51 protein-coding genes and 4 pseudogenes (1 of these 55 running past the window's edge) are annotated in these 57,671 nt (G+C 60.1%); 4 read left to right on the top strand and 51 right to left on the bottom strand.

The genetic code is table 11. From position 1 onward, the window contains the following. The 18 genes and pseudogenes from GC127_RS02420 to GC127_RS02325 form a co-directional block, all read right to left on the bottom strand. A protein-coding gene (locus GC127_RS02420) for a type IV secretory system conjugative DNA transfer family protein (protein WP_151976106.1) crosses the window boundary here: on the bottom strand, positions 1 to 980 show its 5' portion. 934 nt of this gene lie to the left of the window's left edge; the window shows 980 of its 1,914 coding nt (coding positions 1-980); it begins with the start codon at positions 978 to 980; its stop codon lies off the left edge, out of view. A gap of 16 nt (positions 981 to 996) precedes the next feature. Continuing rightward, complete coding sequence (locus tag GC127_RS02415) at positions 997 to 2,925, bottom strand: relaxase/mobilization nuclease domain-containing protein (protein ID WP_151976107.1); 1,929 nt, start codon at positions 2,923 to 2,925, stop codon at positions 997 to 999. Then, on the bottom strand, positions 2,918 to 3,538 hold the full coding sequence (locus GC127_RS02410; protein ID WP_151976108.1) for a helix-turn-helix domain-containing protein: 621 nt from the start codon (positions 3,536 to 3,538) through the stop codon (positions 2,918 to 2,920). Before GC127_RS02410 ends, GC127_RS02415 begins: the two co-directional genes overlap by 8 nt. A gap of 122 nt (positions 3,539 to 3,660) precedes the next feature. Then, positions 3,661 to 4,125 carry a hypothetical protein gene (locus GC127_RS23045; protein ID WP_151976109.1) on the bottom strand — a complete coding sequence of 155 codons (465 nt, stop codon included), beginning with the start codon at positions 4,123 to 4,125 and terminating at the stop codon, positions 3,661 to 3,663. 565 nt (positions 4,126 to 4,690) lie between these two features. Further along, positions 4,691 to 4,897: a hypothetical protein gene (locus tag GC127_RS02400; protein WP_007120662.1), complete on the bottom strand. Its 207-nt coding sequence runs from the start codon at positions 4,895 to 4,897 to the stop codon at positions 4,691 to 4,693. A gap of 646 nt (positions 4,898 to 5,543) precedes the next feature. After that, complete coding sequence (locus GC127_RS02385) at positions 5,544 to 6,560, bottom strand: GSU2403 family nucleotidyltransferase fold protein (RefSeq protein WP_254699960.1); 1,017 nt, start codon at positions 6,558 to 6,560, stop codon at positions 5,544 to 5,546. A 233-nt stretch (positions 6,561 to 6,793) separates the two neighbouring features. Beyond that, on the bottom strand, positions 6,794 to 7,723 hold the full coding sequence (locus GC127_RS02380) for a DUF2493 domain-containing protein (protein WP_151976111.1): 930 nt from the start codon (positions 7,721 to 7,723) through the stop codon (positions 6,794 to 6,796). Between the two features lie 474 nt (positions 7,724 to 8,197). Continuing rightward, on the bottom strand, positions 8,198 to 8,584 hold the full coding sequence (locus GC127_RS02370; protein WP_151976112.1) for a DUF6878 family protein: 387 nt from the start codon (positions 8,582 to 8,584) through the stop codon (positions 8,198 to 8,200). Between the two features lie 121 nt (positions 8,585 to 8,705). After that, positions 8,706 to 12,968 (bottom strand): strawberry notch family protein, encoded by a 4,263-nt coding sequence (locus tag GC127_RS02365; protein ID WP_151976113.1) that lies wholly within the window; start codon positions 12,966 to 12,968, stop codon positions 8,706 to 8,708. Between the two features lie 101 nt (positions 12,969 to 13,069). Then, the gene (locus tag GC127_RS02360; RefSeq protein ID WP_151976114.1) at positions 13,070 to 13,225 is read right to left on the bottom strand and encodes a StaA; all 156 of its coding nucleotides are present in this window, start codon (positions 13,223 to 13,225) and stop codon (positions 13,070 to 13,072) included. Further along, positions 13,215 to 13,379: a hypothetical protein gene (locus GC127_RS22675; RefSeq protein WP_199861156.1), complete on the bottom strand. Its 165-nt coding sequence runs from the start codon at positions 13,377 to 13,379 to the stop codon at positions 13,215 to 13,217. The genes GC127_RS02360 and GC127_RS22675 overlap by 11 nt, the downstream gene beginning before the upstream one ends. A gap of 94 nt (positions 13,380 to 13,473) precedes the next feature. Then, on the bottom strand, positions 13,474 to 13,992 hold the full coding sequence (locus tag GC127_RS02355; RefSeq protein WP_151976115.1) for a type II toxin-antitoxin system YhaV family toxin: 519 nt from the start codon (positions 13,990 to 13,992) through the stop codon (positions 13,474 to 13,476). Continuing rightward, positions 13,989 to 14,315 carry a type II toxin-antitoxin system PrlF family antitoxin gene (locus GC127_RS02350; RefSeq protein WP_067626523.1) on the bottom strand — a complete coding sequence of 109 codons (327 nt, stop codon included), beginning with the start codon at positions 14,313 to 14,315 and terminating at the stop codon, positions 13,989 to 13,991. The genes GC127_RS02355 and GC127_RS02350 overlap by 4 nt, the downstream gene beginning before the upstream one ends. A 124-nt stretch (positions 14,316 to 14,439) precedes the next feature. Next, positions 14,440 to 15,093 carry a hypothetical protein gene (locus tag GC127_RS02345; RefSeq protein ID WP_067626524.1) on the bottom strand — a complete coding sequence of 218 codons (654 nt, stop codon included), beginning with the start codon at positions 15,091 to 15,093 and terminating at the stop codon, positions 14,440 to 14,442. After that, positions 15,093 to 15,686 carry a regulator gene (locus GC127_RS02340; RefSeq protein ID WP_151976116.1) on the bottom strand — a complete coding sequence of 198 codons (594 nt, stop codon included), beginning with the start codon at positions 15,684 to 15,686 and terminating at the stop codon, positions 15,093 to 15,095. Before GC127_RS02340 ends, GC127_RS02345 begins: the two co-directional genes overlap by 1 nt. A 72-nt stretch (positions 15,687 to 15,758) precedes the next feature. Beyond that, positions 15,759 to 17,741 carry a ParB/RepB/Spo0J family partition protein gene (locus GC127_RS02335; protein ID WP_151976117.1) on the bottom strand — a complete coding sequence of 661 codons (1,983 nt, stop codon included), beginning with the start codon at positions 17,739 to 17,741 and terminating at the stop codon, positions 15,759 to 15,761. A 466-nt stretch (positions 17,742 to 18,207) separates the two neighbouring features. Beyond that, positions 18,208 to 19,239, bottom strand: coding sequence for an IS110 family transposase (locus GC127_RS02330; RefSeq protein WP_151976118.1), 1,032 nt, complete (start codon positions 19,237 to 19,239; stop codon positions 18,208 to 18,210). Positions 19,240 to 19,453: 214 nt separating this feature from the next. Continuing rightward, a pseudogene (locus GC127_RS02325) lies at positions 19,454 to 19,558 on the bottom strand (DUF3768 domain-containing protein); the annotation flags it as partial. A gap of 66 nt (positions 19,559 to 19,624) precedes the next feature. Between GC127_RS02325 and GC127_RS23325 the strand changes: the two are divergent. Then, positions 19,625 to 20,764: an IS110 family transposase gene (locus GC127_RS23325; protein WP_199861163.1), complete on the top strand. Its 1,140-nt coding sequence runs from the start codon at positions 19,625 to 19,627 to the stop codon at positions 20,762 to 20,764. 246 nt (positions 20,765 to 21,010) lie between these two features. Here GC127_RS23325 and GC127_RS23320 read toward each other — a convergent pair. The 4 genes and pseudogenes from GC127_RS23320 to GC127_RS02300 all read right to left on the bottom strand — a co-directional run. Continuing rightward, a pseudogene (locus tag GC127_RS23320) lies at positions 21,011 to 21,307 on the bottom strand (DUF3768 domain-containing protein); the annotation flags it as partial. Positions 21,308 to 21,394: 87 nt separating this feature from the next. Further along, a pseudogene (locus GC127_RS23035) lies at positions 21,395 to 21,605 on the bottom strand (DUF6330 family protein). 23 nt (positions 21,606 to 21,628) lie between these two features. Next, positions 21,629 to 22,570 carry an ArdC family protein gene (locus tag GC127_RS02305; protein WP_151976119.1) on the bottom strand — a complete coding sequence of 314 codons (942 nt, stop codon included), beginning with the start codon at positions 22,568 to 22,570 and terminating at the stop codon, positions 21,629 to 21,631. A 40-nt stretch (positions 22,571 to 22,610) separates the two neighbouring features. Beyond that, positions 22,611 to 23,096, bottom strand: a pseudogene (locus GC127_RS02300) (hypothetical protein). Positions 23,097 to 23,373: 277 nt separating this feature from the next. On the opposite strand from GC127_RS02300, the gene GC127_RS02295 reads away from it, so the two are divergent. Next, a complete protein-coding gene (locus GC127_RS02295; RefSeq protein ID WP_151976286.1) occupies positions 23,374 to 24,576 on the top strand; it encodes a Fic family protein in 1,203 nt (400 codons plus the stop codon). Between the two features lie 212 nt (positions 24,577 to 24,788). Here GC127_RS02295 and repC read toward each other — a convergent pair whose 3' ends face one another. The 4 genes from repC to GC127_RS02275 form a co-directional block, all read right to left on the bottom strand. Next, positions 24,789 to 25,844: a plasmid replication protein RepC gene (gene repC, locus GC127_RS02290; protein ID WP_151976120.1), complete on the bottom strand. Its 1,056-nt coding sequence runs from the start codon at positions 25,842 to 25,844 to the stop codon at positions 24,789 to 24,791. Between the two features lie 238 nt (positions 25,845 to 26,082). Further along, a complete protein-coding gene (gene repB / locus GC127_RS02285; RefSeq protein WP_254699961.1) occupies positions 26,083 to 27,051 on the bottom strand; it encodes a plasmid partitioning protein RepB in 969 nt (322 codons plus the stop codon). Then, positions 27,051 to 28,250, bottom strand: a complete 1,200-nt coding sequence (repA, locus tag GC127_RS02280; RefSeq protein ID WP_009807965.1) for a plasmid partitioning protein RepA — start codon at positions 28,248 to 28,250, stop codon at positions 27,051 to 27,053. The genes repB and repA overlap by 1 nt, the downstream gene beginning before the upstream one ends. Positions 28,251 to 28,591: 341 nt before the next feature. Next, positions 28,592 to 29,500 (bottom strand): recombinase family protein, encoded by a 909-nt coding sequence (locus GC127_RS02275; protein WP_151976122.1) that lies wholly within the window; start codon positions 29,498 to 29,500, stop codon positions 28,592 to 28,594. Positions 29,501 to 29,822: 322 nt separating this feature from the next. Between GC127_RS02275 and GC127_RS02270 the strand changes: the two genes are divergently transcribed. Further along, positions 29,823 to 31,643 carry a M3 family oligoendopeptidase gene (locus GC127_RS02270; RefSeq protein ID WP_037297469.1) on the top strand — a complete coding sequence of 607 codons (1,821 nt, stop codon included), beginning with the start codon at positions 29,823 to 29,825 and terminating at the stop codon, positions 31,641 to 31,643. 106 nt (positions 31,644 to 31,749) lie between these two features. On the opposite strand, the gene GC127_RS02265 is transcribed toward GC127_RS02270, so the two are convergent. From GC127_RS02265 to GC127_RS02250, 4 genes are all read right to left on the bottom strand, one after another. Next, positions 31,750 to 32,019, bottom strand: coding sequence for a DksA/TraR family C4-type zinc finger protein (locus GC127_RS02265; RefSeq protein WP_151976123.1), 270 nt, complete (start codon positions 32,017 to 32,019; stop codon positions 31,750 to 31,752). A gap of 64 nt (positions 32,020 to 32,083) precedes the next feature. Further along, positions 32,084 to 33,163, bottom strand: a complete 1,080-nt coding sequence (locus tag GC127_RS02260) for an alpha/beta hydrolase (RefSeq protein ID WP_151976124.1) — start codon at positions 33,161 to 33,163, stop codon at positions 32,084 to 32,086. Positions 33,164 to 33,229: 66 nt separating this feature from the next. Next, positions 33,230 to 34,126 (bottom strand): RNA polymerase sigma factor RpoH, encoded by an 897-nt coding sequence (gene rpoH / locus GC127_RS02255; RefSeq protein ID WP_008280634.1) that lies wholly within the window; start codon positions 34,124 to 34,126, stop codon positions 33,230 to 33,232. A gap of 158 nt (positions 34,127 to 34,284) precedes the next feature. Continuing rightward, entirely contained in the window at positions 34,285 to 35,313 is a 1,029-nt protein-coding gene (locus tag GC127_RS02250) for an RluA family pseudouridine synthase (RefSeq protein ID WP_151976125.1), read from the bottom strand. Here GC127_RS02250 and GC127_RS02245 point away from each other — a divergent pair. Beyond that, a complete protein-coding gene (locus tag GC127_RS02245) occupies positions 35,312 to 35,623 on the top strand; it encodes a DUF6476 family protein (protein WP_151976126.1) in 312 nt (103 codons plus the stop codon). The genes GC127_RS02250 and GC127_RS02245 overlap by 2 nt on opposite strands. Positions 35,624 to 35,758: 135 nt before the next feature. On the opposite strand, the gene GC127_RS02240 is transcribed toward GC127_RS02245, so the two are convergent. The 21 genes from GC127_RS02240 to GC127_RS02135 form a co-directional block, all read right to left on the bottom strand. Next, positions 35,759 to 36,103: a hypothetical protein gene (locus GC127_RS02240; protein ID WP_151976127.1), complete on the bottom strand. Its 345-nt coding sequence runs from the start codon at positions 36,101 to 36,103 to the stop codon at positions 35,759 to 35,761. Positions 36,104 to 36,120: 17 nt separating this feature from the next. Continuing rightward, complete coding sequence (locus tag GC127_RS02235; protein ID WP_151976128.1) at positions 36,121 to 36,828, bottom strand: tetratricopeptide repeat protein; 708 nt, start codon at positions 36,826 to 36,828, stop codon at positions 36,121 to 36,123. Next, positions 36,825 to 37,931: a Rieske (2Fe-2S) protein gene (locus GC127_RS02230; protein ID WP_151976129.1), complete on the bottom strand. Its 1,107-nt coding sequence runs from the start codon at positions 37,929 to 37,931 to the stop codon at positions 36,825 to 36,827. The genes GC127_RS02235 and GC127_RS02230 overlap by 4 nt, the downstream gene beginning before the upstream one ends. Positions 37,932 to 38,002: 71 nt before the next feature. Then, positions 38,003 to 40,408, bottom strand: a complete 2,406-nt coding sequence (locus GC127_RS02225; protein ID WP_232279179.1) for a LamG domain-containing protein — start codon at positions 40,406 to 40,408, stop codon at positions 38,003 to 38,005. A gap of 98 nt (positions 40,409 to 40,506) precedes the next feature. Continuing rightward, a complete protein-coding gene (locus GC127_RS02220; protein ID WP_008280641.1) occupies positions 40,507 to 40,947 on the bottom strand; it encodes a hypothetical protein in 441 nt (146 codons plus the stop codon). Positions 40,948 to 40,981: 34 nt separating this feature from the next. Next, positions 40,982 to 41,680: an urea ABC transporter ATP-binding subunit UrtE gene (urtE, locus tag GC127_RS02215; RefSeq protein WP_008280642.1), complete on the bottom strand. Its 699-nt coding sequence runs from the start codon at positions 41,678 to 41,680 to the stop codon at positions 40,982 to 40,984. Beyond that, positions 41,680 to 42,429, bottom strand: coding sequence for an ABC transporter ATP-binding protein (locus tag GC127_RS02210; RefSeq protein WP_081506706.1), 750 nt, complete (start codon positions 42,427 to 42,429; stop codon positions 41,680 to 41,682). The genes urtE and GC127_RS02210 overlap by 1 nt, the downstream gene beginning before the upstream one ends. Beyond that, positions 42,426 to 43,532 carry an urea ABC transporter permease subunit UrtC gene (locus tag GC127_RS02205; RefSeq protein WP_151976130.1) on the bottom strand — a complete coding sequence of 369 codons (1,107 nt, stop codon included), beginning with the start codon at positions 43,530 to 43,532 and terminating at the stop codon, positions 42,426 to 42,428. Before GC127_RS02205 ends, GC127_RS02210 begins: the two co-directional genes overlap by 4 nt. Positions 43,533 to 43,567: 35 nt before the next feature. Continuing rightward, entirely contained in the window at positions 43,568 to 44,449 is an 882-nt protein-coding gene (gene urtB / locus GC127_RS02200; protein WP_008280646.1) for an urea ABC transporter permease subunit UrtB, read from the bottom strand. Between the two features lie 77 nt (positions 44,450 to 44,526). After that, positions 44,527 to 45,831 (bottom strand): transporter substrate-binding protein, encoded by a 1,305-nt coding sequence (locus GC127_RS02195; RefSeq protein ID WP_151976131.1) that lies wholly within the window; start codon positions 45,829 to 45,831, stop codon positions 44,527 to 44,529. Between the two features lie 403 nt (positions 45,832 to 46,234). Next, positions 46,235 to 48,478, bottom strand: a complete 2,244-nt coding sequence (locus GC127_RS02185; RefSeq protein WP_151976132.1) for a nitric oxide reductase activation protein NorD — start codon at positions 48,476 to 48,478, stop codon at positions 46,235 to 46,237. Next, positions 48,465 to 49,262, bottom strand: a complete 798-nt coding sequence (locus GC127_RS02180) for a CbbQ/NirQ/NorQ/GpvN family protein (protein WP_151976133.1) — start codon at positions 49,260 to 49,262, stop codon at positions 48,465 to 48,467. Before GC127_RS02180 ends, GC127_RS02185 begins: the two co-directional genes overlap by 14 nt. Before the next feature lie 55 nt (positions 49,263 to 49,317). Then, complete coding sequence (locus GC127_RS02175) at positions 49,318 to 50,361, bottom strand: aliphatic amidase (RefSeq protein WP_151976134.1); 1,044 nt, start codon at positions 50,359 to 50,361, stop codon at positions 49,318 to 49,320. A 48-nt stretch (positions 50,362 to 50,409) separates the two neighbouring features. After that, positions 50,410 to 51,240, bottom strand: a complete 831-nt coding sequence (locus GC127_RS02170) for an urease accessory protein UreD (RefSeq protein WP_151976135.1) — start codon at positions 51,238 to 51,240, stop codon at positions 50,410 to 50,412. Continuing rightward, positions 51,237 to 51,896 carry an urease accessory protein UreG gene (gene ureG / locus GC127_RS02165; protein ID WP_151976136.1) on the bottom strand — a complete coding sequence of 220 codons (660 nt, stop codon included), beginning with the start codon at positions 51,894 to 51,896 and terminating at the stop codon, positions 51,237 to 51,239. The genes GC127_RS02170 and ureG overlap by 4 nt, the downstream gene beginning before the upstream one ends. Further along, the gene (gene ureC / locus GC127_RS02160) at positions 51,893 to 53,608 is read right to left on the bottom strand and encodes an urease subunit alpha (protein WP_199861164.1); all 1,716 of its coding nucleotides are present in this window, start codon (positions 53,606 to 53,608) and stop codon (positions 51,893 to 51,895) included. Before ureC ends, ureG begins: the two co-directional genes overlap by 4 nt. After that, a complete protein-coding gene (locus GC127_RS02155) occupies positions 53,608 to 54,303 on the bottom strand; it encodes an urease subunit gamma (protein WP_151976138.1) in 696 nt (231 codons plus the stop codon). The genes ureC and GC127_RS02155 overlap by 1 nt, the downstream gene beginning before the upstream one ends. Positions 54,304 to 54,332: 29 nt before the next feature. Further along, positions 54,333 to 55,016: an urease accessory protein UreF gene (locus GC127_RS02150; protein ID WP_151976139.1), complete on the bottom strand. Its 684-nt coding sequence runs from the start codon at positions 55,014 to 55,016 to the stop codon at positions 54,333 to 54,335. Continuing rightward, positions 55,013 to 55,477, bottom strand: a complete 465-nt coding sequence (ureE, locus tag GC127_RS02145; protein ID WP_081506716.1) for an urease accessory protein UreE — start codon at positions 55,475 to 55,477, stop codon at positions 55,013 to 55,015. The genes GC127_RS02150 and ureE overlap by 4 nt, the downstream gene beginning before the upstream one ends. Positions 55,478 to 55,851: 374 nt before the next feature. Then, positions 55,852 to 56,460: an ANTAR domain-containing response regulator gene (locus GC127_RS02140; protein WP_008280659.1), complete on the bottom strand. Its 609-nt coding sequence runs from the start codon at positions 56,458 to 56,460 to the stop codon at positions 55,852 to 55,854. Next, positions 56,457 to 57,620: a transporter substrate-binding domain-containing protein gene (locus GC127_RS02135; RefSeq protein WP_151976140.1), complete on the bottom strand. Its 1,164-nt coding sequence runs from the start codon at positions 57,618 to 57,620 to the stop codon at positions 56,457 to 56,459. The genes GC127_RS02140 and GC127_RS02135 overlap by 4 nt, the downstream gene beginning before the upstream one ends. Between the last annotated feature and the right edge of the window lie 51 nt (positions 57,621 to 57,671).

The following is a 57,671-nucleotide window of genomic DNA, read 5'->3' as shown; positions in this document are numbered from 1 at the left end:
ACCGCCGGGTTGTCCCACTGCTTGAGGCCAGCAGTCATCAGCGCCTGAATGTTCGAGGTCAGCAGGCGAGACGAGGCCGAAGCTGCATTGGTCCAGAGCTCGCGCAGGATGTCCTCTTCGGCCTCGTCGGCATAGGTCTTGTACTGGGCGTTCTTATATTCACCCCCTGTTACAATCTGGTTGACGACGCCGAGGTTCGGCGTGCCGCGCTGGATCGCCAGCAGGCAGGCCGCGACGAAGATCGACTTGCCCGCCTCCGAGAAGGTGTCGAGCGTCTTGTTGTCCTTGTCGAGGAAGAGGTCGGCCAGGATCGACACATCGGTGAAGCGCTGCGCAAAGCTCGGCGCCTTCGCGATCCGCGCGAGCGGGTTGTAGCGATGCGTAGCATTGGCCCAGTCGAAAGGGCTGAATCGATAAACCTCATCGCCGTTCAACGCCCGGAGCCGCGCTGTCTTCTCGAAGTTCTCGCCCTTCACGTCGAGCACCACGACCGAGCCAGCGAAGCTCAGCAGGTTCGGGATCACGAAACCCACGCCCTTACCGGCGCGGGTCGGCGCGACCATCATCACATGCGGAATGGTCGTCGAGGAGATGAACTCCGTTTTGGAGTGCGGCGCGCCAAGCTTGCCGCAGACGAAGCCCTCGCCCGGAGTCTGGAGCATGTCATTCTTTTTCAGCTCCGCCTTGGTCTGCCAATGGGCCGAACCGTAATCGTCTCGCTCCTTCTTCCAAGTCCAGGCTAGCGCCAAGCCGCCGAGCCCGATGGCCCCGAAGCCGACAGCGCCAAAACCCACCTTGAAGGCTTCTGGATGTGCGACGCGTGTGACGGCGCTGGCTTTCCAGAGCGTCAACATGTCGAAACTACCGAACCCGGTTTTCAATGCCAGGGTCAGGTAGAAGGCGGCGACGATGGTGCCGATGACGGCGCCACAGACCACACCGAAGAGCAGCGCGGCCCAGAGGGGAAGTGTCTTTGTCATGGTGGTCATCCTCGCTTCAAAAATCCATCTCGTCGTCGAGACCGCGGTCGCGACCGAGATCGCGACCCAGCTCCTGTGCCTCCTGCTGACCACGCAGCCGCGCCACCTCCGTCGCCTTGTTCTGCTGCAATCCCGCCGCACGGTCGGTGAAGACCTGATCGCCGGTCTCTTGGTGCGTCATCTCGAGGAACTCCTGAGTGACGGTGATCTGGTCGAGTTTGCTCGGCAGGGCCGCGTCCAGCACTTCGAAGTTGCCACGGCGAAGCTCGGCCAAACCTTCCTCGCCCAATTCCTTGAAGAGCTCGGATTGCAGGGTCCGCTCAACCGTCTCTTCCTGCTCTTCGGTGAGCTTGCCGTCCCGCAACATGTCGGCGAGGTCCTGCAAGTAGGGATTGGGTGTCCGGTCGTCCTCGTCGATGAGGGGCAGTATCGCCTGCTCCTCGTCCGCGAGCGTGCGACCTATCTCGACGTCCATTTCCTTGGCGCGTCCCATCAGCGCGTCCATCACCCCGTCGACCTTCTCCAGCGCGGCATCGAGCTGGTCGTCACTCGCGGTCTCAACGGTCAGGCCGTCCTTCGCCAGCACCGCGTTCATGTCGCGCTCGACCCAGTCTTGTGCCATCCCGTAGTTGCGCGTGCCGCCGACAGCGATGCGTGCAAACAGGTCCTCGCTGTCCATCCCGGCCTCCTCGGCGCGTTCGAGCACGTCGCGCAGCCCCTCGTCATTGCCTGACTGGAGCGCGGCGATCAGCACCTCGCTCCCCGCCCCCGGCGGATAGGGTTCCTCGAGCTGTTTTCCAAAGCGTGTGCGCAGCTCCGGGTCCGGCACCATCTGCGACAGGTCCGCGATGATCGGCGCTGCCTTGGCCTCGAAGGCGGCGCGCTCGGCGGGGTCCAGTTCCTCGGCCTTGAGCCGCAGCGCCTCTATTGTGCGTTCTGAATAGTCGATCGCATCACCGACGGTCGTGATGTCCTTCATGTCTATCTCTCCTTGCACAAAATTCCACGGCGTACCGGAGCCGAGACCTTCCGCCATGCCACGCATGGCGCGCGCCATGTGGCGTCTGTCCATTCGATCCAAGAGGTCGGCGAGGTTCTTGTAGTCCTTGGCAAAGCCCACCACCTGCGCCTGGGCGATGGTGGATTCCTCGGCGGTCATGACGATCTCACGCGGCAAACGTGCCTCTTCCTTGGCGCGGTAGATTTCTTCGAGACCTGCGGGCTTTTCAAAAATGCCGCGTTCGAGCCGGGTCGTGGCGTCGAGTATGACGCCGTAGCGTTCGGCAATCTCTGCCTGCTTCTCGCGCATCAGCTGTGGCGACATCACACCCTCGGCCCAGCAGGAAAACCAAGTACCATTTTCAATGCCGCGATTATTCAGGATGATATGGGCATGCTTGTGCGCCCGGTCGTCATGGACCGCGAGGACATAGTCCCACTGATCGCCGTATTCGCCGCTCTCGAAGAAATGCTCCGTCCAGTCCATCGCAATGTCTCGGACCTGATCGACCGTCACGTCGGTCGGAAAGGACAGCAGCATGTGCGAGGTGAACCCGAGCTTGGTCGAGCCGCGCCAGGTGCCGGCCCAATCCTGGATGATGTCTTCTTTCTGCTCGCCGGTCAGGACCGCCGCATCGGTCAGCGCGTTGGTCATCGTCGAGTAGGTGTAGACCGCCTTGTCGTTGATGTAGGAGAGCTGCGCCCCGAGCGAGGTACGCGTCTTGCAGCCCCCGGCCCGGATCCGCTTGAAGACCGCCGCCCGGCTCTGGCCCGAGGCCGCCTTCAGCGCGTTGCGCGCCGACATGGACCCGACACGCGCGAAACTCCGACCCTGCCGACGCCCCGCCAGCCGCGCGTCGATCCGCGCCGCAGCCTGGCCCCGGATGCGCTCATCCTCCCAGAGCCGCCCCATGACCGAGGTGTAGAGGGCGAGCGGATCAGCCATTTCGCACCAGCCTCAGACCGCTCCCGATCGCGCGCGGGTCATCCACCAGAACCGCGCTCTCCGCCCCCTGCCCGTCTTCCCTTTGCGGCCACTCCTGATGACGCAGCGCCTGCGCCGCATCCTTCATTCGGCCCATCTCACGGCTCATCGACTGGGCCAGATCGAGCAGTTCGATCAGCACCGCGCGGTCCGCCTCCAAGACCTCCAACCGACCGCGATGCACCGCCTTGGCGAGCACCAGTCCGGCGTCGCTCACGTCCTTCGCTTGACGCCACGCCGCGCAGAATTCGGTGATCAGATCGCGTGGTACATCGAGGAAACCGCACCGTCCGCGCAGCACCGCATTGAGCGCCTGAGACCGGTTGGCATAACCCCGGGCGCGCCACTCCGCGTCGAACGCTGCAAGCCCGGATCGGCTTGCCCGGAACGCCACAGTCTCGCTCGGATCGCGCACCGCGATCCCTTCGCCCGCCTCCTCTTTTGCGAGCCGGTTTACGTGGCGCGGGGAAATGCCGAACGCAACTGCGAGGTCCTTCGCGCTTTCGCCCGCCGCGAAGCGCCGCGCGACTTCGATGCGCTCTTCAAGCTTCAGGTTTTTCGCTGGCCTCGGCACGGGTCAGACCCCTCGGACAAAATGTGCAAACATTGGCCATATCCTGCCAACGTCCTTCTTCTCTCCTTCGCTTATACTTCAATACATCACATTGCGCAATATTACGTTTTGCATGTTTTGTTTTATTGCGGGAATTGAACGTGTGCAAAACCACGGCGCAGCGCGGCATGGAACATGCGCAGTGACCACCGATGGTGAAAATCGGCTGGAGAAAAGCTTCTGGAAGCAGTGTCCGCGCACCGCGTGAAAGCACTCATATCGAGCGTCCGAGCCGGTCTCGGATCAGGTGCCAGGAACACGAAAATGTCCCGCGCGAAATGGCGCGAGTCACACCCTTTGAGGGAGTAGCGAAGTTTCTGAGAGACGGCATCAAAGCCCTGCGGATCCGAGGACCCGCAGGGATGTCTGGGCCAGTGACCCAATCCCTGAGAACGCAGGTCGTCGTAGCAGCTGCGGGCGATCAGAGCCTCGGTCTCGAGGCTGTCGAGGGTCTCGGGATGGGCATCTTCATCGAAGGCGGTGAGGTAGGCCTCGAAGGCCATGTCGGCTTGCAGTTCGGCGAGGTCGATGGATTGCTCATATGTCATGATGTGATCCGGCCCAACGATCGTCGTTGGACGGATCGTGGAAAAGACCGGGGGCATGAGAGCGGGCTGCACCCGGCACAGGGCGGAATGAAATGGAGCACGCCGGGGGCAGGTTTGTTGTGGGCGATGCACCGCAGCGCTCAAGGCGTAAGCCGTCCAGAAACCTGCCCCCGGCGTTGCCGACCGCTCGACCCCGGGCTAGCGATCTTTGAGGCCAACAGGTCGACCGAAAGACACGCGGCGGTGACCCTGACGTCAGACGTTACCCTCAGATGCATGACGTTAATCTGCAGTTTCGTGGCCTTTGGCACACGATGGGTTCGTCGGCCCGAGGACTTCACCTGGCAGGACCGACGCAGGCGGTGGCCTGAAAAGAATATGAGCGCTTCGCTCGCTGGACAGGCTTCCACGACCTCATGCGGACCCGGCAACGATCAGACCGCCTTCGCGCCGGGACGGGCGTCAAGCGTAGTCGCGATCAGCGGGCTTGTCCGCCGGCGGCGGCAGTGTCCATCGGGCAGGGAGAGGGCCGCCTGCTGGCGGCCCATCCTCGTGAGAGGATTTATTAGTCCTGGGGATCTTTCGCGCTCGGTGGGAACATCACCAGCTCCGAGACCGCGACCGGGAAGTCGAGCTTGAGGCTGAAGAACTCCGAGCCGTCCCCATTGCGGGTGTTGCGGAACATCGCGCCCACGCGCTGAAAACGGGTGCGCTCCTGGCCATCGGTGTCGGTGAACTTGACGGGGACGGTGGCGACGTAGTGGTTGGTCATTTGGGTTACTCCTTGTTGCGATGGGGATCTGCAAGCACGGGGTAAGAGGCCCGGTCGCAAGTGCAAATGCGGAGGGTCCGCGGCCCTGCCGTGGAAGCCGTATTTGTGCTTGCCGAAGCGTGAGCTGAGGGCACGAACGGGCCGACCCCGTGCGATCCACATGCATAGCAAAAAGGAGTGACCCGGATGACCCTTGCCATCACGCCGCAGCCACCATCCGCGTCCTCGTCCTCGTCCCGCCGATCCTGGCCGGGGTACTGACGGAGCCCGCCCGCGTGGATGCGATGTTCCGAAACACCACCCGAGGGACGCGCAAGTCTTCAGCCTCAAGTGCGACGTCTCGAGCCTTCGCGTTTTGCGCTGCTGGCGATCCGCGTGAGATGCGCACCATGCCCGGCCCGTACCGATGCGGATGGGCCGCACTCTGACGGACCAGGTAGAACGATGACGGTGCTGGCCGCCGCGAGCTGCTGATCACGCGTGACCGACTGCACGCGCCATGAGACATGACGAAAGGGCCGCGCCAAGCGCGACCCCCTCTCTTCAATCCTGCGACGCCGTCTTCGCCGGGTCCGCAACCCGCATGACCGTCAGACCTTTCGCTTCCGCCTTCTGCCCGAGGTTCTGTGCGACCCCGTTGCGGCAATCACACTCCCAACCTGTCGAGGATTAGTTTCGTCTCAGGCATCCGCTTCAGCGAGTTGCCGATGTGCTCCCGCCAGCGCGGGCCAACCTCCAGAGCAGCGGCATAGGCGCGGGCCAGATCATCAGGGCGATCCTCGGCCATCGCCACAATCAAGAAGGCCGCCTGTTCCCGGTCCTTGGCAGACTTGAGGCTGCCTGCCCCGTCACGCCGCCGATCAGCAACGATCAGTTTGTGGATCGCATAGCGCTCTGGACGCGGGACCTGTACGAGTATGCCGGATCGATAGATCGCCGCCGCATGGATCGGCTCGGCGATCAGGAAATTGAGATAGTTCAATCCTTGGGCGTTCACGCCCAAGGCGGGCAAATCACGGATGGTCTCATCTCCGAAGGCCGGTGTGAGAAACTCGACCAGCTGGCCACTGCCACCCTGGGCCCATCGCCAGGTCCGGCCTTGGTCAAGGGCCGGTAGGGGATCAAATTTGAGCGCCGAGAAGGTCTCCACCAGACCCGGGTCAACCTGATCTTGCAGCGCCACGCTCAGCTTTTCGAACTGGGCGATGTCGATGTCGCCGGTGTTGGCCATACCGCCAATGGGCAGACGGATACCAAGCTCGCCTTCATAGAGGCGAAACGAATTGGTTCCAACGATGGTGCCACCCAAACGGAAAGTCCCGGCTGCCGCCATCGCCGACAGGATGGACCCGGTTGCCCGGCCGGTGGGGGTCATGCCTTCGGCGCGCAGGAGCCGAACAAGCCGAGACCGTTCTGCCTGCCGATCCTTGGCGGTCGCGCGCAGCTCCTCAATCCGGTCGATACGTGCACGCGTCTCGTCGCTGTCTTCGCCGATATAGATGAAGCGCATCTCGGTTCCGACACGGCGGGCAGCGTACCAATAGGCCTTGTCGCCGCGCTCCTTGAGCGTTGGTTTGCCTTCCACACCGGACAAAGCGTCGTCCTTCAGGAGACGCACCAGATCGGTATAGGCGCTCATTGCGATGCTGCTAAGAGGTGTCATGCCAATCATTTCCAAGTTTTGCTTGGCACGCATATACCTATCAAAATGGGAAATTGCTAGGCAAGACAGAAAATAGACGTCAGCGATGTGTGGCTGACCCTTTCAAGACCACCCCGAAGTCCGGGACCAATAAACGCAAAGGCCAGTCCCCCGCGAGGGGCCAATCACACGTGACCGACCGCACGCGCCATGAGACATGACGAAAGGGCCGCGCCAAGCGCGACCCCCTCTCTTCAATCCTGCGACGCCGTCTTCGCCGGGTCAGCAACCCGCATGACCGTCAGACCTTTCGCTTCCGCCTTCTGCCCGAGGTTCAGCGCGACCCCGTTGCCGCCGAAGAGTACAACCCCCGTCGCCGCGAACTTGTCGTCCAGCATTTCGTCGTTGCACTTGAACGGTGCCGCCCGCCCGTGCGCGGACCAGCGCGGATCGAAGCGCGCCTGCGCGATCCCGCGTGCCCGGGCCCACCGAGCCGCAATCATCTCCGCCCCGTGCTTGCCACCCTTGTGGCAGAGAAAGATCTCCTGATTGCGGTTCTGCCTGATCCGTTCGCGAACCTTGTCGAGCGTGTTGAAGATCACATCGACATCGGTCCAGTCGGTGGCGCCTGAGACGATCAGGGGCACCCCCTCGACTTTCGACTTCTCGGCGGTTTCACGGTCGTGCTGCTCGAGGAGCTGCCGTGCTTCGAAGACCGCCCCAGTCTCCTGCGCCCGGACGCTTGCGCGCGACCCGGCTGCCGGGATGAAGGCATGGCCCGTCTCGATCTCGTAGCATTCCGCCGCTGCCTCGCTCATCACCTCGATGGCGCTGACGATCTCGCGCAGCTGCACAAAGCGCGCCTGCGCTTCTTCGAGCGCGGTCTCGGCGATCTCCGATCCGTCGTGGGATTTTGCCAGCGCGCCGATCTTGTCGGCGGTGCGGTCGACCTCCTTGCCGAGAGCCACCTTGCGGCGCTGCAGGATCGTCGCGAGCCCATGGGCCAGCGGTTCGATTTCGGCTTCAAGCCCGGTCCCGCGCAGCTGACCGAGCAAAGCCTCGAAGCTTTCGCGGATGATGTGGTCGGTCAAGATGTGATCCTCGGGGATCGGCAGCTGCACGTCCTTCTCGGTCAGTCCGAAAAGCTCGATGGTCTCGTAGGTGTTTGCGTTGTCATAAGCCATGTCTGGTCTCCAGTGTTCGGTTCCAAGGCCACCACGTGAGTGTGGGGGCATGGCCGAATGCCTGGTTTCCAAATCTGCCCGGGTCAGGGACGGCGCAGCCGCCGGCTTGCCGGGCGCAAAAGTTTTCTGCGCGCAGCAGGCCCCATCGGAAGGTTTCTTCGTAGAACCACGCTAAGGGAGAACGAAGCCTGAACATGGCTTACAGCGTGGCATTTCTGATCGCCTTGTAAGCTGTTGATCTGCCTATGCCGAGGTGTTTTGCGGCCCCGCCGCCCGCTCCGCTGCGCGCGTATCCGCGCTACGCGGGCGGCGGGGGCCCTCCTATGGACAACCACGACAAACCCCCGCCAGGAGAACAAAAACAGCTTGATTGTCGGGATAACATCGAACCAATCGTGCACAGCCTGATAGTCAGACGGCACCCCGCCGAATTTTCGGGCAGAGCTTTCAGCATGATGAAGCGGATGGGCCATCTCAAAGACCCTCGACATAGCTGTGCGAGCATTCGACATAGCGGTCCGCGTGATCGAGGGTGATGCTGTCGTTGCGCAAGTCCCAGGTCAGCGTGCCGTAGCCGCCCTCGTTGTTTTCGAACCCCGGATGATGGTGATAGGCAAGCGACCAGGCGAAGTCGCCAACTTCTGTGACAAGCGCCTCCGGCAGGTTAACGTCTGCAGGCTGCACCGTCACATCCTCGACATTTCCGGAATCGCCATAGCCTTCGTATTCGGCAGTGACCTCGCTGATGCCAAGCGTACGTAGTTGCGCGAGCAGCTCCGTTCGGGATGCCTTCAGCGTGGTTTCGCGCTCTGCACGCCACTGAGCCGCAAGCGCGGCATAGTCCATTTGGGGATTGGTCATGGGTCTGTCCTCTCGTCTGAATTTGGGGGGCCAGGCGTGGTGTTGGCTCGCGCGCGCCCGGAACGCGCAGACCGGTCAAATCCCGATCTGCGACGCCCGCCCGAAAGCCCGCTTTGACTTTTCAGGCGGCTTGTTCTGACGTCATGACGGCTTCCTGCCCCACGATCCGGGCCAGAATGTTTCCCGTGTCGACCCCGTCCCCATGCGGCAGGAATACCCGTAGCTGGAAGGCGATGATCTCGGTGAAGCAGCCGAGGGCCTTGAGGCCGTCGATCATGCCCCGATCCGCACCAGAGAGCTCGAGGCGCATCTCGCCTGCGACCCGGCGACGGATCAGGGTCAGTCCTCGGCCCAGATCGACAGGTACGGTGGTGCCGAGGGCGGCGGTCAACATCTCCTCCGGCGTTTGCGGATTGGAGACGAGGAAGCGGGCGCGCAGTGCGGCCGCCCCTTCCTCGCTCAGCGTGCGCCCGATCATCGCGGTCGCCCCGTCAGGCGTAACCCGGTAGATGCGCTCATTGGTGGTCGGAATATCCCTCCAGATCGGCAGCAACAGCCCGGTCAGCAGGTAGAGCTTGGTCGTGGTGGTTTTTGGCAGGGACGCAGCCTCGGCATCCCAAAGCCGGGTGAACTCGGGCTTGCCGATCTCTTCCCAGGCTGAAGACCCGAACCGTGCCTCTTCAAGATAGCTCGACCCGTTTGGCCGCACCGCCTTGCGCATCAGCGTGACGATGTCCTCGTCATACATCTGCATAGGGCGCGCCGAGATGAGCGCCGCGCGGCCGGAGGCGCGATTCACCATCGGTAGCTTGTCGGGGTTGCGCGATATGGCCTCTTCGGCGCCCAGCACATGCACCGGGTCGGTGACCTCCAGCCCGATGATCCGCGTCACGGCGCCGGATTTCGGGCAGGTCCAGAGATCCTCTGTGGAGACCTGTTCGATCTTTTGGCCACGCAGGGTTTCCACGCCGAGATCGAGCGTGCCTGCCGCACGCGCCCGTTCGGTCTGATCAGCGATCCGGCGCATGAACTCGGCAAAGAGCGCGTTCTGCATGTGGATGGGAAGGGCAAGCACCCGGTTCAGAAACCGCTGGATCGGGGGAAGCTCCTCGAGAAGCACACCGTCCTTGTCGATCAGTCGGAGGGCTGTCCAGTCGGTGAAGCTCTCGTAACTCATCGCCTCGGCGCGCCCGGCGGCAAGATCGGCGAAATACCCACGCAGAGCCGCCCGTGCGATCGGGCTTTCGAGATTGTCCTCCTCGCGGAACATGCCCTGCGAGCCGGTTTCGCGCTGGCCCTTGGTCAGGGCTCCCAGCTGGTCGAGGCGCTTGCTGATCGTCGAAGTGAAACGTTTCTCGCCATGCACATCCGAGGTGCAGACCCGAAAGAAGGGCGCACTGACCTGGGCTGAGCGATGGGTTCGGCCCAGCCCCTGGATGGCCGCATCCGCACGCCAGCCGGGCTCCAGCAGGTAGTGCCGCCGCCGTTTCTGGTTCTTCGCCGTTTGGGCCGCGTGATAGGATCGGCCCGTCCCACCCGCGTCAGAAAAGATGAGGATATCCTTCTCGCCGTCCATGAAGGCTTGGGTCTCGGACGAATTGCTGCTGGCGCTGCGCTTTTCGATGAAGAGATGGCCGTCCTCGGCCTTGAGGGGCCGGACCCTACGCCCCGTGACCTCGGCGACAGCCTCGTCGCCGAACGCCCAGAGGATCTGGTCGAGCGCCGAGGGGATCGGCGCCAAGGCCATCAGCTCCATCATCGCGGCGTCGCGCAAGGCCAGCGCCTCGCGCGAGACCACCAGCGCGCCGTTCGCATCCCGGAGCGGCTCGGCCACCATATTGCCATCGATCTCGACCAGCTTTTGCGCATGGATCGGGAAAGCCTGTTCGAGGTAGCCCAGCACGTAGTCGCGAGGTGTCAAGGCACCCTCGACCAGTTCGTCCTCTGGGTCAATCGTCTCGAGCCGTCGCTTCAACAGGCTTTCGCCTGTCGAGACCACCTGGATGACGCAGGCATATCCTGCCGCCAGGTCGTCCTCGATGGCACGAATGATGGTCGGGGCCTTCATGCCCATCAGGAGATGGTTGAAGAAGCGTTGCTTTGTGCTCTCGAAGCGGGACTTCGCCGAGGCGCGAGCGGCCGAGGCATTGGTCTCGCCCGAGGCGTCGTTGACGCCGGTGGCTGTAAGGGCGGCTTCGAGATTGTGGTGGATCGTGCGGAAGGCGCCCGCATAGGCGTCGTAGATCTCGATCTGGGCCGGGGTGAGCGCGTGTTCGAGCACGTCATACTCCACGCCGTCGAAGCTGAGGGCCCGCGCTGTGTAAAGCCCGAGCGTCTTGAGATCGCGGGCGACCACCTCCATGGCGGCAACGCCGCCGGCTTCCATCGCCGACACAAAGCTCTCGCGGCTTGGGAAGGGGTATTCCGGCCCCTGCCCCCAGAGCCCCAGCCGCGCGGCATAGGCGAGGTTGTGCACGCTCGTGGCACCCGTGGCCGAGATGTAGAAGACACGGGCGCGCGGCGCGGCAAACTGCAGCCGCAGACCTGCGAGGCCCTGTTGGGAGGGTTTGACCCCCCTGCCCTCAGCCGATCCGGCGGCGTTTTGCATGGCATGAGCCTCGTCGAAGGCCAGCACGCCCTCGAACCCCTCGCCCATCCAGTCGAGGATCTGGCTCAGCCGCGTGGTGCCGCATTTGCCCGCCGAGCGCAGCGTGGCGTAGGTGACAAAGAGGATGCCGTCACCCATAGGGACAGGCTGGTCCGGTTTCCATTTGGAGAGCGGCTGGATGTCGGCTGGCGAGCCGCCAAGATCGGTCCAGTCGCGGATCGCGTCCTCGATGAGCGTGGCGGATTTGGAGACCCAGACCGCCTTTCTGCGCCCGGCAAGCCAGTTGACAAGGATAAGCCCCGCGCATTCGCGGCCCTTGCCGCAACCGGTGCCATCCCCGAGGAAATAGCCAAGGCGATAGGCCCGTGCCTCCGGGTCATCATCGGCGCACGTCAGCTTGGTCTGGTCGTCATCGATCGTGAACCGGCCCGGCAAATCACGCCCATGGGCATCATGCGCCATGATGATGGTCTCGAGCTGCGCCTCGGAGAGATGTCCCTCCTCGATCAGCTTGGCGGGCAGGCGTAATTCCGAGCTGGCGGCACCCGAAGGTACGGGTGGCGCAACAGAGGCCATGGCGATGCTCTCGACCAGCGGGGTGGGATGTTCCTGCGCGCCTGCAATCTCGATCCTCTGCGGGCGGTAACGCGCATAGATGTCCGAGACGGGCCTGTTGTCGCGCGGGGTCTCTAAGCTTGCGAAGCTGAGCGGACAGACGGCATTGGCCCGTGGTTTGGAGGTGGCAACAGGCGCAGCGGCGGTCTTGCTTTGGGCAGATGACGGAACGGTCGGCCGAGGATGAGGGATCGCTTCAACCCGTTGGGCCGGGCGCATCTCGGTCCGTGTTTCGGCCACGGCGTCGACAAAAGGAAGGGCTTCATCCAAGCCCCGGACACTGGCGCGGATCATCTCGCCGTCCTCCTGCACCTTGTCGAAGACCATGAGCTGGGTTTCGACAGAGGTGCCGAGCTTGCGGTAGACCTGCCCCGGCATCGTCAACGCCAATCGCGGCGTCAGGAGACCGCAGGCGCGGGACCAATGCGCGGCATCGCGTTCGGGCGTGAATCCTGGCGGCATGATCGCCACCAGCCGCCCACCTGGTGCCAGGCGCTTTGCAGCCGCAATGAGATGTTTGGCAGCGATGTGCTTGTCGCGGGATCGGTCGACCGAGGAGGCGAAGGGCGGATTCATCACCACGACGTCGGGTAGAACCGGCGTCTGCAGCAGATCGTCGATATGCTCGCCGTCATGGCCCGTCACCTCGCCGCCGAAAACCGCGCGCAGGAGGCGCTGGCGAAAGGGGTCGATCTCGTTGAGCAAAAGCGTGGCACCAGCCCGGGCGGCGAAAGCGGCCAGTGCACCGGTGCCAGCCGAGGGCTCCAGAACGGTCTCGCCCTTGCGGATCGCCGTGGCCTGCAAGACCAGCGCCGCAAATGGCAGCGGCGTGGAAAACTGCTGCAGCCTGATCTGCTGCTCGGAGCGGCGGGTTTCCGTCAGCAGCCGCGAGGCAAGCAGCCTTGCAGCGGCGATGTCACCTGCCACGCCGTCCCCACGCAGCAGCACCTGGACAGCCGCGGCCTGCATCAGGTCATAGGCCATGCGCCAGTCCCAGGCACCGCCGGCATCGCTGCCATGGAACGTCTCGCGCATGATACGCGCGAGCGCTGAACTGCGCAGGGGCTGGTGGTCGACCTCCGCGCCGATCTGCGCGAGGGCAGAGGTGAGGTTAGCGTCGGATTCAAAAGGATTGGGGAGCGTTGAGCGGGGCTTGGACATGGGGGTTTCCTTTGGATCAGGGTCTGAGTTCCAAAGGACAAAAAGCCCGCTTTCGCTTTTCAGGGTGACGTAGTCAGACTGCGCTGACCTCCAAGGCTTGGTCAGGACTTGGGTTCGACCTCCCGTTTCGCATCAATCAATGCCTGTGCGGCCTGCATCACCTGAACTTGAGATGTTCCCGTGCATTCCTCCTCCTCCAGCGCGGCCTGCACCTTCGCGCGAAACCACGCGTCATACGAATTGACATCAGCCGCCACGGAAATGCTCCTCGAGCCCGATATCCAGCAGCTTGCCGAGGTCATCGGGCATGTCTGCAACGCGCACAGCAATTGGGAAACGGTGCCCCGTCAGGTCAGGCGCGCATTGCTCCTCTAGCCCGAGGTGCTGCCTATCCTTTTCCGTCTCATTCATTGTGCTTTCTCCGACCGCATTATCAGCCGATGCTACATCTTCGAGCGTGGCGTCGTAAACGATAATGCCAAAGGGTCACAGCAAGCTGGCCCACTTACCGATCGGGCACCGCTTCAAGGGATTTCTCGAATCGCTTGCCTGCCGCTGCAGCTTCTTTCAAGAGCGCGTCGAAATTGTCAGGTGGGTTGCCATCTTCCAGCATCCCTTTGAACGTCGCATAGGCATCCGTCTTGCTGCCGTAGGCGCGCAGGGTCTTGTCGTCGTTCACCCAGGCCACCACGATGACCTTCGCATCGCTGTTGAACCGATAGAACAGCCGATACTGCTGGAAGAATTTCGCCCGGAACCAATGCTTGCGGTGATCGCCGAGTGTGCCGCCTTGCCGGAAGGCGGCGGCACCCGGATCTGCCGGTATGGCCTCGGTGACCAGCTTGAAGATGGCGGCCAGCCGTTTCGTCGGGTTTTTCTTGCGCCAGGTCTTGGGATCGCGTGCCTTACGCGCCTCGACCTCTTCAATCAGCCCTTCGAGCTGATCCAGAAAGAGCGGATGCGCATAAATCGACCATCCGTTTACGACAAGGGGCGCCCCTGCGGGCACGCTATCGCCGCTCATTCATCCTCGAGCGATAGCGGCGCATCGAGATCGACGTTAACGTCTCCGACCAGTGCTGCAAGACGGTCATGCAAAGCCCCATCGAACGCCCGAATGCGGTCCGGATGCGCCTTGATATCGGCCTCGACAAAATCGAGAAAGGCTCCGAGCACGGGATCTTCCTCGTCGCTGCGCACGGGCTCGATATAGACCCTGCCACTCGGCTCGGTGCAGTAACGAATCTGGTCGCCCTTGCCCAGCTTGAGCTGTTTGCGCACACCCGCCGGCACGGTCGTCTGATACCGATCCGTGAGTTTCGAGACATCTTGTGCGAGGGCTGTCATGGCAGTCTCCTGAAGAAAAGGTTCTTTGCTGCCCGCGATAGGTAATGCATTTGCATTGCCTTGTCAAGACAAGCCGCAGCATCTGCTGTCGCCGGGCAGGTCGATGAACCGTCCGGCGCAGGACCTAATTTCGCCCCGCCAGGAACTCCGCCAGCACCGGGCTAGCCGCACCTTTCGCGGAGCTGAGCAGCTCCGAGCCCGCAAGCGAGGCCTTCGACAGGCGTACGAGCCCACCAGTTTCCTCGATGCGGTAGCAGCGGCGCTTTTGCCGCCCGCGCCTGTAGTGGGTCGCGGTGACAATCTGGCAGGTACTGCCATCGGTGAGCGTCACAGGTGCTGCGAGCTTGATCTTGTCGCCTTCCTCGTAGTCCGGGATCGCAGCCCAGTCCTGGCAGCGCTGGCGCCAGGCATGAGCATAGCTGTCTGGGTCTTTCAGCTCGGACAGCAGGGCCAATAGGCTCAGTGGCGCGCGGGATTCGACCGGTCCCGCGCTTTCCTCCATGTCCTTGTAGCCCCAGCAGCCGTCATCATATCGGGTAAGGAATACGGCGGCGAAAGTGATGGAGCCATCCGCATCGGTGACATAGGTCGTGTCTTCGACAGGGGTGCCGTCGATATTTGTGACCTTTGCCGCCGCGTACCAAGTCGAACCCACCTTGCAGGCTTTGACCAGTTCCGTCTTGCGCCTTTCGCCCTCGAAGGTGCACAGCCGAGCAATCTCCGCTTTCTCATCCGCGTAGGTCTGGACGCGGCCGTCGGTGTAGCAGAGCCAACCCATCACGCCGCCCTCCGGTCATCGATTTCCATCAGCGCATCGAGCGGCACGCGGTAGGGCTGCATGGCGTCGAAATCCTCGCAATTGCCGCAGTTCTGCACGATCGCGAAGGTATCGCAGGCATCCTTGAGGATGACCCGGAAGGTGCCGCCGAGGCCTGACGGCACCTCGTAGGTCCCGCCGATGAGATAATCCGAGGCCCGGCGCACGAAGACGCGGATGCTGTGGCCATCGGTGGCGAGCCGGATCGCACCCCGCCCCCGGTCGATGAGCACCTGCACGTCATCCAGGATGTCGGTGTAAAACTGGCCGGTCAGATCGCGAAACGCCATGCGGCGCTGCGCCATCCAGTCGGTGTCCCGAAACGGGTTCATGCCGTCGGCGAAGGCGAAAGAGGGATCGGCCTGTTCGGTGGTGACGATTCGGGTGGTCGTGCCATCGATGCCGTTTGAGCGCAGATGCACACCATTGCCGACGATCAGGATCAGGGCGGGCCTGTCCACGGGCCCGTTCCAGTTGGGCAGGAAGGTTTTGCAGTCGCGCGCATGGGCGATCTGTGCCGCAACAGCGGACGCAGAGAACTTGAGAATAGCCATGAGGATGTCTTTCGGTTGGGTGTGGGAGGGTCGACCCGCGCGGGGAATGCCTCGCGCGGGTCGCGTGAGGACTCAGGCCGCTTGCGCGACCTCGCTGTCAGGCTCGGGGGCTTCCGCAGCGGGCTCCGCCTCATCACAGGCGACACCGGCGGTCTGCATCATGGGCGGGCACCAGGCGGCCACGGCAGCGCGCTGCGCGTCCGTGAGCGTGGCGAAGGGCTCGGCGAAGAGCTTGTCACAAAAGGCGACGATCTCCTTCTTGCTCGACGAGGCCAGCGTCACCGCCTCCTGGGCGAGACCCAGATCCTCGCCGAGGATCTTCAGGAGCCAAGCCTTCTTGAAGCGATTGAAGAGCGCCGCATTCGGCGTCCAGTGGGCGCGGATGTCGGGCATGATCTCGATCTCCAACGCATGCATCAGGCTGTCGCGCTGGCGGTCCCGCGCGAAGCAGGACTGCGTGGTGCTGGCGGTTGCAAAGGCGACGAGCTTGGCCTTCTCGCCTGCCTCCAGCGCGCGGAACGCCGCGAACTGATCGGCGGGCGGGCGGGTATCATCGAGCCACGAGAGGTCCAGCGCATCATGCGCCGCCGCCACCTGCTCAAGCGAGGTCTCGTCGATCTCGTCCATCTTGGCGTGGTTGCGGTATTCCTTGCGGGCATCGATCTTGATCGCCTGCGTGACACTCATGCCGCTGGCCAGAACGTCGCTCACCAGCTTGAAGAGCGTCAGATCGAGCGTGGCCTCCGGATGCAGCGCCATCGCGGCGCCGAGGGCCATGGCCCGCTCGGTCTTGAGGTCCTCGGCCAGCGAGGCCGGGTAGGTGATTTCGCCCGGGTCCGGGGCCTCCTCCCCGGTTGGGCTAGCCGAGGAGCCGCGCGCGCCCTCCTCTTTGACGGTGTCTTCCGGGCGGACGAGACCAACATGGAGCGTGATCTGCCCACCCTGCCACGAGGCTATCACCCCAGATCGCGCTAGGTCCTCGGCGCTGTAGGCCTCCTGCAGGTCGCGGGCTTCCTCTTCCAGAGCGTCGACGCGGTCGTAAAGGGCATTGTAGGCACCGTCCTCGAGCCCCTCGTCCTCCATTTCGAGCTGCAATTTCTCAAGCTCGGCGGTGATTTCATCCACGCGCTTCTGGGCGGCCTCGTCGGGCTCGATCGGGCCGGGATAGACGCGGCCGTAGTCGGCCATTGTCGCGTAATCATACCGCACCATCGCATCGGCCCAGGCAAAGCCCAGCCTCGTGCGGGCCTCTTCGGCAGCCGCACCGAGCTTCTCGAGCAAGATGGTCTCGACCAGTGCTGCATCCTCGAGCACGGAATGTTCTTCCAGAAGATCGGCCGCGACGGCGCCGCCCCGCGCCTCGTAGTCCGCGCGCACGAAGGCCCCGATATCGTCGCTGACCTGCACGCCGCGGGATTTGAGCGCCTGTCGAACGGTATAGGCCTGCAGATAGCCTCCGTCCTTCGTGAGCGCCTCGAAGACCTCGCGCTGCGCCTCCTGGCTCGGGTGCTCGGCAAAGGCTTTCATCGTGTCGAGCGTGATCACCTTGCCCCGTGCCGCGGCGCGGATGTCGGGGTGGATAAGGCCATAGCGCAACCGGCCTTTCACGGCGGCCACCGTGGTACCGAAGGTCTTTGCGATGGTCTCGGGCGTCTGGCCGTCGACCTCCATCATCCGCGCGAAAGCCTCGAACTCGTCGATTGCGTTCATCGGTGCCTGGGTGATGTTCTCGGCAAGCGACAGCGCAGTGGTGACGTCACAGTCGTCAGGGACAAGGCGGCAGTCGACTTTGGTTTTCGCCATGAACCCCTTGGTGGCCTTGTCGGCGACCAGCTCCTTCAGCGCAGCATGGCGTCGGCCACCGGCGAGGACAGCATATTTGCCGTCAAGCTTCTGGACCAAGAGCGGCTGGAGCAGGCCCAGCACAGCGATGCTGGCCTTCAGATGCGCGATGTTCTCGGGATCATAGGTTTCCGGCGCGTTGCTGCGCACATTGGCAGGATGCGGGACCAGATCGCCGATGGCGACGGTGAGAGGGGCAAAGCTTGTGGTCATGGGATATCCTTCCAGGTGGGTGAGGTGTGGCCCGCGCCTTCACGCGCGTAACCAATCCCCGGCTTCAGGGATCACCACGACAAAAGGCCCGCTTCCGTAATGGGGCGGGCCTCTGTCAAGGGTTTCGGGCAAGTCAAAAATCCCGGCGAAGATCTCATTCCTCACCAAGTTTAAGACACAAATTCAAAAGCTTACTTTTCCTTTTTCACTGCAACCGCACATCAGGACTGAGGGACACCCCCTACCCGGGCTTCGTTCTTCCGTCCGTAGTCAGCCTCATAGCTGCCACTCTATGCCTGGTCCAAATCTGGTCCTGGGTGCCCATCTTTCCCGCGTATTCAGCATTTGCTGATAACTTGCGGGCCTTCGGCATCTCCAGGAACCTCGTCCCGGCAAGGGACCTCGACGTACCTGTCATGAGGCGCAGCTCAACCCTCCGCTCTGAATTGTCCTTGAAGCTTCCCGCTCATGCAGTCGCGCCGGAGTTCTGCGTGTAGCGGAACGGCGTGCCGTCTATCCACATGCGGTGCAAGACGACGCCAATGCGTCGAGCAAGTGCAATCATGGACCTCTTCGCTCCACGCCTGTGCGCTACTTTAAGTGCCCAAGATTGCAGCCAGTTCGGGGCACCACGGTGCATCAGGATCATCGCTGCCTGATACAACGCGGTTCGAAGCCCGCGATCACCGGCTCGCGTGATTTGTCCAACGATGTCCATCTCTCCGGATTGCGTGCGCCTTGGCGTAAGCCCCGCCCACGGTCCGACATCCTTCGACCGCGCAAAGCGGGTCGGATCATCAATCGCAGATTTGACTGTCAGAGCGACGATCGGACCGACACCCGGCATCGTCATCATCAAACGGCAAACATCGTCGTGTTTTGCCAGACCCGCGATTTTGGCATCCAAGTCAGCCAACTCGGCGCGCAACTGGGAACGCGCGCGCAGAAGAGCCTCAGTCGACGCGGACAGGATCTCATTCTGCTCAACCAGTTCCCTCACCCGGGCCTCGTACCTAATCCGGGTGACATGCCCCAGCTTCATGCCAAAGTTTCGCAGAACACCCCGCATCGAAAGCTCAAGGTTGATGATGGCCTGCTGAACTGACTTGCGCGCCGTCAGCAACGCGCGGATTTCCTGGGAGGACACAGATTTGCGGTGCACGGGCCTGTACCATCCCATTTGAAGCAAGCGCGCAATGCCCTGGGCATCGCGCCTGTCGGTCTTGATCGGCATGGCTTTCAAGGCTGCCTTCACCAATCGTGTTTCCATCATGACCACGTCAAAGCCAGCTTCTTCCATTCCCTTGCTCAGCCATTGGGACAAAGGTCCGGCTTCGAGCCCGATCGCATCGATCGAATATGACAATGACGCTATTGCACGTACCAATGCCTCAGGCTCGCTCTCCGCCTGTAATTCTTCAACGATCCTCCCCTGTGGCCCCAGCACACAAATCGCAGTGCTTGCCAGAGATACATCCAATCCGATAAATACATTCATGTCGTTGCCCTTCTATTCTTAGGAATTGAGGCGCAGGAAAGATACGACCTCGTAGACGCGCTGCAGGCGCATCAAGGGCAACGGCACTTCAGATCATGCTGACAAACAAGCGAAACGTGCTCGATTCGCCGAAAGCCCCATTACGGCATCTTTCCCTTTTGAGGGGCAGCGGGCCTTCATCGTCTCAGATGTCAGGGGGGAGGAGTCCCCTCCCCTACCAGTCGCGCGCCAGCATGATGGTCAGCACGCGCATGGTGGTGGCAGGATTGTCCGGGGTCTCAGCCCCGTAGCGGAAATCCGAGTCTGCTTCATAGAAGTTTCCATGCAGGAGGTTGCGCGAACCGGATAGGTTGGGCGCAGATTCACAAAACGGGAGATTTCCAAGATGATGACACCATCTATTGCGGCGACCTGCTTTGTCGCCATTGATCTGAGCAAATCGAAATGGCTTGTGGCGCTTGATGCGCCGCAATTGGCCAAGATCAAATCCGTGCGTTTGGACGGGTTTGATACGGCAGGACTGATTGATCTGGTTCGAGCGACCGTTGCGGAGGCGAGTGAGCTTTGCGGGCCTCATCAGCGACCTATCGTCTGCTTCGAAACTGGATACGATGGTTTCTGGCTGCAGAGGCTGCTGTCCAGCGAAGGGATCGAAACCTTGGTTTTGGATCCGACCAGCTTTCTCGTGAACCGCAGAGCCCGCCGGGTCAAAACGGATCGCGTCGACGCCGAAGGCATGGTCGTTCTGCTGAAGAACTACTGTTCCGGTGATCGAAAGGCATTCCGAACTGTGCGCGTCCCGACCGTTGCTGAAGAAGACGCCAAACGCTTTCACCGAGAGCGCAAGAGGCTGATGAGCGAGCGCACTGGCCACATCAATCGCATTCGTGCCCTCCTCGCGCTGCAAGGCGTCCGGCATATCAATCCAGCGATGGTCACATGGCGCAAGAAACTGGATGGCCTCGAAACTGCCGATGGCCGCCCTTTCCCCGATCAGCTCATGCGCGAGATCGTGCGCTCTTTCGAACGCTTGGAACTGACGAACAAGATGATCAAGGCTCTGGCGGAGGAACGCGACGAAGCCCTTGCGACTGAATCGGAGCGGTTTCCTGAACACGAGAAGGCCGTGCTGCTCGAAGGGCTTCGCGGTGTTGGACGACACAGTGCGATGCTCTTGTCCGCAGAGGTGTTCGGGCGAGAGTTCAAGAACAGGCGACACCTGTCGTCTTACCTTGGCCTGACGCCCAGCCCTTATTCCAGTGGTGATGTCGAACGAAGCCAGGGTATCAGCAAAGCTGGAAACCGACCGGCGCGCACCCTCGGGATCGAACTGGCGTGGTGCTGGCTGCGGTATCAGCCTCAAAGCGCACTCGCGCGCTGGTTCAGAAAATACACGGCTGAACACCCGGGAGTGAGAAAGAAAGTCGCCATTGTGGCTCTTGCCCGCAAGCTCATCGTGGCCTTGTGGCGATATGTGGAAACGGGACTTGTCCCGTCTGGCGCGGTTCTGAAGGCGGAGGTGTAATACGGGATACTGAAACTTCAGAATAACGCGCAACGCCGGATGGTTGAGTGACCGAGAAGATTGATGGTCTTCACAAACCCTGTAGAAGTTTGGTCCCAACCAAGGCGGCTCCATTCCGGGAACGTGAACGGAAATTTGGTTCGGGCAGCACGCCCACCGTATGCAAGTCGATGCCACTGGAGTGAGCATAATCGAGGAGCCAAACCAGCGTTGCACAGAAAGAAAAGGACTTGAAAATGTAATTTCCTCATGCAGATCGATTTTCCAGAACACGGTCTCGCCCCGGATCTCGACCGCGCCAAAATCGTGCCAGCCTTCCGTGTCATTCTCGGGCTCGAATGTATCAATCGCACCGGTGGCCTTCACCGCCTCGGCCATGAAGTCATCACCAGCCTCCATGAGCGAACGGGTGACATGCATCCGGCCCTGGATGGGCTGGGCGGGCGGCACTCCAAGGCATGCGAGCTTGCGAAACGCGTCGTTTTGCGCAGCGATCACTCTCGGATCCGGACGGTCTGGCTGGGGTTGAACGGTCATGGACATGGGGATCTCCTTTGAGAAGTTGAAACACCCTTCTCAAAGCCCGCTTTTTCTTTTCTGCCTGGCGAAGGGACCGAAGCAGAAGGTGCCCTACCCGAACAGCCCTTTGGGTCTGTAATTCGGGTTGGGGATGGTTTCGATCCAGCCGCCCTGTTCGATGATGCTCTCGAGCGCGGCCGAGAGCGGATAAGCGCCCTCAGACGTGCTCCACCAATAGGCACCGCGCTTGAAGGTGATGATCCGGCTAGCGGCCGTCGTTGAAGCAGGCCACCCGCAGCGTCTTGAGTTCCTTGCATGACATGCGAGTCTCCGTTCTCCGTGTGGTCAGGCGGCCTCGGCACTGCGCCCTGCCCTGCCCGTCTCCGATCTGGCGATCAGATAGTCGCAGGCGCGCTGCGCATCCGCGGCGTGCTTGAAGATCGCACCCTTGTCCGACCGAAGGACGCGCAACCAGTTGTGGAGGTAGGCGGCATTCATCTCGAGCGTATGCGCCGTGAAGCCGAGCGTCTGACCCAGGAACACCGAGGTCAATTCCGCGACGATCTCCTCGCGCGCATAGGACGTGTTGCCAAACTTCGAGAACCCGAAATCACGGTTCAGTCGATGGGGGGCCTTCGTGGCATGGGCCAGCTCATGGGCCCAGACCCCGTAGAAATTGCGCGGGTCCTGGAACCGCGTGATGGACGGCATGTAAACCTTGTCCACGGGCGGCAGGTAGTACGCTTCCGTTCCTGTGAAGACGGTCGTGATGTCGATGGCATCGAAAAACGCCTGCATGTGCGGGATGGGCTCGGACGGCGGATGCTCGGGCACGGGCTCCGGGTCAGGGTAGAAACTGTCGGGCAAGCCCTCGATCTGGCAGGCATTGAACACGCGGTAGGATTTCTGGAAGCGGAATATACGGGCTTCCTCGGAGTGATCATCCCCGTCGCTGCGGTCATGCTCATCTGCGCCCGCGTCTTTCCTGCTTTGACCGTAATAAACGACGACAGCAGACTTCTCGCCCTTGCGGACCTTTGCGTCCAACGCATTGGCTTGCGGCAACGTCATCCAGAAGGGAGAGCTGTGGCCCGCCATCACGGTCCGCATCGTCAGCAGGAAGTTGTTCACTCCCTGGTAGGGTTCTCCGCCCACGCGCAGGGGACGAGAGCTGCCACCTGCGGTCCATGGCTTGCGCCACGGCAGGACGCCGCGCTCAATGATACGGATGATTTCGTTTGTGATGGCCTCGGAGGCATCGAATTTGGGCGTGCGGGATCGGGCCATGGCTGGCCTCCTTTCGTGTGGTGGTGAGAGTAAGTGGTGATCAGGCTGACTGATGGGACCGCGGATCGTTGAGGATCCTCGCGCCGAGCCCTTCGACCATGTCGATGTAGGTGGTCAGCAAGACGGACCTGCCAGGGCCCAAGGGTTCAGGGTCGACCGATCCGTTCTGTGTCACCCGCGGCAGGTTCGCGAAGGCGATAACATCGGTGACGGGTCGGATATCGATGAACGGGGTCCCTCGTGCGACCGCAAGAGTGGCCAAGGGAAAACGCTCGATCGGCGCGAGGGTGGACACGATGGTCCAACCAAGATGGATGAACGTGCCGCCCTCTCCGCAGATCACATGGGCATTCGGCAGCTTCGCCGCCTGCCTGAGATAGCCGAGATCACGCAGGACGGTCTGGCGTTCGAGCCGCTGTGCCAGCAACGTCTGGCCAGTTCGGCGGAGTTCCTAGTGCCGCCACCACGAGGCAGCGGTCGCGCGCAGCACGCGTAAGACACCTGTTTGCATTGGAATGCCCTTCATCAGGAACGGCAGACCGGAACCCGGCCCGGACCCATCCGAGGGACTCCAAAGGCCCTCATCCGTCAGTCACAAAACCCGAAGAACACTTTCTCTTTTTCCGGCCCCTTTGGGCACACAACAAAACCGAAAAGCCCGGCCCTTCTGCCGAAGCCATTGATTTCATGCAGCAATTCTAGATCGGCAACCAAGATCGGCAACGCATATCGGCAAAACCTTGCTTGAAAATACGAAATGTGTTTATTTTTCAATTACTTTGCAAACATGGAAGATCGGCAAAATGCTGGAAACACCCGCCAGGATCGAACCCTGCTTCTTCGAGGAGCATATTCCTACAGAACTGGCAGACCTTTCGGTCGACATCCAGAGGGAAGCCACCGGGCTGGGACAAGGGTTGCATCCTGACAGCGCAGCCGAACTTGCCGATCTCGTCCGTGTGATGAACTGCTACTACTCCAACCTGATCGAAGGACACAACACGCGCCCCCGCGACATCGAAAGGGCGCTGGCTGGTGCCGAGCTTGAGGAAGAAACCCGCCCTCTCGCCCTTGAGGCCCGGGCGCACGTGATCGTTCAACGGGCCATCGATGAGATGCATCGCATAGGCACCCTGCCCCGTCCCACATCAGTCGAATTCCTGACTTGGGTCCATAAGAGCTTCTACGACGAGATGCCGGATGAGTTTCGGGTCATCGAACATCCCGACGGCACACAAGAGCCCATCGTTCCGGGACGTATGCGCCAGGATGACGATCGGGAAGTTGCGGTCGGGCGCCACCTACCTCCTTCATCGTCGCGCATTGCGGCATTCATGGACCATTTCGACAAACGGTTTCAGATTGCGGCGCGGTCTTCGAGCGGACGTATCATCGCGATCGCCTCTGCACATCACCGGCTGAACTACATCCACCCTTTCCCGGATGGTAACGGCCGTGTCAGTAGACTGATGTCTCATGCCATGGCCCTCACAGCGGGGATTGGTGGCCAAGGGCTCTGGTCCGTATCACGTGGGCTGGCCCGCGGGCTAACCGATCGGGGCGAGTACAAACGAATGATGGATCTGGCCGACAGTCCACGCCGCGGAGACCGCGACGGACGTGGGAACCTGTCAGAAGCGGCATTGAAGACGTTTAGTGAATGGTTCCTAAAGGTGACGCTCGACCAGATCACCTTCTCAGCAAGATTGTTCGATCTCGGCGGATTGGACCAACGGTATCGTCGTCTCGTTGCAGATACCATCGATGACAAGCGAGCGCCGGAACTAATCTCGGCGGTTCTTCGGCATGGCGCACTGGAACGTGGCGACGCGCAGATTGTGCTCAAGACGTCCGAGCGTACTGCTCGCAACACGCTGAGTAAACTGACTGCCGCCGGATACCTGACGTCCGTCTCGCCGAAGACGCCAGTTCGGTTGGCGTTTCCGTTGGATTATCGAGAGCGGCTCTTTCCAAACCTCTTTGGAGACGGTGACCTCCCACAATAACTTTAGGCATTTAGGGTGTAATGCCTGGCCGCCGATTTCTTCCATGGGCGGCCAGATTTTCATCAAGGCTTGCTCGTGTGTCACTTGTCCACCGTGGTGGACATCTGCTGGTCTGAGATAAACTGAAGAACCACCACGCGCCGCTAGGTGCGCTTGGACAGTTTTGGTTGCCACAAGCGCCGCTTCTCGTTCGAAGTCCACCGCGGTGGACATTAGACAGTTCGCTCATTGGTTTCGGAAAGTCGCTTGATCAAAGCTAATGGATCAAATTGGTTTTGCCTTTGACCCAGGGTGATACTGTGAAAATACGCTCCAAAATCCCTGATGCGTTTTCCAAGCTGTAGCATGATGAAGATCGCGCATGACGCTTTCTGAACTCCTACAGCATTCTTGGCTTTCTCGAAAGTCTCTGGGTGAATGCCCATCATGGGTGCAAGTGTTCGAGCATGGTTTTCAATGTCCAACCAGTTTCTAAGTCTCTCTGTGGAGAACGATGTCGCTTGATCGCAGACTGAGGTCAGCAAGTCTGGTTTCAGGGCCTCAAGGCCTATGTTGCTATCTAAATCTTTTTTTTCTTCTTCAGACTTAGATTGATGCCGGACAGTTTGTCCGTCATTGGCGGGCAATTCCATAGTTTCAGGCGGGTCATCCGGGGTAGACAAACTCTGGCATTCTGCATCTGTATTGGCGAGCAGAGCGTGGTATTCGGGGAGGCTCAGCTTCCTGCGTAGAGCTTTCCGTGCGTGGTTGATGAATGCGTTGCTAGGATCGTGCTCTTCCAAATGGGCGAGCTTTGTAAGGATCTGTTTGCGGACAAATATCCGATCTCGCCGGTTATTCTCCATCTCTTGCGCGATGGCTATAAGCTCGCTCGCACGTTGGAGCAGGGGGGTGAGAGACAATCCATAACTGATGCACTCCCCGCCGGATGAGCGAACGCGGTAGCGCTTTCGGTTCGAGCTGTCATTGCGCTTGATGAATCCGAGTTCAACGAAGCGGTTGATGTGCCTCCGGAGTGTCCGTTCGTCGATTCCGCCAACGCGCTGGCAAAGTGAATTGTTAGACGCAAAAACCGTTTCGCCATGGCCAGGTTTCAGAAAACTGAGCATTGCTTGAAGTGTCTGTATGTGGCCAGGACGTAGACCAAACACGCTGCGTGCATCTCTCAGGGCTCTGAAGATGGTCCAGACGTCGGCTTCAGATGGGGGAAATGAGCCGCGGGTTGCATCAGCACCTGCGGCTTCGATCGAGAGTTTTGTAAATGCCATGGCTTGTTCACGACGACCGTTCGGCCCACAACTTCCCCGTCTCTTTCCTCGAATTTTCGCGGAAAAAGGCAAAAAATATCAGTCCACCGAATCGGTGACTCTTGACCGGTATGCTGGAGGTTGCTACATCAAAGATGCTAATCAGATGATGAGGGCTCTCCAGGGGAAACTTTGGGGGGCTCTTTTCTTTCGGGTCTTCGCTTTTCTCCTCTGCTCGTGTTGCTCTGTGTGGCCTGGGTTAGGACCCAGAGCCTCTCTCATTCCGCCACTGTACGAAGAGTTGCAAAAGCGTAGCTTCCGCGTGCTCTTCGAGCCATTGGCCGAATTCTGGATTGTCCTTCTTGGTGACCTTGAGAGCGATCGCCTTCTCATCGATTGTCAGCGTGCCCAATGAATTGCCGTTCTCATCATTGATGACCGAAGTCAGCCCACGATTGGGCGGCTTCTTGTCGCTACGTGCTTTGCTCGAGCAAGCCGAATAGACCGCTTGGAACTTTTCGGAACTAGGAGTGTCGTCGGGCAGGGCGGCGAGCGCCTCTTTGGCGATGTCCACCAAATCTACCTTCACCGACAAGGCAGCTAGATCACCCCACTGCCGTCGTCCGATCCCATGTGCTGGCCCGATGAGTTGAACAAGACCGTCTGGCAGTTGTTCTATGACGACCCTGTGGTTGGATACGCCTTGCCGGGTCAGACCTAGAGCATCTTGAATGACACCGGGTTTGTACCCGGATTCTTGCATCTCTTTGATAAAAAGAGACTTTTCTATAAAAGACGGATCAAGCCTGAGGTTGTTCTCCTGGCCTTGAGCGATCAGAGATGCGTCATCGTCCAAGGTTCGAACAATTGCCTTGACCGTTCCACCGACCTTACGGATCGCCGCAAGCCTGCGGCGGCCGTAGATGATGCGGTATCTGTCCGGTTGGGCTGATGGACGGACCATGATAGGCACTTGTTGGCCATGCTTGCGAATGCTCTCGGCCAACTCATCGATACTGGAATCTTCCAGTACCAACCGATCGCGCAGCCCATCCATGTCAATCTGATCGGGTTCGATATCGCGAATCGAGTTTGCTGTGATCTCGCGCAAAGAGTCGCGCAATCCTCCAACAGATCCCGGCAGCTTTGCCGCTTTTAGCGGGGTAGGGGAGGGGGCTCCGCTCTCCGTCTCATTCCTTGGAGGCTGGTTGAAGATGTTTCGGGCCATCAGCGACGCCCCCATGCCATTTGGATCGTCTGCTCTAGCTCATCGCCAACGCCATTCACGCTGGTCAGGGCGCGATCAATTGTCTTTCTGATGAATTGGCTTGGATCGACTTCGTAGACGGTCTGCTGGGTCATTCCCGCGTCGGAGATCGCCGTAGACTTCAGCATCGGCTCTGTCATGACCTGACCTGCCAGAATTGATCTCAGGTAGCCTGCCATTTGGGTCTGCGGACCGTCCGACGGTTCATATCTGGTAATCAGGAACTTGACAAAATCCCATGTGACACGCCGACCGATGGCTTCCTCCACGGCCTTGACCGTTTCTGAAGCAAGCTTCAGGAATTGGCTCATGGATGCGATGTCAAGCATGCCAGGTACCACGGTAACCAAAAGCCCCGTCGAGGCTGCCAGCGCAGTCAGGGTTAGAAACCCAAGCTGAGGCGGGCAGTCGATCAGGACGATGTCGTAGTTTGCCTCAACCTCTTCAAGCGCCAAGGCGAGGCGCTCTGCAAAGATGGGCTGTACGCGACGGGCGAGAGCGTTTGCGGTCTCGGTTTCGTACTCCGAGAGCATCAAACCGGCGGGCACCATGTCGAGCTTATGGAAGTAGGTCTTTTGGATGACGTTCGAGAGAGGAACTTGGTCCTCATATCTCAAAGCATCATAGATTGTGCCGCCATCGGCGAACTCAAGCTCGGGCCGAAAGCCGAAAAACGTGGTCAAACTTGCTTGCGGATCGAGGTCTAGGACCAGCACGCGGTAACCGCGCAAGGCATACCTTTGCGCAAGATGAATCGTTGCAGTAGTCTTTGATGAACCGCCTTTGAAGTTGACGACGGATATCACCTGGAGACGATCGCCATCACGTCGACCTGGGCGGTAGCTTTCTGCGTTCTTTCCAGTGCGTCCAAGAACATCGCGCAACTCATCAATCTCTTGGGCTGTGTAGAACCGGTGTCCGCGGTTGTCTGTATGCACTTCCGGGAAGCTGCCGTCCTTGTGCCGGTTGCGCAGGTTAGATGTGCTTACGCGCAGGAGGCCGGCGACTTCGGTGGAACTGAAGCGGCGTAGGGACTTTCGTTCTTCGGGTTCGAAAGCGATCTTCATCTGGCGATCCAAAGACTCAGCCAGATTGTCGGCAAATGCTCCGATATCGGAAGAGCCTATGCCTTGCGTGTATCCAATGTTACGATCATCCATGTCCTGCCGCCCACTCTCGGCCTCTGTTGAGGCTCTTAGTCATTCTGACGGTGTACAGCGTGTCTGACGCGTTTTGCCGTCAGAATGGGAATGCCACGATCCAGTGAGTCCGGCAAGAAGAATCTAAATGTAGTGTGAAAGTTATCCACAACACCTATAGGTGTTGTCGTGTAAAAAACTCATCAAGTCATTGATATAGATATATTAAATGCAGATCTAACCAAATCGAGCCGCTACTCTGTTGAGTTGGCACATTAGCAGCTAACCCCAAGCAACTAATGGCACTTTCTGCCTCCTGCGGAGTTTTCTCCCGGTGAAATTTTTTGGATTCGGGTCAGAAGCTACATCTGATTTTGGCTCGATTCGTACGGCATGAGGCCAAGTCGTTCCGCCCGCTCCAACAGCATTTTCACCGAAGACGGCTGCCATCTTGTTCGGCCACGAGGCGTGCGTTCGCGCATAGATTCCAGCCGTTCACAGATCGCTTGAAGCGTGATGTCGGGATCTGCGCCCTTGATGCCAGCAATAATGGCGGGCAGTCGATCGTCCGTTTCGCGGCGCCCGGCGCGGGCCAGCACCTGGGTAGGCAGGAAGCCGTCGCGGACATAGGCCTTCACAGCGCGCAAGAGACGGCTTTGGGTCCAGCGACGCGCCTCGGGCAGGGGGCCGTTGATAATGCGCACAACGTCTTCCCAGGCCAAGTCGGGGCGCAACCGGCGCACATGGGGCACCCAATCTTGTGCCGTCTCGTTCAGACGCTCCATGTAGCCGTCTTGCCGCGCGAGCCGCACCTTGCGTAGCGCCGCTGGATCGCGGGCGCGTAGGCCCGGGTTCCCGCCGACCCGGCCCTTAGTACGGGCACTCGCCAGCCCCGCCTTGGTACGTTCGCGGATCAGCGCCCGCTCAAACTCGGCCGCGGCGCCCAGAACCTGAAGCGTGAACTTGCCTTGCGGGGATCCGGTGTCGATCGGGTCCTGAATGGAACGAAAGAACGCCCCCTTGGCCTCCAGCCGTTCGATCACCTCCAGCAGATGTGAGAGAGACCGCGCCAGCCGGTCGATCCGAACGACAACCAACGTGTCGCCGCTCTGGACACGTTCGAGTACCCGCGCAAGCACCGGACGCGCGCGATTGCCGCCAGAGCCGTGTTCTTCGAAGATTTCGGCGCATCCCGCAGTTTGCAGGGCCTCAGACTGGGGCAGGGGGGTCTGATCCTCTGTGGATACGCGCGCATAGCCTATCAGGGGCATGAAAATCAGCCGTTTGCAATTTCATATACCGTTATTAAACGACCGTTTGTAAACGAATGCAATGGCGCTCTCTGTGGCCTTGCTCAACGGAAAACCCTTGGTTTCCATAGGCTGAGCGCGACTAGAGAGCCCTCGCCGACCATCACCCGCGCGTGCTATATAAGGAGCGCGGGCGTACTCTGACAAAACCCTTGGGTAACGTGCAGAATTCCAGTATTTTGCACATATGAAGCCTCAAGCGCCTGCGTTGCATGATGAATCGNCCCTTGTGGCCCCCGCCCCCCCGGCCTATGTCTGGGCCATGTCAACAAGAGGTGCTCTCATGCTCAACCTGCCGTTTCCCGTCCGCGATGCCAATGCCAGCTCTGGCAACAGGAACTTGGGCCAACTGCCGGAATGGGACCTGAGCGATCTCTACACCTCTGAGAAAGCCCCCGAACTCAAGCGTGATCTGGACTGGCTGCACAGCGCCTGCGCTGAATTCGCCACCGATTACGAGGGCAAGCTGGCCACGCTCGACGCGGCGGGCCTCTTGGAGTGTATCCGCCGCGACGAGGCGATCAGCACCACGGCGGGGCGCATCATGTCTTATGCAGGGCTGCGCTATTACCAGCTTACGACTGATGGCGGGCGGGCAAAATTCATGTCCGATTGCCAAGAAAAGGTGACGAATTCCACCACCCCGCTGGTGTTCTTCTCGCTCGAACTGAACCGGCTCGACGAGGGCGCGCTGACGGCGATGTATGCCGAAAATGCCGATCTTGCCCGCTACAAGCCGGTGCTCGACCGCATCCGCGCCATGAAACCCTATCAGCTGTCGGATGAGCTTGAGAAATTCCTGCATGATCTGGGCGTGGTGGGCGATGCGTGGGAACGGCTCTTTGACGAGACCATCGCCGGGCTGACCTTTACCGTGGATGGCGACGACCTTACTATCGAGGGCACGCTGAACCTTCTGACCGAACAGGACCGCTCCAAACGCGAATCCGCGGCGCGCGAATTGGCGCGGGTGTTCGGCGAGAATATCCGCACCTTTGCCCGTGTCCATAACACGCAAGCCAAGGAAAAAGAGGTGATCGACCGCTGGCGCAAGATGCCCACGGCGCAGACCGGGCGGCACCTGAGCAACGATGTCGAGCCGGAGGTGGTCGAGGCGCTGCGCAATGCGGTTGTCGCGGCCTATCCCAAGCTCTCGCATCGCTATTACGAGCTCAAGCGCAAATGGCTGGGGCTGGAGCGCATGCAGGTCTGGGACCGCAACGCGCCTCTGCCGATGGAGGCCACGCGCCTTGTCGATTGGGACGAGGCCCGCGATACGGTGATGGGCGCCTATGCCGCCTTTGATCCGCGCATGGCCGATCTCGCGCAGCCGTTTTTCGAGCGGGGCTGGATCGACGCGGGCGTGAAACCGGGCAAGGCGCCGGGTGCCTTTGCCCATCCAACCGTGACCACGGTGCATCCCTATGTGATGCTGAACTACCTTGGCAAACCGCGCGACGTGATGACGCTTGCCCATGAATTGGGCCACGGCGTGCATCAGCGTCTGGCGGCGGATCAGGGCGAATTGCTGTCCTCGACGCCGCTCACTCTGGCCGAAACCGCCAGCGTTTTCGGCGAGATGCTGACCTTCCGCCGCATGCTGGCAGGGGCGCAGACCCAGGCCGAACGCAAGGTGCTGCTCGCGGGCAAGGTTGAGGATATGATCAACACGGTCGTGCGCCAGATCGCCTTCTACGACTTTGAATGCAAGCTCCACGCCGCGCGGCGCGAGGGCGAATTGACCCCCGATGACATCAACGCCCTCTGGATGAGCGTGCAAGCCCAGAGCTTGGGCGAAGCCTTTGATTTCATGGACGGGTATGAAACCTTCTGGGCCTATATCCCGCATTTCATCCACTCGCCCTTCTACGTCTATGCCTATGCCTTTGGCGATGGGTTGGTGAATGCGCTCTATGCGGTCTACGAAGAAAACCCCGACGGCTTTCAAGACAAGTATTTCGATCTGCTCAAGGCGGGGGGCTCCAAGCATCACAAAGAGCTTTTGGCGCCCTTCGGTCTCGATGCCTCGGACCCGGCCTTTTGGGACAAGGGGCTGAGCATGATTTCAGGCATGATCGACGAGTTAGAGGCGATGGAGGGCTAAGCCGCAGGCCTCAGAAATGAGTATTTAAGCCATAAAGAAGCCAAAAGTGGCTTTCATCTGGCCCAAAATACCTCGGGGGGCACGGGGGGCAGAGCCCCCCAACCTTTCACTTCAACTGGCTGTCCTTTGATCCACGCCGGTTGATGCCGCCGCGCGGTTGATGCGCCGCGTCGCGCTCTTGCTGGCAGTCGATGCAGAGCTTGACCCCCGGAATGGCCACGCGCCGCGCCTCGGGGATGGGTTCTTCGCATTCGGCGCACTGGGTCAGGCTCTCGCCCTCTGGCCCACGCCGCGCCTTGAGGCGCGCCAATTCGTCGGAAATCGACGCCTCGATCTGTTCGCTTACCGCGCCGTCGCGCGCCCATCCACCGGCCATGTCGCCTCGCTCCTCTGCCGGGGTCAGTTTACGCCTTGCGCGCGTCCCGTCAATTCCGCGCCGCTCAGGGCAGCAAAACGCGGGGCTTGGGCAGGCTTAGCGTCATATCGCGCACAAACTCGCCGCTGATACCGTTGGTGCCAGCCATGATGCCACGCAAAAAGTCGATGGCGGCAGGCGAGGTCACGGGCACGAAATGGTTGAGGCCAGAGCCATCGGCCAGCGCGGTAAAGTCGATCACCTGAACATCGGGGCGCTGCACCTTGTCGGCGCGGTCGATCATGCCAAGGCGCGGCTTGCGTCCGGTGATAAAGCCCGAGAGCGACAGGGCGCGATCGGCCTTGGTGATGAAAATGAGGAAGGGCTGGGGCAATTCGCCAATCGCCTCGGCCTGCCGGTCGAACACATCGGGATCAATATCGGGCGACATCAGCACCACGCCGCTGATCCGGCGCAGCAAATGGCGGTCTTCGCTTAGGGCAATACTGCGCAGCGCCTCCATCACAAGGCTTGATCCCATGGAATGCGCGAGCAGGAACACCCGGTCGCCCGGCGCGCCCGTCAACTGGCGCAACACCTTTTGCAGATCGTCGCGCGCAAAGAGCACCGAGTCGCGGTCGTAGATATAGCCGCGCGGGTCCCCTGCCGAGGGCCAGGAAAACAGCACGCCGGGCATGGCCGTGTCAAAATCAGTCTGGATCTGGGCCAGCCGATACATCGCCTCGGAGAGGGTGTTGTTATAGCCGTGCACGAAGAGCAGCGTCTCGCGTGTTTCGGGATGGGCGCGGCGCATCGCGCGTTGCATGGCCGCCGCCCCGTCATAGACTTCGGTGCCCGTCACAACAAAATCGGTGGCGGCATCAGGCGGGCCATCGGGCCATTCGATCTGCCCCGGCGTGTGGGTCGGGGGCACCGACACATCCGCCCGGAAGAACCGCAGACCCTCAGGCCGTTCTAGCCCAAAGATCGGCCCGGTCTGATCGAGTTTGCGCCCCGTCGCCACATAAACGGGCTGGATCGTGGCGGCGGGGTTGGGGGCCGCGCGCTCTGCGGTGACGCGCGGGGAACAGGCGGCAAGCAGCAGGATTGCGCCGCCCAGCATCGCGCGCCTGACACTCTCTGCCCAGTTTACACCCTGCCCCATACCCTGCCTCACACGCTCATGTTCGGCGTGAGAGATACGCGCAAAGCCGCGCGCCGCCAAGAGACCTTAGGCCGAGGTCAGCATGCCCTTTTCCTGGGCCAAGGCCCGCATCCGCTTTTGCAGCTTTTCAAAGGCCCGCACCTCGATCTGACGAATGCGCTCGCGGCTCACGTCATATTCGGCGCTCAGATCCTCGAGCGTCACGGTCTCGTCGCTCAGCCGCCGCTGGGTGAGAATGTCGCGCTCGCGCTCGTTGAGCACATCCATCGCCTGCACCAGCAATTCGCGCCGCGCATCCAATTCATCACGCCGCTCGTAATCGCCGGCCTGATCGGCATCCTCATCCTCAAGCCAGTCCTGCCATTGCATAGAGCCTTCGCCCTCGGCCCCGACCGTGGCATTGAGCGAGGCATCCGCACCCGCCATACGCTGGTTCATGCTGATGACTTCGGCCTCGGTCACGCCCAGATCTGTGGCGATCTTTTTGACCACATCGGGCCGCATATCGCCCTCTTCCAATGCGCCGATCTTGGCCTTGGCCTTGCGCAGATTGAAAAACAGCTTCTTCTGCGCCGAGGTGGTGCCCAGTTTCACAAGGCTCCACGAGCGCAGGATATATTCCTGAATGCTGGCACGAATCCACCACATCGCATAGGTCGCCAGACGAAAGCCGCGCTCGGGGTCGAACCGCTTGACCGCCTGCATAAGGCCCACATTCGCCTCGGAAATCACTTCGGCCTGCGGCAGACCGTAACCGCGATAGCCCATGGCGATCTTGGCCGCGAGGCGCAAATGGCTTGTGACCATCTTATGCGCGGCTTCGGTGTCCTGCTCCTCGGCCCAACGCTTGGCCAGCATATATTCTTCTTCCGGCTCCAAAAGCGGGAACTTGCGGATTTCCTGCATATAGCGGTTCAGCCCGCCTTCCGGGGTCGGGGCTGGCAGATTGTTATAATTTCCCACGCTGTCGTCCCTCCTGATGTTTGCATCGTTAACATTCAACTAGGTATGCGCTACTGTCCTTTCAAGACAGCCGTACATGACTATCTTAACGCGCATCTAAGGTGTTTCCGTCGCTGCACCCGTATTGTGACAGGAATTCACAAGATATTGCGCCGCTGTCATGCCCCGCGCAAGGCAGAGAGGAGCGCCAGCATATCCTGAGGCAAGTCCGCCTCGAACCGCAGCGCCGCGCCCGTTCCGGGATGCACAAAGCCCAGAACCGCCGCGTGCAGCGCCTGACGCAGAAATTCCTGCGCCGCCGCGACACCCGCAGGCAAAAGCGCCTTTTCCTTGAGCTTGCGCCGCCCGCCATAGACCGGATCCCCGATCAACCCATGGCCCGCATAGGCCATATGCACCCGGATCTGATGGGTGCGGCCGGTCTCTAGCCAACACTCCATCAGCGCGGCAACGCCGGGCGTGCCGAAGCTCTCGATCACCCGCGCCCGCGTCACCGCATGCCGCCCGCCCTCGAACAGCACCGCCTGCCGCTGCCGGTCGGTTTTGTGGCGCGCAAGGCGCGTGGCGATGCGCAAGATATTGCCGGGCTCAAAGCTGATCCCCCGCAGGCCACGCAGGCGTGGATCGCTTGCCTCGGGCACGCCGTAGACCACGGCGCGATACTGGCGCTCGACGCTATGCGCCTCGAATTGCGCCGCAAGGCCCTGATGCGCGGCATCCGACTTGGCCACCACCAAAAGGCCGCTGGTCTCTTTGTCGATGCGGTGGACAATGCCCGGTCGTTTGGCCCCGCCCACGCCCGAGAGGCTGTCGCCACAGTGATGCAAAAGCGCATTGACCAGCGTGCCCTCGGGGCTGCCGGGGGCGGGATGCACCACCATGCCCGCAGGTTTGTTGACGACGATGAGATCGTCATCCTCATAGACCACCTCTAGCGCGATGGCCTCTGGCGCCATATGGCTCTCGCGCGCCTCGGGCACGACAATCTCGATAAGGTCCCCCGCCTGCACCCGCGCCTTGGCCTCAGACACGACCGCGCCATTGACCCGTACGGCCCCCTCTTCCAGCAGCCGTGCCAGGCGCGTGCGCGACAGCACCGCCGCCTCTGGCACATCGCGGACAAGCGCCTTATCAAGGCGCTGAGGCGGATCATCCCCGATCCGGAAAACAAGCGGGTCCAAGCCCATGAATGACAACTCTCCGCCGGTCAGCCCGGCCACTTTGAAGTTTCTGGCGCGGTTGGTCACGCTGTTGACCGCCACGATGGTTGTCGGCCTCATAGTGATCATCGGCCTCTTTGTCACCCGCTTCTGGGGCGAGGATAGGGGCGCGCTGTCCTTGCCCGACAGCCTGACCCTACCCGAGGGCACCCGTGCCACCGCCTTTACCCAAGGGCCGGACTGGATTGCCATTGTGACTGAGGACAATCGCATCCTGATTTACGATCGCACAGGCAGCACGCTGCGGCAAACCGTGAACATCGAGACGCAGAATTGATACGTTTGGGGGGTGGTGCCGCACCCCTGACTGGACCAAGGGCGCATTGGACCCACGAAGCTATCTGATAACAGCCTTTTAAAACTTATTCAGGTCATCCGTGTTGAGTGTCCCTGAGAACTGACCGGGCTGCGCTCAATCCCCGACCGCGTTTAACGGCTCCAGCAGATCAGCCTTGCTCGGAAGGCTCTCTTTGGAACGAAACAGAATAACCCATTCGGCTGTTCCCTCTGCCTCTAATTGCCCTGAGTCTACGGTCCCGAAGCGCTGAATGAAGAACGCCTTCACAATCTCGGCGGCGCGCGGGGTGCCCGCCGGTTTACCCAGATAGATGAAATCCGCAACATCAAAGCCCATCCGCGACAGCGTCTCAGATGGGGGCACGGGCGACGTCACCACCCCCCACCGCGTACCGTCAGAGTCGAACTCTTTGATGGCATAGAGGAAATCGTATTTGATCTGCTGAACGCTGAACCGCAAAACCGGATCCTTTCAGGTTAATTGGTGCTCACCCGGAACCGAACGTCACCTGCGCCGCCTCGGTGGTCCTGCATCCATTTCTCGACCATCTGATGCCCACGGTGCAGCTCATCTGGCGTCATCTCGGACACGAGACCTTCAAGCATGCTGATCGCGCTGCCCGCGCCGTGCTGAGAGGCCAGCGTCAACCACAAAAACGCCTGCTGACAATCCTTGGCCACGCCAAACCCATTCCTGTAGCTGAACCCAAGCCGCGCCTGCGCCGGGAAATACCCACTTTCGGCAGCCATCCGGTAATACTTGGCCGCGGTTTCGAGATCTTTGTCCACAACCTTGCCCGCAGACAGAAGCGTGGCCGCATTGAACTGCGCACCGGTGTCACCGGCATCGGCGGCGCGGCACAGCCACATCAGACCAGTGCGCGCATCTTCGGTCACGCCGTCGCCCTGAATATACATCACGCCAAGATTTGTCTGCGCCTGAACACTGCCCATCTCGGCGGCCTTGAGACAGCATTTGAACCCCATCTGCTTGTCAACCGCGACCCCGTCGCCATTCATGTGCATGACTGACAGCCAGAACCAAGCGGTCGCATCGCCAGCTTTGGCACAGTCATAAAAGAGGTCATAGGCAGCCTTGAACTTGCCAGCCTCGTAAAGGGCCACCCCATCCATAAGGGTGTCGCCAAGTTTGCCCGAAGGCTCTTGCAGGGAAAGATCGGTCATATCAGATAATGCTCCACGTTGCGGAAAATCGGGATGTCGCTGTCGACCTGCGGCATCTTCACAAAACGCGAGATGAGCGCGTTATGCGCCCACCACGCGGCGATCTGATCCTGCGTCTGATCAACGGCACAGTCCTGGACGCGGTCGCGTGACGCGCTTGACGGGATGCTATCCTGAAGCGCCTCTGCCCCGGTTCCGGCATGCAACAATTCTTTGTGCCAGAACGCCAGACGTTCGGCATCGAGCGGACAGTCCGAGAGGATCTCTATCCGGAACAGGGTTTTCGTGATCGCCGTGTGCTGAAGCGTGATCGCGCAGGTCTCGGCCCCTTGCGTGAGCAGAATGAGGTTGGGAAAAATCCATTGAACCGCGATCTGCGACCCGTCAGACGCGGCTCTGCGGCCCTGCATGGCACGATCCGAAGACGTCAGCATCTCGTCCACGCGGGCCAACATCTGGCCCGAAAACTTCCAATTGGCGTCAAACTCAAGCCATTGACGATGCGCCCGCACGGCATCGGGCCGCATTACCGGCACGGGCAGGGTCAGATCACCTGCCAGATCACTGTCGGCGCCGCCCGGGTCGATGTTGAGGAACAGCAGATCGCCAAGCTGTGCCACGTGAACCGGATGCAGCCGCTCAGGGCGCAGGCCCAGATATTGGTACTTGATGCGGGTATTGTCCGGCCCCTCTCCTGTGGTAATCGGGCCCCGGTCGCGGCTATAGCCGCAAGAGGTGAACGAACAACTGGTGCGCTCACCCTGCTGGCATTGCGTTGGCACCATGCGGCACCCGCCATGTTGCGCCATATTGAACCGTGCCTCTAGGCTGCCATCCTCCATCCGTTGAACGTGGACGCCGTGATAGCCAAGGGTAAAGGGCAGGATATCGCCCTCTGCAGGAATTTCATGGACCGTACCGACAGACACCCAGTCTCGGGTCCAGATGGCCTCGTCTTCAAGGTAGAGAAACTGAAGCGAGCGGTAAGCAACCCGGGGCAGACCGATTGCCTCGCCAAAGGGTCGGCGCACCCTGTCGAACACGCTTGGGTCGCTTAGGTTCACGCCCTCGTCGCGATAGCCAAGGTCAGGTCTGCGTACCATTGGTGCCTCCGGTTTTTGGGTGGGCTGTCTAAAGGTGGGGCCGGCGCACGCAGCGCCGACCCCCTCTTGCGTTACTCTGCCGGGACCAGATCGGGGTTTCCGGCATCGCCATCCGCACGGCCCCGCGCCCGGATCTCGGACTTGGGTGCTGCGGGCAACGGACCATCGACCATGAAGTGATCCAGCACATTCTTGGTCAACTTGGAGATATTGTTGTCGCAGTTGTTCCAAGGCAGTGAGCCGCAATAGGCGATTGACGAGAACGAGAAACATGCGCCCCCATTCGGCGTTTCGTGAAAGGCGATATCGCCGCGAACGCGCGGGTGCGTCGTGCCGTCAAGCCCCTGCTGGTTAAAGCCGAAATCCTCGGTCACCAGAAGATACGCCTCGGTATGACGGCCCGCCGATGTTGCCACCGTCAGCGTGTGGGGGGGCGAGCCGAGGGTGAAATCGACGATGTCGAGTTCAAGACCGGCAGCACCACCGCCCACAAGCCCGAAATTGCCCAGCATTTCGTCATAGTCGATCCCCTCGAACGCCCAGGATACACGGGGGTTGTTGCTTTCCGGGGTTCTTGAGAAATAGCTCGAAACGTCGAACCCTTCTGACGACATGCCCACACCCGCCACTGAGTGCAGGTAGCGGCCACGGAAACGCCACATCCCGCCCAGCTCGCCCGTGCCCGCGTGATAGTATTCACCGGGATCGGCGCGCCATGTACGGATGCCGGATTCGCAGCGCCGCATCTCTGTGATGACACCACGCCCCTTGTCCTCGTAGGCGGGATGGAAGGAATGGACCCAATACCAAGCATCCGCGCCCATATACATCAGCCGTCCACCGCGCTGCGTGTAGTTGTGCAGCGCATCAAGCTGGGTTCCCGAGTTATGCTCGGGATGCGATCCGGTGATGATGACATTGTAGTTTTCCAGACGCGCGAGCCCGTCATAGGTGATGTCTTCATCGGTGATGCAGTCGTATTCATACCCCATGGTTTCCAGCCAGTAGATCAGATGCAGATCTGCCGGGTATTGCCAGGGGGCCTGGGCCAGGAAGTGGTCATACTTGGGCCGGTTGCTGAGGATCGGGCGCAGGCGGGACGAGAAACAGATGCCGGTGCCGTCGGTATGCGTGTCATAGATCGAGCCACCGTATTCGCGGTGCTCGGCCAGAAACATGTTTTGATGCTGCATGATGGGCACGCGGTAGATAAACAGCTCCGCCGCGCCCGCGTTACAGGCGACATGTTCGTTGGCATAGGCCATATAGCTGATCGTGGGCACCATGAAGGCGATCTTGGACTGCTCCTTGCCGATTTCCGGGACGACCCAGAACGGCACGTAGTCCTCATCGCCGTCAGCCGTCGTCAGCTTGGCCGCGTAAGAGCGGCTCTTGCAATCGGCGGGCACCTGCCATTCGAAATCGACCTCCCAGCGCGCATCGTCGATATCATCGTCGTGAAAGCTGATTGCCGCGTATTCTTTTGGGGCTTCCTTCCAATCAAAGACGGTGCCGCTCCAGTTGTGGCCGGTCATGCCTCGGGTCGGCAGGTTCACGAAATCGAGGTCCAGACGATAGGGGCCGAAATCCTTGCCTTTGATCGTGTCAATCCCGTGGGAGAAATCCCACGCCGCAACGATCACCTCTGACAAGGCACCGGTCGGGCCAGAGTTGCGGCGTTCTGTCAGGCCCGATTGCGCGCCCAGTTTCATCGTCTCGATGTCCTGACGCGACAAGGCCTTGGAGCAGATGCGCGGTGCTTCGATTTTGCCGTTGTACTTTCCGGCCAGAACCACACCAGCAGGCACCGAAGACTGCGCGGTCGGATCGTCCGATAGGCATTCGGCATAGGCCGCAACAGCGGCAGGGATCGGCAGATGCTCGATTTTTTCCGAAATCGTCTTGGAGACGGGCGGGATCACCGGATCAAGCGCGTAATGCACCTGCGGCTCGTGATACAGGATCAGCTCGCCGCTTGCCGCGTCATAGGTGGCGGCCACGAAATGCCAGGCGTGATCGCGGACAGGCTCTGGGCTTTCGAGAGTGACGCCGTTCACGCGCACCTCGACATGCCCCTTCGCATTGAGAAACAGGCCGTACCCCTTGCCGCCGCTCCACTTGGTGACCAAGGCCTGTTCGCCATGCTTCCAGTATTTCGGATGCGTCTTGGGCGCGGTTGGCCAGATCCAGCACTGAAGTGTGAAGCTCTCGACGCGCAATTGCTTGCAATCGGCGACATAGCCGTAAGATCCGCTGTGGATCACCTGCTTGCGGCCGGGCACCGTGATGTTCAGCCCCCCCGGCACGGCTTTTTCGATAAAGCCGGGACCGCGTGGGTTGGTGTCGCCGTTGATCATCTGGACGATTTCGGCCTTGAATTCCTTGGGGCCGTCGCAATTGATCATGAATTTGATGGTGCCTCCGGGATGCACCCCGAAAGTGTCGGCATAGCCGGCAAGTCGCATAGCTGCAGACATGTTCTTTTCCTCTTATGGCTGTCTCACAGGTGGCCTGACGTCTTGTCAGCCCCCTGCCGTTACGATGGTTTTTTCCTTTGGCCCCTGTCCGGGTGGGATCAGGTGACAGGCCAGTTGTCGTCGCGGTGCTTCCAGCCCTCGCGGTAGTGCTCGGGCATGCCCGCAGTTTCCGGCAGCTCGTCGAGGCGCATCAGAAAGATGGCGTGCTGCGCGTCCTGCTCATCGGTGAAAACACGGTCATCAACAAACTCTGGCGGCACGCCGCGCACACCCGACAGGCGACCGATGCGCCATTCCTTTTCGACCTCTGTGCAGATGATGATCAGCTTGCCCGCCGTGGATTCCCCGCGCATGCGCAGCAAAACCCGCTTTAGCAACGGATCGTCATGGACCCCGCCCGAGACAACCGTCGTATCTCCGGGGGTTTCACATTTCAGGATCGAGAATCCGGCAACGCCTTTCATCGACTCCGTACATTCCAGATGCGCTTTGATCAGCGCCTCTCGCTCCGGTGTTCCCTTCTTTGGAATGGATTCCATTTTTTTCTCCCTTGGTTATGTGTGGCTTTGGTTTTCAAACGGTCATGTGGCGGTCGACCATCTCGTCGGTGAGGTCGGAAATGACGCCGGATTCAACGATGCGCCCGTTGTCCATCATCACGAATTGATCCCCCAGATCGCGGGCCACTTTGATATGCTGTTCGGACAGGATCATGCTGATGCCCATCTTCTTGTTGAGCATGCGCAGCGTCTCTCCGATTTCGGCCACGATATTGGGTTGGATGCCTTCGGTGGGCTCATCCAGCAGAAGAATTTGCGGATCCACTGCCAGCGCGCGCGAAATCGCAAGCTGTTGCTGCTGCCCACCCGATAGCTCACCGGCGCGCCGGTTCAGGTTTTCGGCAAGGTAGGGAAAGAGATCCAGACAGATCTCTGGCACCTTGCCACTCCGATCTGCCTTGGCAAAAGTGCCAAGCAGGATGTTTTCGCGCACCGTAAAGTTGCCAAGGATCTGACGGCCCTGTGGCACATAGCCCAGCCCGTATTTCGCCCGCTCATCGGTGCGCGCCTTTGTCAGGTTGGTGTCCGAGACGGAGAGCGTGCCCGTCATTTTGTCGACAAGACCCATGATCGTGCGCAAAAGGGTGGTCTTGCCCACGCCATTGCGCCCCAAGACACACATGCAGGTGCCCTTGGTCACGCCGAAATCAATATCGCGTAAAATCTGTGTTCGCCCGTAGAACGACGACACCTTTTCCAGTTGCAACAGCATCAGTGTGCATCCTCCGTACCAAGATAGACAGCGCGCACGCGGTCGTCTTTTTCGATTTCCTCGATGCTGCCCTGCGCCAGAAGCGCCCCCATGTGGAGCACGGTGACCACGTCAGCGATCTTGCGCACAAAGCCCATGTCATGCTCGACGAGGATGATCGTATGGGTGCGCTTGAGCTTGTTGAGGATGTCGACCGTCAGCCCGATCTCGTTCTCGGTCATGCCGGCCACGGGTTCGTCGAGTAACAGGATCGCCGGATCCTGCATTAGCACCATGCCGATCTCGAGCCATTGGGTTTCGCCATGTGACAACAGCCCCGCCTCTACATCGAGACGTTTGGTCAAACGCACCTGCTGGGAAATCTCGTCGAGTTTCTCGGCGCATCCCTTGGCCCGCATCGAGAACATGTTGCGCAGCGCGTTCACTTCGCGGCTATAGGCGACCTCAAGGTTTTCACGCACGGATAACCCCTTGAGCACGGCAGGAATCTGGAACTTGCGCCCGATACCTTTGCGCGAAATCTCGTGCTCTCCCTTGCCGGTGATATCATCGCCATTGAGATAGACCTTGCCTGCGTCGGGTTTCTGGCGGCCACTGATCAGGTCGATCATGGTCGTCTTGCCCGCCCCATTCGGACCGACGAGACATTGCAGCGTGTTTTCCGCCACATCGAGGCTGAAGCCATTGATAACCTTGTTCCCGCCGAAACTTTTCTCGATGTTCACGACCTTGAAAAATCCGCCGATCATTTCAACACCTCTTTCCCGTCGCTGAATTCAAGGTTGGCGTGCTCGGCCTCCATCTTCAGCTTGGTGGTCCGCCCAAGAAGCGTTTCGACCAAGCCCGCAAGGCCGCCAGGCAGGAACCGCACCACAAGGATGAACGAGAACCCGAGGATCAGTATCCATGTGCTGAGAAACTGGTCGCCCACATAGCTTTGCGCGCCTTGAACCGTGAAAGCCCCAAACATCGCCCATATCAAAGAGTTGCGGCCCCCAAGCGCCACCCAGATCACAATCGAGATCGAGAACCCAACTTCGAATTGCGCGGGCGAAACATATTGCGTGAGCACCGCAAAGCAGCAGCCTGCGATGGCCGCGATCAAACCCGAGAGAGTGTAGACCAGCGTTTCGTAGATCGCGACATTGTAGCCAAGGAACCGGACACGTTCCGGATCGTCCTTGAGGGCGCGCACGATCAGGCCAAACCTGCTTTGATTGATAAGCTTTGCCGCCACAGTGCATGCCGCCAACAAGGCGAAGACGAACCAATACGCACCGCTTGAATAGGGGTCGATCTCGGTTTGGTCCAGCTTGAGCGAACTGGGCGGCGAAATGCCGTTCACGCCATTGGTGTAGGGTTGCAGATCAACGAAGATCGTCGCAAAGGCGCTGAGCGTTGCCAATGTCATGATCGCAAAGAACGGCCCCGACACGCGCGCCGTGAACATGATCCCACCAAAGATCAGGTAGAACACCGTTGGCACAAAAAGCGCGAGGAAGATGCCTGTCGAGGTGTTCTGGAAAGGCTGCCAGAGCAGCGGCAGGCTATCCAGACCGTTGTTGAGCATGAAAGGCGGGATGGTGCCATCGGCCTGGGTCTGCATCTGCATGGTCATCGCCATGCAATAGGCACCCAACCCGAACGCTATGCCCTGACCCATGTTCAGGATGCCACCACTGCCCCAACACAGGCTGATCGACACAGCGAGCATTCCATAGACACCGTAAATCGCGAGTTGATTCAGGAGGAACGCGTCGTTTGATATCAGGGGCACCGCGCCCAGAACCGCGAGAACGGCGATGTAGAAGAGCCATTGCAGCGTCTTGTTGTGATATGCGTTATGGGTCATTTTTATCAGTGCCTGTCATAAGATTATGGTTTCTCTCAGCGACGCTTGCCGCTTGCCGAGATCAGTCCTTGCGGGCGGAATCTCAGGAAAACGACGATCAGCACAAAGATCAGGAACTTGGCGAAGGTGCTGTTGGTGATGAGCGCGAAGAAGGATTGCAGCTCGCCAATCGCAAGGCTTGCAATGGCGCTTCCCAAAAGCGCGCCGCCGCCGGTCACAACCGTAAGGAAGGCCTCGACAACATAGCCCATGCCCATCGTCGGTAGAACAATGTTCAACGCGCCGAACAGGGCCCCGGCAACACCGGCAAGCCCGGCCCCCAAGGCAAAGGTAAAGGAATAGACCTGCCCCGAGTTGATACCGAAGGACGCGGCGATTTCGCGATTTTGCGTCACGGCTCGGATTTTGATCCCGAAATCCGTCTTGTAAAAGATTAGCCAGACACCCGCCGCAAGCACCAGCGCCATGAAGATGATAAAGACGCGGAACACCCCAAGGCTCAGCCCGCCAACTTCGATATTCGACGACAGAAACTGTGGGATTTGGACATATTTCGGATCACTGCCAAAGATCAGGCGCGTTCCCTGAATAAGCACAAGAGACACCCCCCAGGTCGCGAGCAGCGTATCGAGGGGACGATTGTACAGATACCTTATGAGGGACTTTTCAATCGCAAAGCCGATTGCGCCCACCACGACAAAGGCGACCGGAATACATAGAAAATACGGCACGCCCATAAAGGTTTGCAGCGCATAGACCGTGTAGGCGCCCAGCATGATGAATTCGCCATGCGCCATGTTGATCACACCGGCGGTTCCGTAGATGATCGTCAGCCCAAGCGCCGCAACAAAGAAAATTCCGGCAATGCTCAGCCCGAGAATGAGCGAATTGGCGAAAGCAATAGACGAGATGTCCATTTCGTGCCCCCTGACATGAAGTAAGGATCGGTATGGAAGGCGTGGTAGCGGGTGCGTCCCGCCACCACGGGTCAGCATCAGATAACGTCGGTCCGAACAGTTCCGTCCGGTGCAACAAGACCATTCGCCTTGCACGTTCCGATATCGGGATAGATCGAGTACGGATCAGGAGCGACATGCGCATCCGCCTGCTTGACGATCTTGAAGCTGCCGTCAGACTGACAGATGCCAATCTTGGGAACCAACCAAGTGTTGAAGTTGTCTTCATCCACCCAGGTTTCGCCTTCTGGCGAGATATCCGCGCTCAGCTTTACGCCAGCGCAGGCATCGCGAACGCGGGCCGGTGTAACCTCTTCAAACCCGTGTTCGGCGATGGCCTTTTCCATGGCCGCTTTGAACACATATGCAGAGTTATAGGTCTCGGACATGTTGTAATGGGTGACACCGTTCTTGCCGTAGGGGCTTGAGAGGAAGCCATCGACGAATTTCTCGTTCGTCGGATTGTCCAGCGCCATGAAATACGGGGCAGACAGGAAGTGACCAGCACCGTATTCCGCGCCCATCGCCTTGGTTTCGATTTCACCTGTTGTCAGCGAGGCAATCGGCATCTTTTCCGCATCGAACCCAGCCTGCTTGAACTGGCGGTGGAAGGCGATGTCAGACGCGCCCACCACGGTCGAGAAAATGAAATCAGGCTGCGCTTCGCGGATCTTGTTCAGAACCGGCCCGAACTCTGAATCCCCAAGCGGGATGTATTCCTCACCCAGCAATTCGCCGCCCGCGGTTTCCAGCCATATTTTCGCGTTCTTGTTCGACTCTTTCGGCCAGACATAGTTGGAGCCGACAAAAAAGACCCGCTTGCCGAAGTTTTCGACCATGTAGGGGATCAAGTCTTTTGAGTGCTGGTTGGCCAGCGGACCCGTGCAGACGGTATTCTGCGTGCATTCCGCCCCCTCGTAACAGGTTGGGTAGAACAGCAGGTTGTCACGCTGCATCACGATGGGAAGGATCGCCTTGCGGCTGGCAGAGGTATAGCAGCCGAAAATCGAAATAACCTGATCACGCAGGATAAGTTCGCGCGCCTTTTCAGAGTAGACACTGAAATCGGATTTGGCGTCGATGATCACTGGCTCGATCGGAGAACCGGCGATGCCGCCTGCCGCGTTGATTTCGTCGATCGCATATTGCATGACCAGCGTCGAGTCTTCCTCTGGCACCGCCAGACCGCCCGTAAGCGAGAACAGAACGCCGACCTTGATCGGCTTACCCTCGGTCAACGTGGCACCCCAAGCGCCACGCGATTTGGGAATCCATATTCCCGGTGCCGCGAGTGCGCCCGCCATTGCCGAAGTCTTCAGAAATTTCCGTCTGCTGAATTTCATCTTCTTGTTCCTCTCTGTGGGTTTTTCTAGCTTGCCGGCTGGTTGTTTTTTTGCCGTGCAATTACAGAAATTTGGCAACCATCCCGAAGCATCGTCAAGCAATTAAAATTAATAAGGGGAATATTTTATTCCTATAGAGAAAATTTTAGACACAAGTCTTACTGCCCCGAAGGACTGCCCAAATTTGTGAAAAACTGTCTAATTTTAATGCGTTACGTGAACTACATCGGACTGAACTTTAGCGCGAAATACCGAGCCTGTTTGATGCTGATCGGGTGATTCTCTTGCTGCGGTGACAGGCCGCTTTCCAGGTTGCAAAGCTTGCGCGTGGAATGGCCTGCACACCCTACCGACAGGCAGGTCTTTACAGGTGCGAACGGCATTGAAAGGCGGTGCATCCGGGTCATCGTGTCATCCTCAGGTAAAACGCCGAAAGGGTGCTTGGCAGAGTTGCGATGTCGGTGATCTGGGCGCAGGATTTGCGCCCAAAGATCTCTGACTGGCGCTGACCGGCATCCGGGCCTAGGGCCACGCACACAGCGTCGATCCCTTGACTGCGCATGGTTTGAACAGCGCGTCTTGCATCCGCGACCAGATACTCTGGGTCTGCCACATCAATGTCAGACGGTGCGCCATCAGTGACCAAAAGAACAAGTTTGCGATACCGCGACACGTCTTGCATACGTTGAGAGGCAAAGCGCAGCGCAGCGCCGATGCGCGTTGAAAACCCCGGACGCAGCCCGGCCAGTGCCCGCCCCGTTGCCTCATCCAAAGGCGAGCCAAATGTCTTGATCGGGATCACACGGACATCATGCCGTCCCGCCGAGCTGAATGCCGTGATGGCAAGATCGTCACCCAGTTGCTGCATCGTGCCAGCAAGGATCGCTGCGGCATCGCGTTCCATATCCAGAATGCTTATGCCCGGCGCGGCAAGGTCCGCTGTTGATTGTGAAATATCCAGAACAAGATGCACCGCAAACGACCGCTCTGGCGGCAAGATGCAGGCGTAGACCCGATCATCTGGTTGCCGCGCGGCCCGGATGGCGATCACCGCATCAACGGCGGCGTCAAGATCAAGGGTCTCTCCCTCGGCCTGTTGCTTCAGCCTGCGTCTTTTGCCCGCCTCGTTCTTGACGATCACGTGGTTGATGCGCGCAATCGTGGTCCCATGCCGCTGTCGCAGCGCATCCCAGAATCCATGATCCCCGGCGACGGGTTCATAGCTGTTCACCGTCACCCAGTCGTCGCGCTCGATACCCGCGCAATGATCATATTCTGGCAGGCAGGATACCTTGCGCCCCCCTTCAAGGGGCGCGCCGATGATCTTGACTGTGTCCAACCGGGCCTGCGCATCTGGCACAGTCTGCTCTTGCGTGCGGTCCTGCGGTCGGTCGTCAACTTCGCTGTTCCGCGCGGTGTGCAAATCGACTTCGATTTCGTCAGAGGGGGGCGGCGTATCCGGGTCATCCGGCAAGTCCCAAAGACCGAGGTTGTCGTCACGATAGGCGGGCTGAACCACATAGCTCAGCGCATCGAACTGAACGCGGATCTGACCGAGATCATTGCCCAGAATATTGCCGATTTCTCGCGATATGGCCGGATCGTCCAGACGTCCGGACGCGGCATCGAACATCGCAACACCTTTGCGGATCCATCCGTGGGTGGGGCAGGACGCCGGATCAATCAAGGCCCGCGCAAGACCGGCAAAAAGGTTTGGTGCCGTCGCAAGACCGTCAAACCGCGCAGTATGAAACGGCAACCACAAGCGAATGAGGCCCGGCATATCGCGCAAAGCAAGCGCTTCCACCCGCGCATCCTCGATCAACGAGATAACGGCAAGCTGCAGCGGTTTGAGCTGCCCCAATGGAAAGCGCGGCCCGCCATAGGCGGCATGCGCGCCGACATGCGCAAGCGCGGCGCGGTAAAGCTGCTGTTCCTGTCCTTTGAAGCCCGGAAACGACGCAGGCATCCTGATGATACCGTCCGAAAAGCCCGTCCGCCGCGCCCGGCGGTTCGACGCATCTGCAACCGCTTCGCGCAGAACCGGCGCGTGCCGCCAGAGAGCGGTGTGAAAAGACGTAAGCCCGGCCTCAAGGCTTGGGAAATTCGCCTCTCCTGCGTAGCGTTCGAGCAGGCGCTGCGCCTCGGGTGTCTCTAGCCGGAAAAAGCCCAAGGTCTGATCGGTGTCGAGCTCGCCCACCATCAGCCCGGTTTCGGTCCAAGCGCAAAACCCTTCTAGGCCAAGACGGTCGAGCAGCAGGTCCGCGCGGTCAAGCACCGCACCGACAGCCTTGGGGCTGCGGCCAAGAACCGCGGCGATCATCCCGCGCCACTGCTGAAAATCGGCCGCATTGCGCAGCTTCACTGCCATCGCGGGACACAGCTCGAGATAGGTCGCCGCAAGGCGGGGCCGCGCCTTGATTGCGATCCGCGAGGCATCCGCAGCAATGGCGATGGCCTGCGCAGATCCCGCATGTTCGGCCACGCGCGGTGCTGCGGATGCAAAGGCGCGCGCGACCCCTGCGCCATATCCTGCGCCATTCAGGCGATCATAGGCGCGCAGATACACGTCACGGTCGGGGCCAGCGAAGGCCTGACAAATGGCCGGCGTCAGCGCCTCGGCCTTTATCCCGTCAGATACAAGCATCAACAGCCGCCGACAGGGTTGAACGCATCTCGGGATCGTCCGTTATTGGGGTGATCACCGCGAATTTGCAGGCTTGGGTGATGGGAAGCCCCGCAACCATCAAGCGGCCTGCGTGAATGAGCATCCGGGTGGATGCGCCTTCGTCCAGTCCCTTGCCCCGCAGGTTGCGGCTCTTGCCCGCGATCCGCGTCAATCGCTCTGCATCCTGCGGGTTGAGCCCGGATTCAGAGGCGATGATATTCGCCTCGATCGTGGCCGCCGGATAATCGAAATCCAAGGCGCAAAAGCGTTGCTTGGTCGACTCCTTAAGGTCCTTGAGAACGCTCTGGTAGCCGGGGTTATAGGAAATCACCAACTGGAAATCCGGGTGCGCGCGGACCAGTTCACCCTTCTTTTCCAAGGGCAGGACGCGGCGATCATCGGTCAAGGCGTGGATGATGACGGTCGTGTCCTGACGCGCCTCGACGATTTCATCCAGATAACAGATACCGCCTTCGCGAACCGCCCTTGTCAGGGGCCCATCCTGCCAATACGTGCCCTCAGCCCCCAAGAGATAGCGCCCGACGAAATCAGAGGCCGTCATGTCTTCGTGGCATGCCACCGTGACAAGTGGCTTGCCCAGTTTCCACGCCATATGTTCGACAAACCGGGTCTTGCCGCACCCGGTCGGTCCCTTGAGCATCACGGGCAAGCGCATTTCATACGCGGCCTCATAAAGCGCAATCTCATCCGCACTTGGGTGGTACCGGGGCTCTTCGGTCAGGCGGTACGTTTCGAGTGACATGCTGTTTCCATCAAAAAGGGGGGGTCGGCGGACGTTCCGCCGACCAGACTGTCGATTACCGATGCGTTTCCTTGGTTTTCTCGTTCGGGATGCCGTCGATCGGGCATTCCTCTGAGCCGACGGTGGAACGGGTCATGGCCTCGACCATCTCGCGCGTGCCTTCGGGGTCTTCGACCCATTTGCGATAGAAATCATAGGGCATTTCTGCGGTGCCCTTGTCCCCATCGCCCGAGTTGATCATCCCCGTGTAGCCACGATGCACGAGTTTGAAGAGGTGGTTGTTGGATTGCAGCGTGCGCCGCGCTTCGCGGATCGCCGTGACCGAGAGGGGCGCAAATTGAATGCCCATTTCCTCGGTCCCGCACTCTCCCAACGTGCGCCCGTCAAAGCCGCAGATCGTCGAATGACCAAAGAAGCTGAACACACCGTCAAAGCCGGTTGCATTGGCCACGGCGACATAGGTGTTATTGGCCCAGGCCATCGCCTTGGCCATGGTGATCTGCTGTTCCTTGGCTGGATACATGTAGCCCTGACAACGCACGATCAGTTCGGCACCCTTCATCGCGCAATCGCGCCAGATTTCGGGATAATTGCCGTCATCACAGATGATCAGGGAAATCTTGAGCCCTTTGGGGCCTTCGCTGACATAGGTGCAATTGCCCGGATACCAGCCCTCGATGGGCACCCAAGGCATGATCTTGCGGTATTTCTGAACGATTTCACCCTTGTTGTTCATCAGGATGAGCGTGTTGTAGGGGGCTTTGTTCGGGTGCTCCTCGTGCCGCTCGCCGGTCAGCGAAAACACCCCCCAGACATCCGCCGCAATGCAGGCCTGGGCAAAAATCGCCGTCTCCTCGCCCGGGATTGACGCGGCGGTCTCGTACATTTCCGTCTCGTCATACATGACGCCATGAGAGGAATATTCAGGGAAGATCACCAAATCCATGCCCGGCAGGCCGCGCTTCATGCCCTTCAGCATCTCCGCGAGCTTGTGGCAGTTCTCGATCACCTCGGCCCGCGTGTGCAGCCGGGGCATTTTATAATTCACCACCGCGACTCCGACGGAGTCGTGGCTGCTTGCGATATCACCGTGATGCATGGTCTTTGATCCTTCTGATTTCAGGAGTGGCAAATGTGGTGGATTGGGTCATTTCCGGCGCTCCGCAGGTGGCTGGCCGTCCAGCACGGTCGCGGCGGCCCGCCACAAGGCGGCCATCACTTTGGACAGCGCAGCCCCGTCCGGGGCTAGAAAACGGATGAGGGCGATATCCCGGTCACTGAACACAGACAGGCCGGCATAAACGCCGGGCACGGTATCTGCCGCACGTTGCATCTGCGCGCCCGCATCTGCACACCCGACGACAATCATCATCCCCGAACACGCGAACCCACCCGTACGGGCGGGCCAGTCGGAACCGCATAGATCAAAGCGATCAAGCAGCACCGTCCCCTCGGGGCTGATAAGTTCAACCTCGTTCTCAAGCCTTGAAAACGGTCGTGCATGCCCCTCGGGATCGTGGCTGAGTTGCGCATCCCCCAGGATCACGCGAGCCTCCCGTCCAAACCTCGCCGTCACACGGTTGCAGAACTTGGCACCGGTCATCAGGATCGCGGGATCGGGCAGGTAATCCAGCCGAGCACCCTCCGCTACATCGAGACAGACCGTTTGCCGGGCCCCCTCTCGTCCGCGCGCGTCATGCACGATGGTCGAGGCCTGTGTCGTGACATGCACCTGCGCCCCCGCATCAAGCCCGATTTCAAGCGACAGGTCATCGCCCGAATAGACCCCACCCGACGACGATTGCAGATAGAGCGTTGCCATTCCCTGCGGGTCACCCGCATGGTAAAACGGCCGCGTGATGTGAAACGGATGCGGCGTGAACTGGCGCGCAAGAAATGTGCGCCCACCAAGAGCACGAAACCGAAGCTCCGCCGCAACCGGGCGCGCGCCGAGACCTATCGCGCCAAGGGCGTTCAAGACGCGCCCCCCCGAAACAGCAGCTCACGCGCCAGCATGTCGACGATTTCGTCCACGCCTGTGATGCGGGCCCCTTTGCAGCAACAGCCGATCACGGGCGCCTTTGCCCTGATCTCGCGCGCCTCAATCAGGATTTTATCCGCATCAACAAAGACATGCGGCGCAAGGTCCAGCTTGTTGATGACCAAAAGATCGCATTGCAGGATGCCGGGGCCGCGTTTGCGGGGGATATCGTCGCCCTGCCCCACGTCGATGACGAACATCCACCAATCCACCAGATCAAGCGAGAAGGTCGAGGCAAGATTGTCGCCCCCTGACTCGATCAGGATCAGGTCAAGCCCGGGAAATCGGGCCTCTAGATCATCGGCGGCAGCGATGTTGAGCGTCGGGTCCTCGCGGATCACGGTGTGCGGGCAGGCCCCGGCCTCGACGGCAGATACGCGGTCTGGATCTATCAGGCCGCTGGCCTGCAAGCGCCGGGCATCCTCTTTGGTGACAAGGTCATTGGTCACCACGGCCACCTCGATCGCACGCGCCTTAAAGACCGGCATCATCGCCTCGATAAGCGCCGTCTTGCCCGAGCCGACAGGCCCGCCGATCCCGATCCGGGCTGGACCGGGATTGTTGCTTTTGCTCAGGGGAATAAACTGGTTCATCGCAGCATATACCTTTGCGTAAGCGGCAGGCTTTCCGCTGGCTCGCAGGTGGCAAGAACGCCATCCACGAATACCTCGAAGGTCGCGGGATCCACGGTGATGTCAGGACAGGCATCGTTGAGGAACATGTCCGATTTGCGCAGCGTCCGCGTGCCCTGCGCGGGCAACAACGCCTTGGTCAGGCCCAGCCGCTGTGCCAGACCGCCATCAATGGCGCGGGGGTTCACGAAACAGGCCCCACAGGCTGGCGCGGCCTTGCCGAAAGACCCCCATTGCGGTCGCATCATCAGCGGCTCGCAGGTCATCAGCGAGGCGGCACTATCGCCCATCGCACCCCATGCGATAAAGCCGCCCTTGACCACCAACTCGGGTTTGATGCCGAAATATCCCGGCTTCCACAGCACGACATCCGCCATCTTGCCCGGTTCAAGCGACCCGATGTGATCGGCAATGCCAAAAGATCGCGCGGCGTTGACCGTGTATTTCGCGATGAACCGTTTGATCCGGTGATTGTCGCCTTTTGCTACGGTTTCCTCGGGCAGACGCCCGCGTTGAACCCGCATCTTCGAGGCAAGCTGCCATGTTCGGGTGATAACCTCGTGAATACGGCCCATCCCCTGACTGTCCGAGCCCAGCATCGAGATGGCACCGATATCGTGCAGCACGTCCTCGGCGGCGATAGTCTGCGCGCGGATGCGGCTTTCGGCAAAGGCCACATCCTCGGGGATCGACGGATTCAGGTGATGGCACACCATCGTCATATCGAGATGTTCGTCGAAGGTGTTGATAGTGAAAGGGTTTGTCGGATTGGTTGACGATGGCAGGCAGTTCGCCCGCCCCGCCACCGTAATGATATCAGGGGCATGACCGCCGCCCGCGCCCTCGGTGTGATACATGTGGATCGTGCGATCCCCGATGGCCCGCAGCGTATCCTCGACGAACCCGCTTTCATTGAGCGTGTCGGTGTGAATCTGCACCTGAAAATCAAGCGCGTCGGCGACTGTCAGGCAGGCATCAATCGCTGCCGGCATGGATCCCCAGTCTTCGTGGATCTTGAGACCCAGACAGCCGTTCTCGATCTGCTCGACCATCGCGTCGGGCTGATGGGCGTTGCCGCGCCCCAAGAACCCGAAATTCATCGGCCAATGCTCGGCAGCCTGTAGCATTTTACCAGTGTTGAACACGCCGCCACAATCAATCCCGACTGTGATCGGCCCCAAGGACCCGCCCAGCATCGTCGTGATACCTGACGACAGCGCATGCTCTACCAGTTGGGCACTGTCGAAATGCACGTGCACGTCAATTGCACCCGCCGTCGCGATCATGCCTTCGGCGTCACGCACGGTGGTGCCAGCCCCCACAATCAGGCGCGGATCAACCCCGTCCATCGTCGCCGGATTGCCTGCCTTGCCAATGGCGACGATCTTGCCGTTCTTGATGCCGATATCGCCTTTGACGATCCCGACGACCGCGTCGATCACCACGACATTGCAAATCAGCATATCGAGCGATCCGCCCGCACTTGTCACGCCCACGGCCATGCCAAGCCCGTCGCGCAGGGTCTTGCCGCCCCCATGCAGGCATTCGTCCCCGTAGACCGTGAAATCATGCTCGATCTCGGCCCATAGCTCGGTATCGCCAAGGCGGATCATGTCGCCCGTGGTCGGGCCGAACATCGCCGCATAGTCCGCTCGCGTCATCTTTACCATGATCAGGCCCCCTTGAATCCCGCAGCGCGTGCGCGTTCTAGCGCCGCGATCTTGTTGGCCTCGTTAACCTCGCCATTTGTCAGATTGTTCAGCCCTGTCAGCCGCTTCTCACCGCCAAAGGTGCAAAGGCTGACCTCTTTTTCCTGTCCCGGTTCGAACCGCACGGCTGTGCCCGCCGGAATGTTCAGCCGAAAGCCGAAGGCGGCGGCGCGGTCCATGTCCAGCGCCTTGTTGGCTTCGAAAAAATGATAGTGACTGCCAACCTGCACCGGGCGATCCGCAGTGTTGCGCACGGTCAGGGTGATCGTTTCACGCCCGGCATTGAGCTCTATCTCACCCTCCGCGACGCGGAATTCGCCTGGTCTGATCTCGGCATCCGCCACGGGGTTTGCACCGGGGCGGATCGGATCATGAACCGTGACCAGCTTGGTGCCATCTGGAAAGACGCCCTCGACCTGTATCATGGGAACAAGATCGGCAACGCCGGGCATCACATCGTCCCGCGTCAGGATTGTCGATCCATAACTGATAAGCTCGGCCACGCTGCGCCCGTCGCGCGCGCCCTCTAGGATTTCGTCGCAAATGATGGCAATTGCCTCTGGCGCGTTCAGGGCCAGGCCACGGTCGCGACGCCGCCGCGCCAGTTGCGCAGCGGTAAAGATCGTCAAGCGTTCAGTTTCGGTCGGTGTCAAAAGCATTCCGTATCCTTGATCCTCATCATGGTCTTTCAGGTCGCAAAAAGGCTGGCATGCGCAGTGGGGCGGCGGACGGCGGCAATCTCGGAGAGGGGTGAAAAACTCCCCGGTTTCTCGGGGCATGGCGTGCTCAGGTCTTTGGCCATCGTCGGCGCGATCTGAGCCAGCAGCGACTGCGCCTCAATGGCTCCTAGCGTGCCAAGGCGCACCGCAGCCGAGGTGAACGCCGTGACCACCCCGTTCAGCGCACCAGCCTGGGCCTGCAAGGGCGACAGCCCCAAGCCGGCGGCCACGACACCTTGCACCACCGGTTCATAGCCCCCCGCATGGCCCCGCATGGCCTGAGCGATGGCCGCGTTGAAGCTGGCAACGAATGGCGTGCCGATACGGCTATGAACGGACAACAAAGAGCGTCCTATCCTGCGCGAGGCGTCCGCCAACCGGTCCGAGGTGTTCTGCACGTGGCACCGCGCATCAATGTCCAAAAGCTGCTGCGGATCATGGGCCGCGTCCATCGCGCAGAGCAGGAAGGGGCGATCAAAGCTGAACCATCGAGGGATGATCTGATGCGTGAGTATCCCGTGAACACCTGTGGCATCGCGCACCCTGCCCTCGTTTGTGAGGGTCTCAAGCCCGGACGAGAACGCGAAGGCGCCCGAAGGAAAGGCGCTATCGGTCGTCTGCAACATCCTGAGCAGAGACAAGGCATCCGTCATGGTACAGCGACTTCAGCGGTGCGCAGGGGGCGGATTTCACCCGACTGAATCATCGGCTCCAGCCGGTCGAGATAGACGCGCCGCTCAGTCTCGACAGCGATCAAAAGCACATCGCCCTCAAAACGCACCCGCCAATGCAGGTTGCCCGCGAAATACCCCAATCTGAGCGCTGTGGCCGCATCCCGCGCCACAAACCGCAGCCAGTCCTCGGTCTCGACGCGCACCACGAGCGCCGCAGAGGCCTTCAATTCCAGAATTGCACCATCAAACAGCTGTTGGCTTCGGGGCAGCGCAATCGCAATCTCGCGCCCCGCATCCGTTAGGCCCCGAAATCGGCGACGCGCCAGATCGGACCGGGACAGGCGCAGGTGGTCAACCGCATGGGCGTGGTCCAACCGGTGCAGATCCTCGCGGAAACCGGGTTGATCGGCCGCACCGATGATGTCGGAGAATATGTTCATAGCATGCGCCCACGACTAGAGACGCACCTGCAATGCAAGCGGTGAAGCATAGCCTTACTCCTGGAAGGTCGGCGTGTTGAAACTCCGTCAAAACCGAGCACGCCGATGCGAAAAGTGAATTTGCCGGTTAAAGCCAGAACAGGATTGTAATGCTCACGCGCAGGCGTTCAGCACATCGAGTTGTGGCTCAGATCAGACATAAGACGGCGACCCTGCATTTCATGATGCAGCCTTTCGGAGGTCAGATCCCCTAAGGGGCGGTCAGGCTTGGATACGACACTGCATCCACCGTCATCAACGCGCAGGGTCATAGTAAGATTGCGCGTTCAGCCTTCTTCCGTGTTGGCAAGCACCTATGGTTGCCAACGGTTTAACTATACATCGCTTCGCTTCATTGACAATAGCTCACTCGCGCTGATGATCGCTTGGGCCATGTCATCTATGGAAATACGCTTGGACATTGCCTGTTCTCTAAGCACTCGATGCGCATCACACTCGCTAAGATTGTGCATTTCCATCAAAATCAGCTTGGCCTTGGCCAAAGCCTTCTGACCTCTGATCTTTTGTTCCAGCCGCTCGATCTGTTCTTGATAGGCAAGCTGCTGCTGCCAAATCGCACGCGCGAGGGCAAGATTGGTCAGCACGCCAAAGCTCTTGACGGGCTTTGAGGTGGCAGCCGTCGCATTCAAATCCAGCAACAGTTGCAGCATGGCCGGGTTTTCGTAATTCACCAAACCGATGATGGTCGGCCCCGGCTTCCCGGTTCGCTTCAACATCGCTTTGATTTCTTCATGGTGGTCACAAAACAGACCGATGAACGCCACGTCGATCTGCTCGGCCAGCGTGTTGGGTGGCGGCCATGCCAGGGATTTGCGGCAACCGATCCGGCCAAGTTGGTCAAGGATCATCATGCCATCCTCATCGGGGGGATGCACAACGACAACTTCAATCTCACGAAGGTTTTTTAATCGAAAGATGCTCATGATAGGCTGCTCTTGGCAAAAGCGGCATGTGAAAGGGCAACTGGATCTTCCAGCTGGATAAGATAAGGCGAGGGGATCACCGGCGAAGACGCTTCCCGCACGATCCGGAACTTGCCATCCGCATCGACAATGGCGACCCTAGGCCACAACACCGTGTGATTTGTCGCCGCGTCCACCCGCACCAAGCCCTGCGGGGCCTCTAGTGAGAATGTCGGCAGAACACGCAACAGATCGTCGCGATCGGTTCCCCCGGCCTGCCGTACGGCCTCTGCGAATAGCTTGACCTGAAAATAGGCAGCCTCCGCCTCGGCGCAAAGCGATGCCTCTTCCCCGAAACGCTCCCGGAAGCGCGAGACGAAGCGGCGGTTCACGTCACTGTCGATCACGCTGAAATACGGAGCCGCCTTGATATTGCCCTCTGCCGCACTTCGGCCCATCGCGGCCATCTCAGGTTCGCCCGCAGTAACCGAACAAATGGGCATGATCGTCCTGTCAAACCCCGCGTTGTCATAAGCCCTGTAGAAATCAACGGCATCCGTTCCGACCAACGTGGAAAACACGATGACAGGCTGGCTTTGCTTGATCCGGTTGATAACGCAGTCGATCTCGTCGCCGGACGAACCCAATGGAATATAGACTTCATCCACAACATCCGCGCCGCGATTAGAAAGAAGATCACGCATCAGGCGGTTGATTTCGTATGGAAAAATGTAATTCGAGCCAACAAAGAAAAAGCGGCCGCCATAGGTCTGCGTCATGAAATCGGCGAGCCATTTGGCGCTCTGATTGGGGGTTGCACCAGAATAGATGCATCCCTTCGCGTATTCGAATCCCTCGTAATGTGTCGGGTAGAACAAGGTCGACTTGTGATCGTTCACGGTCTGCAGCACGGCCTTGCGACAAGAGGACATGTAGCAACCAAATAGGGCATCTACCCGCTCCTCGGACAGCAATCGGGCACCTTCTGCCCGGAACGCGGCAGGATTGGATCGCGTGTCACAGCCGGAAAACAAAAGCTCTTCGCCCAGAAGTCCACCATCCTGATTTATCTCTTCAACAGCCAATATGGCCGCTTCTCGCTGCTGGCTTTCAACCACGGACGTCACGCCGGTTCTGGAATAGAGAAAACCGATCTTGACCGGCGTTTTGTCGAGATTCATTGTCTTTCCCCGTGCAGGGGTAACACCTCAGCCATCACTGACCGCGTGCCC

Origin of the sequence: Roseovarius sp. EC-HK134, from assembly GCF_902498815.1 — a bacterium.
In the GTDB taxonomy this organism is placed as follows: Bacteria; Pseudomonadota; Alphaproteobacteria; order Rhodobacterales; family Rhodobacteraceae; genus Roseovarius; species Roseovarius mucosus_A.
The sequence above is the reverse complement of the archived record's forward strand: the minus strand, read 5'-3'. Positions and strand labels throughout refer to the sequence as shown.

Coding starts and splice junctions, on each gene's coding strand:
- GC127_RS02355 (WP_151976115.1), bottom strand. CDS start 13,992: ATGAGCGGCGATAGCGTGCCCGCAGGGGCGCCCCTTGTCGTAAACGGA.
- GC127_RS02185 (WP_151976132.1), bottom strand. CDS start 48,478: ATGCTTGTATCTGACGGGATAAAGGCCGAGGCGCTGACGCCGGCCATT.
- GC127_RS02150 (WP_151976139.1), bottom strand. CDS start 55,016: ATGACGGATGCCTTGTCTCTGCTCAGGATGTTGCAGACGACCGATAGC.
- GC127_RS02140 (WP_008280659.1), bottom strand. CDS start 56,460: ATGAGCATCTTTCGATTAAAAAACCTTCGTGAGATTGAAGTTGTCGTT.
- GC127_RS02205 (WP_151976130.1), bottom strand. CDS start 43,532: ATGACCCATAACGCATATCACAACAAGACGCTGCAATGGCTCTTCTAC.
- GC127_RS02175 (WP_151976134.1), bottom strand. CDS start 50,361: ATGCATCACGGTGATATCGCAAGCAGCCACGACTCCGTCGGAGTCGCG.
- GC127_RS02260 (WP_151976124.1), bottom strand. CDS start 33,163: ATGGGGCAGGGTGTAAACTGGGCAGAGAGTGTCAGGCGCGCGATGCTG.
- GC127_RS02250 (WP_151976125.1), bottom strand. CDS start 35,313: ATGGGCTTGGACCCGCTTGTTTTCCGGATCGGGGATGATCCGCCTCAG.
- GC127_RS02370 (WP_151976112.1), bottom strand. CDS start 8,584: ATGACCAATCCCCAAATGGACTATGCCGCGCTTGCGGCTCAGTGGCGT.
- GC127_RS02210 (WP_081506706.1), bottom strand. CDS start 42,429: ATGATCGGCGGATTTTTCAAGGTCGTGAACATCGAGAAAAGTTTCGGC.
- GC127_RS02135 (WP_151976140.1), bottom strand. CDS start 57,620: ATGAATCTCGACAAAACGCCGGTCAAGATCGGTTTTCTCTATTCCAGA.
- GC127_RS02330 (WP_151976118.1), bottom strand. CDS start 19,239: ATGAATGTATTTATCGGATTGGATGTATCTCTGGCAAGCACTGCGATT.
- GC127_RS02235 (WP_151976128.1), bottom strand. CDS start 36,828: ATGACCGATCTTTCCCTGCAAGAGCCTTCGGGCAAACTTGGCGACACC.
- GC127_RS02335 (WP_151976117.1), bottom strand. CDS start 17,741: ATGACCACAAGCTTTGCCCCTCTCACCGTCGCCATCGGCGATCTGGTC.
- GC127_RS02230 (WP_151976129.1), bottom strand. CDS start 37,931: ATGGTACGCAGACCTGACCTTGGCTATCGCGACGAGGGCGTGAACCTA.
- repB (WP_254699961.1), bottom strand. CDS start 27,051: ATGGCCCGAAACATCTTCAACCAGCCTCCAAGGAATGAGACGGAGAGC.
- GC127_RS02350 (WP_067626523.1), bottom strand. CDS start 14,315: ATGACAGCCCTCGCACAAGATGTCTCGAAACTCACGGATCGGTATCAG.
- GC127_RS02380 (WP_151976111.1), bottom strand. CDS start 7,723: ATGGCTTATGACAACGCAAACACCTACGAGACCATCGAGCTTTTCGGA.
- GC127_RS02365 (WP_151976113.1), bottom strand. CDS start 12,968: ATGTCCAAGCCCCGCTCAACGCTCCCCAATCCTTTTGAATCCGACGCT.
- GC127_RS23325 (WP_199861163.1), top strand. CDS start 19,625: ATGATGACACCATCTATTGCGGCGACCTGCTTTGTCGCCATTGATCTG.
- GC127_RS02265 (WP_151976123.1), bottom strand. CDS start 32,019: ATGGCCGGTGGATGGGCGCGCGACGGCGCGGTAAGCGAACAGATCGAG.
- GC127_RS02180 (WP_151976133.1), bottom strand. CDS start 49,262: ATGTCACTCGAAACGTACCGCCTGACCGAAGAGCCCCGGTACCACCCA.
- urtB (WP_008280646.1), bottom strand. CDS start 44,449: ATGGACATCTCGTCTATTGCTTTCGCCAATTCGCTCATTCTCGGGCTG.
- GC127_RS02155 (WP_151976138.1), bottom strand. CDS start 54,303: ATGCTTTTGACACCGACCGAAACTGAACGCTTGACGATCTTTACCGCT.
- GC127_RS02400 (WP_007120662.1), bottom strand. CDS start 4,897: ATGACCAACCACTACGTCGCCACCGTCCCCGTCAAGTTCACCGACACC.
- GC127_RS02340 (WP_151976116.1), bottom strand. CDS start 15,686: ATGGCTATTCTCAAGTTCTCTGCGTCCGCTGTTGCGGCACAGATCGCC.
- GC127_RS02220 (WP_008280641.1), bottom strand. CDS start 40,947: ATGGAATCCATTCCAAAGAAGGGAACACCGGAGCGAGAGGCGCTGATC.
- GC127_RS02225 (WP_232279179.1), bottom strand. CDS start 40,408: ATGTCTGCAGCTATGCGACTTGCCGGCTATGCCGACACTTTCGGGGTG.
- GC127_RS02275 (WP_151976122.1), bottom strand. CDS start 29,500: ATGCCCCTGATAGGCTATGCGCGCGTATCCACAGAGGATCAGACCCCC.
- ureE (WP_081506716.1), bottom strand. CDS start 55,477: ATGAACATATTCTCCGACATCATCGGTGCGGCCGATCAACCCGGTTTC.
- GC127_RS02245 (WP_151976126.1), top strand. CDS start 35,312: ATGAATGACAACTCTCCGCCGGTCAGCCCGGCCACTTTGAAGTTTCTG.
- GC127_RS02195 (WP_151976131.1), bottom strand. CDS start 45,831: ATGAAATTCAGCAGACGGAAATTTCTGAAGACTTCGGCAATGGCGGGC.
- GC127_RS02305 (WP_151976119.1), bottom strand. CDS start 22,570: ATGGCCCGATCCCGCACGCCCAAATTCGATGCCTCCGAGGCCATCACA.
- repC (WP_151976120.1), bottom strand. CDS start 25,844: ATGGCATTTACAAAACTCTCGATCGAAGCCGCAGGTGCTGATGCAACC.
- repA (WP_009807965.1), bottom strand. CDS start 28,250: ATGGATGATCGTAACATTGGATACACGCAAGGCATAGGCTCTTCCGAT.
- GC127_RS02385 (WP_254699960.1), bottom strand. CDS start 6,560: ATGACACCTCTTAGCAGCATCGCAATGAGCGCCTATACCGATCTGGTG.
- GC127_RS22675 (WP_199861156.1), bottom strand. CDS start 13,379: ATGAATGAGACGGAAAAGGATAGGCAGCACCTCGGGCTAGAGGAGCAA.
- ureG (WP_151976136.1), bottom strand. CDS start 51,896: ATGAACCAGTTTATTCCCCTGAGCAAAAGCAACAATCCCGGTCCAGCC.
- GC127_RS02295 (WP_151976286.1), top strand. CDS start 23,374: ATGCTGGAAACACCCGCCAGGATCGAACCCTGCTTCTTCGAGGAGCAT.
- GC127_RS02415 (WP_151976107.1), bottom strand. CDS start 2,925: ATGGCTGATCCGCTCGCCCTCTACACCTCGGTCATGGGGCGGCTCTGG.
- urtE (WP_008280642.1), bottom strand. CDS start 41,680: ATGCTGTTGCAACTGGAAAAGGTGTCGTCGTTCTACGGGCGAACACAG.
- GC127_RS02345 (WP_067626524.1), bottom strand. CDS start 15,093: ATGGGTTGGCTCTGCTACACCGACGGCCGCGTCCAGACCTACGCGGAT.
- GC127_RS23045 (WP_151976109.1), bottom strand. CDS start 4,125: ATGACATATGAGCAATCCATCGACCTCGCCGAACTGCAAGCCGACATG.
- GC127_RS02270 (WP_037297469.1), top strand. CDS start 29,823: ATGCTCAACCTGCCGTTTCCCGTCCGCGATGCCAATGCCAGCTCTGGC.